52 protein-coding genes (2 of these 52 running past the window's edge) are annotated in these 56,568 nt (G+C 66.8%); 23 read left to right on the plus strand and 29 right to left on the minus strand.

What is annotated here, in order from left to right:
- Positions 1–438, minus strand: the start of a protein-coding gene (gene tyrS / locus CRO39_RS11600; protein ID WP_425479690.1) for a tyrosine--tRNA ligase. The gene continues 765 nt to the left of window position 1, outside the view; the window shows 438 of its 1,203 coding nt (coding positions 1–438); it begins with the start codon at positions 436–438; the stop codon falls past the left edge of the window.
- Positions 439–621: 183 nt separating this feature from the next.
- On the opposite strand from tyrS, the gene CRO39_RS11605 reads away from it, so the two are divergent.
- Together CRO39_RS11605 and CRO39_RS11610 are read left to right on the plus strand one after the other, a co-directional pair.
- Positions 622–2,076, plus strand: a complete 1,455-nt coding sequence (locus CRO39_RS11605) for a M23 family metallopeptidase (RefSeq protein ID WP_097122114.1) — start codon at positions 622–624, stop codon at positions 2,074–2,076.
- A gap of 79 nt (positions 2,077–2,155) precedes the next feature.
- Entirely contained in the window at positions 2,156–3,295 is a 1,140-nt protein-coding gene (locus CRO39_RS11610; protein ID WP_097122115.1) for an anhydro-N-acetylmuramic acid kinase, read from the plus strand.
- Positions 3,296–3,336: 41 nt separating this feature from the next.
- On the opposite strand, the gene CRO39_RS11615 is transcribed toward CRO39_RS11610, so the two are convergent.
- The 3 genes from CRO39_RS11615 to CRO39_RS11625 form a co-directional block, all read right to left on the minus strand.
- The gene (locus CRO39_RS11615; RefSeq protein ID WP_097122116.1) at positions 3,337–3,564 is read right to left on the minus strand and encodes a hypothetical protein; all 228 of its coding nucleotides are present in this window, start codon (positions 3,562–3,564) and stop codon (positions 3,337–3,339) included.
- A 98-nt stretch (positions 3,565–3,662) separates the two neighbouring features.
- Positions 3,663–5,054 carry an AmpG family muropeptide MFS transporter gene (locus CRO39_RS11620; protein WP_097122117.1) on the minus strand — a complete coding sequence of 464 codons (1,392 nt, stop codon included), beginning with the start codon at positions 5,052–5,054 and terminating at the stop codon, positions 3,663–3,665.
- Positions 5,054–5,824, minus strand: a complete 771-nt coding sequence (locus tag CRO39_RS11625) for an exodeoxyribonuclease III (RefSeq protein ID WP_097122118.1) — start codon at positions 5,822–5,824, stop codon at positions 5,054–5,056. Before CRO39_RS11625 ends, CRO39_RS11620 begins: the two co-directional genes overlap by 1 nt.
- 129 nt (positions 5,825–5,953) lie before the next feature.
- On the opposite strand from CRO39_RS11625, the gene pyrE reads away from it, so the two are divergent.
- Positions 5,954–6,631, plus strand: coding sequence for an orotate phosphoribosyltransferase (gene pyrE, locus CRO39_RS11630; protein WP_097122119.1), 678 nt, complete (start codon positions 5,954–5,956; stop codon positions 6,629–6,631).
- Positions 6,632–6,652: 21 nt separating this feature from the next.
- Entirely contained in the window at positions 6,653–7,327 is a 675-nt protein-coding gene (locus CRO39_RS11635; protein WP_238394717.1) for a hypothetical protein, read from the plus strand.
- A gap of 81 nt (positions 7,328–7,408) precedes the next feature.
- Here CRO39_RS11635 and CRO39_RS11640 read toward each other — a convergent pair whose 3' ends face one another.
- From CRO39_RS11640 to coaBC, 3 genes are read right to left on the minus strand one after another with little or no spacing between them, the layout of a single operon-like run.
- Entirely contained in the window at positions 7,409–9,745 is a 2,337-nt protein-coding gene (locus tag CRO39_RS11640) for a phosphomannomutase/phosphoglucomutase (protein WP_097122120.1), read from the minus strand.
- Between the two features lie 19 nt (positions 9,746–9,764).
- Positions 9,765–10,223 (minus strand): dUTP diphosphatase, encoded by a 459-nt coding sequence (dut, locus tag CRO39_RS11645; RefSeq protein WP_097122292.1) that lies wholly within the window; start codon positions 10,221–10,223, stop codon positions 9,765–9,767.
- Between the two features lie 11 nt (positions 10,224–10,234).
- Positions 10,235–11,461: a bifunctional phosphopantothenoylcysteine decarboxylase/phosphopantothenate--cysteine ligase CoaBC gene (gene coaBC / locus CRO39_RS11650; RefSeq protein ID WP_097122121.1), complete on the minus strand. Its 1,227-nt coding sequence runs from the start codon at positions 11,459–11,461 to the stop codon at positions 10,235–10,237.
- 96 nt (positions 11,462–11,557) lie between these two features.
- On the opposite strand from coaBC, the gene radC reads away from it, so the two are divergent.
- From radC to CRO39_RS20940, 8 genes are all read left to right on the plus strand, one after another.
- Positions 11,558–12,232, plus strand: coding sequence for a RadC family protein (gene radC / locus CRO39_RS11655; protein ID WP_097122122.1), 675 nt, complete (start codon positions 11,558–11,560; stop codon positions 12,230–12,232).
- Between the two features lie 225 nt (positions 12,233–12,457).
- Positions 12,458–14,146 (plus strand): arginine--tRNA ligase, encoded by a 1,689-nt coding sequence (argS, locus tag CRO39_RS11660; protein WP_097122123.1) that lies wholly within the window; start codon positions 12,458–12,460, stop codon positions 14,144–14,146.
- Positions 14,147–14,161: 15 nt separating this feature from the next.
- Positions 14,162–14,917, plus strand: coding sequence for an SPOR domain-containing protein (locus CRO39_RS11665; protein ID WP_097122124.1), 756 nt, complete (start codon positions 14,162–14,164; stop codon positions 14,915–14,917).
- Positions 14,914–15,351 carry a hypothetical protein gene (locus CRO39_RS11670; protein ID WP_097122125.1) on the plus strand — a complete coding sequence of 146 codons (438 nt, stop codon included), beginning with the start codon at positions 14,914–14,916 and terminating at the stop codon, positions 15,349–15,351. The genes CRO39_RS11665 and CRO39_RS11670 overlap by 4 nt, the downstream gene beginning before the upstream one ends.
- The gene (locus CRO39_RS11675; RefSeq protein WP_097122126.1) at positions 15,348–16,097 is read left to right on the plus strand and encodes an SDR family NAD(P)-dependent oxidoreductase; all 750 of its coding nucleotides are present in this window, start codon (positions 15,348–15,350) and stop codon (positions 16,095–16,097) included. The genes CRO39_RS11670 and CRO39_RS11675 overlap by 4 nt, the downstream gene beginning before the upstream one ends.
- Before the next feature lie 314 nt (positions 16,098–16,411).
- Positions 16,412–16,978, plus strand: coding sequence for an RNA polymerase sigma factor (locus CRO39_RS11680; protein WP_097122127.1), 567 nt, complete (start codon positions 16,412–16,414; stop codon positions 16,976–16,978).
- Positions 16,965–17,348 carry a DUF6768 family protein gene (locus CRO39_RS11685; protein WP_097122128.1) on the plus strand — a complete coding sequence of 128 codons (384 nt, stop codon included), beginning with the start codon at positions 16,965–16,967 and terminating at the stop codon, positions 17,346–17,348. The genes CRO39_RS11680 and CRO39_RS11685 overlap by 14 nt, the downstream gene beginning before the upstream one ends.
- Positions 17,349–17,373: 25 nt before the next feature.
- The gene (locus CRO39_RS20940) at positions 17,374–17,523 is read left to right on the plus strand and encodes a hypothetical protein (protein WP_162125923.1); all 150 of its coding nucleotides are present in this window, start codon (positions 17,374–17,376) and stop codon (positions 17,521–17,523) included.
- Between the two features lie 405 nt (positions 17,524–17,928).
- Here the strand turns inward: CRO39_RS20940 and speA are convergent, their stop codons facing one another.
- A complete protein-coding gene (gene speA, locus CRO39_RS11690; protein ID WP_097122129.1) occupies positions 17,929–19,821 on the minus strand; it encodes an arginine decarboxylase in 1,893 nt (630 codons plus the stop codon).
- A gap of 73 nt (positions 19,822–19,894) precedes the next feature.
- Positions 19,895–21,757 (minus strand): M48 family metallopeptidase, encoded by a 1,863-nt coding sequence (locus CRO39_RS11695; RefSeq protein WP_097122130.1) that lies wholly within the window; start codon positions 21,755–21,757, stop codon positions 19,895–19,897.
- Between the two features lie 109 nt (positions 21,758–21,866).
- Between CRO39_RS11695 and speE the strand changes: the two genes are divergently transcribed.
- Positions 21,867–22,718 carry a polyamine aminopropyltransferase gene (speE, locus tag CRO39_RS11700; RefSeq protein WP_097122131.1) on the plus strand — a complete coding sequence of 284 codons (852 nt, stop codon included), beginning with the start codon at positions 21,867–21,869 and terminating at the stop codon, positions 22,716–22,718.
- A 43-nt stretch (positions 22,719–22,761) separates the two neighbouring features.
- Here speE and CRO39_RS11705 read toward each other — a convergent pair whose 3' ends face one another.
- Both CRO39_RS11705 and CRO39_RS11710 read right to left on the minus strand, forming a co-directional pair.
- Entirely contained in the window at positions 22,762–23,133 is a 372-nt protein-coding gene (locus CRO39_RS11705; protein WP_097122132.1) for a DUF6404 family protein, read from the minus strand.
- A 9-nt stretch (positions 23,134–23,142) separates the two neighbouring features.
- Positions 23,143–23,481: a P-II family nitrogen regulator gene (locus CRO39_RS11710; protein WP_097122133.1), complete on the minus strand. Its 339-nt coding sequence runs from the start codon at positions 23,479–23,481 to the stop codon at positions 23,143–23,145.
- A 189-nt stretch (positions 23,482–23,670) separates the two neighbouring features.
- Here CRO39_RS11710 and ubiK point away from each other — a divergent pair, with 189 nt between their 5' ends.
- Together ubiK and CRO39_RS11720 are read left to right on the plus strand one after the other, a co-directional pair.
- Positions 23,671–23,952 (plus strand): ubiquinone biosynthesis accessory factor UbiK, encoded by a 282-nt coding sequence (ubiK, locus tag CRO39_RS11715; RefSeq protein WP_097122134.1) that lies wholly within the window; start codon positions 23,671–23,673, stop codon positions 23,950–23,952.
- Positions 23,953–23,962: 10 nt separating this feature from the next.
- On the plus strand, positions 23,963–25,474 hold the full coding sequence (locus CRO39_RS11720; protein ID WP_097122135.1) for a YifB family Mg chelatase-like AAA ATPase: 1,512 nt from the start codon (positions 23,963–23,965) through the stop codon (positions 25,472–25,474).
- 108 nt (positions 25,475–25,582) lie between these two features.
- Here CRO39_RS11720 and CRO39_RS11725 read toward each other — a convergent pair whose 3' ends face one another.
- On the minus strand, positions 25,583–26,776 hold the full coding sequence (locus tag CRO39_RS11725) for a putative peptide maturation dehydrogenase (RefSeq protein ID WP_097122136.1): 1,194 nt from the start codon (positions 26,774–26,776) through the stop codon (positions 25,583–25,585).
- 114 nt (positions 26,777–26,890) lie between these two features.
- Here CRO39_RS11725 and CRO39_RS11730 point away from each other — a divergent pair, with 114 nt between their 5' ends.
- The gene (locus tag CRO39_RS11730; RefSeq protein ID WP_097122137.1) at positions 26,891–27,238 is read left to right on the plus strand and encodes an NHLP-related RiPP peptide; all 348 of its coding nucleotides are present in this window, start codon (positions 26,891–26,893) and stop codon (positions 27,236–27,238) included.
- Here the strand turns inward: CRO39_RS11730 and CRO39_RS11735 are convergent.
- The 4 genes from CRO39_RS11735 to aceB form a co-directional block, all read right to left on the minus strand.
- A complete protein-coding gene (locus CRO39_RS11735) occupies positions 27,193–29,802 on the minus strand; it encodes a putative peptide modification system cyclase (RefSeq protein ID WP_238394719.1) in 2,610 nt (869 codons plus the stop codon). The genes CRO39_RS11730 and CRO39_RS11735 overlap by 46 nt on opposite strands.
- A 41-nt stretch (positions 29,803–29,843) precedes the next feature.
- Positions 29,844–30,875, minus strand: coding sequence for a GGDEF domain-containing protein (locus CRO39_RS11740; RefSeq protein ID WP_097122139.1), 1,032 nt, complete (start codon positions 30,873–30,875; stop codon positions 29,844–29,846).
- Positions 30,876–31,079: 204 nt separating this feature from the next.
- Positions 31,080–32,372, minus strand: coding sequence for an isocitrate lyase (gene aceA / locus CRO39_RS11745; protein WP_097122140.1), 1,293 nt, complete (start codon positions 32,370–32,372; stop codon positions 31,080–31,082).
- Positions 32,373–32,466: 94 nt separating this feature from the next.
- Positions 32,467–34,092 carry a malate synthase A gene (aceB, locus tag CRO39_RS11750; RefSeq protein WP_097122141.1) on the minus strand — a complete coding sequence of 542 codons (1,626 nt, stop codon included), beginning with the start codon at positions 34,090–34,092 and terminating at the stop codon, positions 32,467–32,469.
- 108 nt (positions 34,093–34,200) lie between these two features.
- Between aceB and CRO39_RS11755 the strand changes: the two genes are divergently transcribed.
- On the plus strand, positions 34,201–35,169 hold the full coding sequence (locus CRO39_RS11755) for a LysR family transcriptional regulator (protein WP_097122142.1): 969 nt from the start codon (positions 34,201–34,203) through the stop codon (positions 35,167–35,169).
- 94 nt (positions 35,170–35,263) lie between these two features.
- Complete coding sequence (locus tag CRO39_RS11760) at positions 35,264–36,079, plus strand: CHAD domain-containing protein (RefSeq protein ID WP_141400781.1); 816 nt, start codon at positions 35,264–35,266, stop codon at positions 36,077–36,079.
- 116 nt (positions 36,080–36,195) lie between these two features.
- Here the strand turns inward: CRO39_RS11760 and CRO39_RS11765 are convergent, their stop codons facing one another.
- Genes CRO39_RS11765 through arfB form a run of 3 tightly spaced genes read right to left on the minus strand, consistent with a single transcriptional unit; the run spans position 36,196 to position 38,291 of the window.
- Entirely contained in the window at positions 36,196–37,212 is a 1,017-nt protein-coding gene (locus CRO39_RS11765; RefSeq protein ID WP_097122293.1) for an isoaspartyl peptidase/L-asparaginase family protein, read from the minus strand.
- A gap of 37 nt (positions 37,213–37,249) precedes the next feature.
- Positions 37,250–37,810 (minus strand): lysophospholipid acyltransferase family protein, encoded by a 561-nt coding sequence (locus CRO39_RS11770; RefSeq protein WP_097122294.1) that lies wholly within the window; start codon positions 37,808–37,810, stop codon positions 37,250–37,252.
- Between the two features lie 46 nt (positions 37,811–37,856).
- Positions 37,857–38,291 (minus strand): alternative ribosome rescue aminoacyl-tRNA hydrolase ArfB, encoded by a 435-nt coding sequence (arfB, locus tag CRO39_RS11775; protein ID WP_097122144.1) that lies wholly within the window; start codon positions 38,289–38,291, stop codon positions 37,857–37,859.
- A 120-nt stretch (positions 38,292–38,411) separates the two neighbouring features.
- Here arfB and CRO39_RS11780 point away from each other — a divergent pair, with 120 nt between their 5' ends.
- Positions 38,412–38,951 carry a DUF2059 domain-containing protein gene (locus CRO39_RS11780; protein WP_097122145.1) on the plus strand — a complete coding sequence of 180 codons (540 nt, stop codon included), beginning with the start codon at positions 38,412–38,414 and terminating at the stop codon, positions 38,949–38,951.
- A 3-nt stretch (positions 38,952–38,954) separates the two neighbouring features.
- On the opposite strand, the gene ung is transcribed toward CRO39_RS11780, so the two are convergent.
- From ung to rhlB, 5 genes are all read right to left on the minus strand, one after another.
- Positions 38,955–39,689, minus strand: coding sequence for a uracil-DNA glycosylase (gene ung, locus CRO39_RS11785; protein ID WP_097122146.1), 735 nt, complete (start codon positions 39,687–39,689; stop codon positions 38,955–38,957).
- Positions 39,686–40,525: a response regulator gene (locus CRO39_RS11790; RefSeq protein ID WP_238394718.1), complete on the minus strand. Its 840-nt coding sequence runs from the start codon at positions 40,523–40,525 to the stop codon at positions 39,686–39,688. Before CRO39_RS11790 ends, ung begins: the two co-directional genes overlap by 4 nt.
- 20 nt (positions 40,526–40,545) lie before the next feature.
- A complete protein-coding gene (gene ftsX / locus CRO39_RS11795; protein WP_097122147.1) occupies positions 40,546–41,490 on the minus strand; it encodes a permease-like cell division protein FtsX in 945 nt (314 codons plus the stop codon).
- Positions 41,487–42,173: a cell division ATP-binding protein FtsE gene (gene ftsE / locus CRO39_RS11800; protein WP_097122148.1), complete on the minus strand. Its 687-nt coding sequence runs from the start codon at positions 42,171–42,173 to the stop codon at positions 41,487–41,489. Before ftsE ends, ftsX begins: the two co-directional genes overlap by 4 nt.
- A 100-nt stretch (positions 42,174–42,273) precedes the next feature.
- Positions 42,274–43,935, minus strand: a complete 1,662-nt coding sequence (rhlB, locus tag CRO39_RS11805; protein WP_097122149.1) for an ATP-dependent RNA helicase RhlB — start codon at positions 43,933–43,935, stop codon at positions 42,274–42,276.
- Positions 43,936–44,151: 216 nt separating this feature from the next.
- Between rhlB and trxA the strand changes: the two genes are divergently transcribed.
- Both trxA and rho read left to right on the plus strand, forming a co-directional pair.
- The gene (trxA, locus tag CRO39_RS11810; protein ID WP_097122150.1) at positions 44,152–44,493 is read left to right on the plus strand and encodes a thioredoxin TrxA; all 342 of its coding nucleotides are present in this window, start codon (positions 44,152–44,154) and stop codon (positions 44,491–44,493) included.
- Between the two features lie 192 nt (positions 44,494–44,685).
- Positions 44,686–46,413 (plus strand): transcription termination factor Rho, encoded by a 1,728-nt coding sequence (rho, locus tag CRO39_RS11815; protein WP_097122151.1) that lies wholly within the window; start codon positions 44,686–44,688, stop codon positions 46,411–46,413.
- A 74-nt stretch (positions 46,414–46,487) separates the two neighbouring features.
- Here the strand turns inward: rho and CRO39_RS11820 are convergent, their stop codons facing one another.
- From CRO39_RS11820 to CRO39_RS11830, 3 genes are all read right to left on the minus strand, one after another.
- A complete protein-coding gene (locus tag CRO39_RS11820) occupies positions 46,488–47,348 on the minus strand; it encodes an energy transducer TonB (RefSeq protein ID WP_141400782.1) in 861 nt (286 codons plus the stop codon).
- Positions 47,349–47,370: 22 nt separating this feature from the next.
- A complete protein-coding gene (locus tag CRO39_RS11825) occupies positions 47,371–48,243 on the minus strand; it encodes an energy transducer TonB (RefSeq protein WP_141400783.1) in 873 nt (290 codons plus the stop codon).
- A gap of 205 nt (positions 48,244–48,448) precedes the next feature.
- Positions 48,449–49,255: an energy transducer TonB gene (locus tag CRO39_RS11830; RefSeq protein WP_097122154.1), complete on the minus strand. Its 807-nt coding sequence runs from the start codon at positions 49,253–49,255 to the stop codon at positions 48,449–48,451.
- A gap of 125 nt (positions 49,256–49,380) precedes the next feature.
- Between CRO39_RS11830 and CRO39_RS11835 the strand changes: the two genes are divergently transcribed.
- Positions 49,381–51,189 (plus strand): monovalent cation:proton antiporter-2 (CPA2) family protein, encoded by a 1,809-nt coding sequence (locus tag CRO39_RS11835; protein WP_097122155.1) that lies wholly within the window; start codon positions 49,381–49,383, stop codon positions 51,187–51,189.
- A 291-nt stretch (positions 51,190–51,480) separates the two neighbouring features.
- Here CRO39_RS11835 and CRO39_RS11840 read toward each other — a convergent pair whose 3' ends face one another.
- Positions 51,481–54,768 carry an ankyrin repeat domain-containing protein gene (locus CRO39_RS11840; RefSeq protein ID WP_097122296.1) on the minus strand — a complete coding sequence of 1,096 codons (3,288 nt, stop codon included), beginning with the start codon at positions 54,766–54,768 and terminating at the stop codon, positions 51,481–51,483.
- On the minus strand, positions 54,761–55,012 hold the full coding sequence (locus CRO39_RS11845; protein WP_097122156.1) for a YcgL domain-containing protein: 252 nt from the start codon (positions 55,010–55,012) through the stop codon (positions 54,761–54,763). The genes CRO39_RS11840 and CRO39_RS11845 overlap by 8 nt, the downstream gene beginning before the upstream one ends.
- Before the next feature lie 164 nt (positions 55,013–55,176).
- On the opposite strand from CRO39_RS11845, the gene CRO39_RS11850 reads away from it, so the two are divergent.
- Positions 55,177–56,568, plus strand: the 5' portion of a protein-coding gene (locus CRO39_RS11850) for a S9 family peptidase (RefSeq protein ID WP_097122157.1). Its footprint extends 984 nt past the window's final position; the window shows 1,392 of its 2,376 coding nt (coding positions 1–1,392); it begins with the start codon at positions 55,177–55,179; the stop codon falls past the right edge of the window.

Raw genomic sequence — 56,568 nt, forward strand, 5'->3', positions numbered from 1 at the left:
GAGCATGCGCGCCACCGTGTGCTGGGCGGCCAGCTTGATCATGTCGGCGGCCGACATCTGCCCGAACCACTCGGAATTGAAGCGCACCTCGGTGCGTTCCCGGTCCAGCACCTTGAACACCTGGTCGGCGTAGGTCTGCGCGTTGGCCAGCACGTCCTCGCGGGTCAGCGGCTTGCGGGTGACGTTCTTGCCGGTGGGGTCGCCGATCATTCCGGTGAAGTCGCCAATCAGGAAAATCACCTGATGGCCCAGGTCCTGGAACTGGCGCATCTTGTTCAGCAACACCGTATGGCCGATGTGCAGATCCGGGGCGGTGGGGTCGAAACCGGCCTTAACTCGCAGCGGGCGGCCGGACTGGAGGCGGGACTCCAGTTCTTCGTGCTTCAGGATTTCGTCGGCGCCACGGCCAATCAGTGCAAGGGCTTCTGCGGTGGACAAGATGGGAATTCCAAGAATGGGAGCGCCGTGAAGGCGAGGTTAATAAAGTGAAGGCAAAGTTAAACCAAACCGATTCGTGACGCCAGTCGAAAAAGCCAATTGGCTCAATGGTTTGACGCGGACATTTCGCGTGATTATGGTACGCCGATTGGGTTCCTGTCTTGAGCCCGGGATTCGACCTTGATGCAATCTCATGGGGGCGGCAGCGGCCGCAAGCAACATTTCCGCGAACGCCTTGGCGTTCTTCGCGATACGGTGCTGCACCGGCAAGTCCGGCAACACCTGCCCCAGGGCCGCTGGACGCGACGACACTGGATCCACGCCAGCCTGTTCACCAGCATCGGCATCATGGTCGCCACCATCGTGCCGGGCTTCTCCAACGCCATTCCGGTGCAGCAGGCGCAGTCGCACACGACGCTGACGCTGCGGCTGCCGGAACCGAAGCTGTCCAACGCCGACGGACATGCCAGCGACAACTGGCAGCTGGTGCAGGTCAGGCCCGGGCAGACGCTGGGCTCGATCTTCGAAGAACTGGGCATTCCTGCGGCAACCATGCATCGCCTGCTGGAGAACGCCGGAGTGAAATCGGCGCTGGGCCGGCTCAAGCCCGGCATGGAAATCGGCTTCGATCTACCGGCCGCGGGCGAACTGCGCACGTTGCGCTACGACCGCGATCCGATCCACCGGGTGGAAGTGGCGCTGGTCGATGGCGAGCTCAAGGAAACGGTCATCGCCCGCGAGACCACCACCCGCACCGTGGTGCTGAGCGGCAAGGTAGGCCGTTCGCTGACGCGTTCGGCGCGCAAGGCCGGGCTGACCTCGGCCAATATCAATTCGCTGACCGACGACATCTTCAAGTACGACATCGACTTCAACTCCGATCTCAAGCCCGATGACCGTTTCAGCGTGGTGGTCGAGCAGACTTGGCGCGAAGGCGAACTGCTCAGCACCAGCCCGGTCGAAGCGGCCACCTTCACCGTCAACGGCAAGCTATACTCGGGCTTCCGCTACACCCGCCCGGGCGGCAAGCCGGAATATTTCTCCGCCGAAGGCCGGCCGCTGAAGAAGAGCTTCATCCGCATGCCTATCGCCTATGCGCGGATGAGTTCCAAGTTCGGCGCCCGCCGCCATCCGGTGCTGGGCACCATGCGCATGCACAAGGGCGTCGACTACGCCGCCCCCACCGGCACGCCGATCATGGCCGCAGGCGATGCGCGCGTGCAGTTCGCCGGCTGGCAGGGCGGCTACGGCCGTACCGTCGTGCTCGATCACGGCAAGGGCCACACCACGCTGTACGCGCACATGTCGCGGCTGGGCAACATCAAGCCCGGGCAGCGGGTCGCCCAGGGCACCGTCATCGGCTATGTCGGCACCACCGGTCTGTCGACCGGGCCGCACCTGCACTACGAGTTCCGCATCAATGGCGTGCACCGCAACCCGCTGTCGGTGACCATGCCGCCACCGGAGCCGCTGTCCGGCGTGCAGCTGGCCGCATTCCGCACCCAGACCGCGAATGCGCTGGCGCGCATCCGCACCGTCGAAAACCTCATCTATGCCGATCTGCAGCCGGCAACGCCGGCTGCGCAAACCCAGGTGGCGGCCAAGGCCGCCCCGGCAGGCAAGGCCAAGCAGGGCTAGGCCCCCGCACCCTGCGCCGGTGCTTGCCAGGCATCGGCGCAATGGCGTTCACTGCGCTGTCGTCCTTCGGAACCTGCGGATGTCCCCTGCTGCTGCCGCGCCTGAGCCGGCGCTCTACCTTGGCCTGATTTCCGGCACCAGCGCCGACGGCATCGATGCGGCGCTGGTGCGTTTCGCCGATGGAGGCGCCGCGCCGGCATGCGAACTGCTCCTCGCGCACACCTTCCCGTGGCAGGCGGATTTGCGCGCCGCCTTGATCGCGCTCGGCCAGGGCGGCGATGCGCCATCGCTGGATGAACTGGGCCGGCTGGATGCGCAAACCGGTCATGCGTTCGCGGATGCGGCACTGCAGCTGCTGGCCAAGGCGCAACTGCCGCGCAGCACGGTACGCGCGATCGGCTCGCACGGGCAGACCATCCGCCACCGCCCACACGCGGTGCCGCCGTTCACCTGGCAACTGGGCGACGGCAACGTCATCGCAGAACGTACCGGCATCGACACGGTGGCCGATTTCCGTCGCCGCGACGTAGCCGCCGGCGGCCATGGCGCACCGTTGATGCCGGCTTTTCATGCGGCGTTGCTGCACTCGCCGCTGGAAGACCGCGCGGTGCTCAATCTGGGCGGCATCGGCAACTTCACCCTGTTGCCGCGCGAGGGCGCCGTGCGCGGTTTCGATACCGGCCCGGCCAATGCCTTGCTCGATGCCTGGTGCGAGCGCCATACCGGCAAGGCGTTCGACGCCGCCGGCGCCTTTGCCGCCAGCGGGAACATCGACACCGCATTGCTGGCGCGATTGCTGGACGATGCCTGGTTCGCACTGCCGCCGCCCAAAAGCACTGGCCGCGAACAGTTTCATCTGGCCTGGCTGGAAACCTGCCTGCAGGGCAGCCCGCTGGCCGCCGAGGACGTGCAGGCGACGTTGCTGGAACTGACCGTGGTCACCGTCACCGAGGCGTTGATGGCGACCCAGCCCGGGACCCGACGTGTGCTGGTCTGCGGCGGCGGCGTGCACAACCGTGCGCTGATGGCGCGGCTGGACGACTGCCTGCCGGGCGTGGTGGTGGAGTCCACCGCCGCGCACGGCCTGGATCCGGACTACGTGGAAGCCATGGGCTTTGCCTGGCTGGCGCGCGAAACCCTGGCCGGGCGGCCCGGCAACCTGGCATCGGTGACCGGCGCCAAAGGGCCGCGCGTGCTGGGAGCGGTCTATCCCGGGTGAACCGGTCGGGGACACGGCCATCCGCGGCAGCGTGTTGCCGGTTAGAAGCCCTTGCCGGCGGGAACCTGTTTCAGCGCGTTGATCGCCTCGGACAACACGTCGACCTCGTTATTGTCGAAACCGCCGCTCACCTCGGCCTCGCAGGCAAACAATCCCTGCTCGAGCAGGTTGAGGATGGTGTCGTGGATGAGCCAGCCGCGCGCCGCGGCGACCCGGCGGATACGATCGGCCAGCACCGGATCGATGTCCTTCAGAACGATGTCGGTCATGGGCTCCCCTTGCGGTCCGATGGGCGCCGCGGCGCCCTACGCCCACTAGATACGCGCCCGTCGATGATTCGGCAAGCCGCCGCACATGCTCCTCGCGCTCACGTCACGGCAGTGACGCGCATCCGCTTGCGGTCGTGCCAGATCAGTAGCAGGCAGAGCAGCAGCACTGGCACGCCCAGCAGCGCAGTGGCGGTGAAGAACAGGCTGTAGCCTTCCAACAGCGTGCGTCCCTGTGCGAGGTACTCCACACTGACGCCGGACAACCCTTTCAACACCTTGCCCAGCAGCGCATAGAACGAACTGAGCAGGGCATACTGAGTAGCGGTATAACCGATACTGGTCAGGCTGGACATATAGCCAATCAGCGCCACGCCGGCGAAACCGCTGCAGAAATTGTCGATTACCATCGTGGCAGCGAACACTCCCGCATCGGCACCATGCAGCGCCAGATAGGCGAACGCCAAGTTCGAGCCTGGCCCCAGAACCGCGCCTGCCAGCAAGGTAGGAATAAAGCCGAAGCGCACCGCACACAGGCCCGCGGCAGCGATCCCCGCGATGGTGGCCACCAGACCGACCGAGCCCCGCACTGCACCAACGGTCTCCTTGGCGATGCCCAGATCCGCATAGAACGGATTGGCCATCGGCCCAAGCACAAAATCCGGTAGGCGGTACAGGCTAATCGCCAGCAGCATCAGCAGCGCCCATTGGCCGTGCTCTCGGAAGAACGCCACAAACGGCCCAATCAATGCGTCGAATAGTCCGCGCGGTGTAAATAGCTTCGGATCTGTCGCCGCCGCTAGCTGGGTAGCCTTGGGCTCGCGCGCCATGAACGTGGCCAGCACGCCCACCGCCATCAGCGCGCCCATCAGATGATAGGACATCACCCAGCCAATGCCGGCGGCGAAGATCAAGATCAACGAATCGGTGACCAACAACGCACCGCGGTAACCCAACGCGGCAGTGGAAGTCAGCAGACCCTGCTGCTCGTTATTATCGGCGATCTCGATGCGCCAAGCATCGATCACGATGTCCTGCGTCGCCGAGGCGAAGGCCACCACCAGCGCCAGCGCGCCGAACACCAGCAACTGGTCCAGGGTGAAGCCGACCAGCAGCAGTTGACCCTCTCGCGGCTCCACAAGCGCCATGCCGACCAGCGCCGTCCCCGCAACCAGTTGCGACCACAGCATCCACCCACGTCGGCGTCCCAGCCAACGACCGACCAGCGGCGCGTCCAGCTTGTCCACTAGCGGTGCCCACAGGAACTTCAGCGAATAGGCCAGCCCCACCCACGACAAGAAGCCGATCATGGACAACTCGATGCCGTTCTCGCGCATCCAGAAGCCCAGCGTATTGCCCACCAGATAGATCGGTACACCAGAGCTGAAGCCCAGCAACAGCATCACCAGCACCTTGGGCTGGCGCAAGTTCAGCAGCACCTCCTGCCAAGGCTTGCGACGGCGGGCCGGCGTCGCATCAGCGGGCTGGTTCATCAAGCGTAGTCCACCGTGAACGGCGCATGGTCGGAAAACCACTCGTCGCGGTAAATCGAGCAAGCCCGCAGCCGATCCCGCAACGAAGGCGTGACGATCTGGTAGTCGATGCGCCAACCGACGTTGTTGGCGCGGGCGGCGCCGCGGTTGCTCCACCAGGTGTAATCCTGGCCCTCGGGATTCAGGGTGCGGTAGGCATCGACCCAGCAACTGTCGTCGGCGCACAACCCGTTGAGCCAGTCGCGCTCGGCCGGCAGGCAGCCGGAGTTCTTCTGGTTGGAGGTCCAGTTCCTGATGTCCAGCCGGCTGCGCACGATGTTCCAGTCGCCGCACAGCACATAGTCGCGGCCGCTGCGCAGCCATTGCTCCAGGATGGGCGCCAGCCAGTCCATCACCTTGAACTTGTAGTCCTGGCGGACTTCGCCGGAAGAACCGGACGGGATATAGAACGAAACCACGCTGAGATTGCCGTAACGCGCTTCGATATAGCGGCCTTCCTCGTCGAATTCGGGCCAGCCCAATGCCGTGCGGACCTCGTCCGGCTCGCGTTTGCTGTAGATGGCCACGCCGCTGTAGCCCTTCTTGGTGCTGGCGTCGCGGAACCAGGCCTTGTAGCCGGCCGGCAGGAATTCGGGGCCGGCCAGCTGGTGTTCCTGCGCCTTGGTTTCCTGTACGCACAGCACATCGGCCTGTTGCTGCGCGAACCACTCGAAAAACCCTTTGTTGGCCGCCGAACGCAGGCCATTGGCGTTGAAACTGATGATTCGCATGAAATAGGTATGGGTAAGCCGGGATGCCGGCAAGCGTAACTGATCCGCTCCGGCGCTGTGACCGGCGTGCATGCGCTGCCGCGGCGCAGAAAGGTATCCTGTTGCGGTACCCGCCCTGGTCCCCACCCCATGAGCAACCATCGCGTCCGTTTCCTGCAACTGGCCTTGCACGCGCAAGCGTTGCGCTTCGGCGAATTCATCCTCAAGTCCGGCCGGCTCAGCCCGTACTTCTTCAACGCCGGCCGCTTCGACAGCGGCGCCAAGCTGGCCGAACTGGCCGCCTGCTACGCCGACGCGGTGGAAGCTTCGGGCATCGAATTCGACCTGCTGTTCGGCCCGGCCTACAAGGGCATCCCGCTGGCGACCGCGCTGGGCTGCGAACTGGCGCGCCGCGGCCGCGACGTGCCGCTGGCCTTCAATCGCAAGGAAGCCAAGGATCATGGCGAAGGCGGCTTGCTGATTGGCGCATCGCTGGAAGACCGGCGGGTGCTGATCGTCGATGACGTGATTACGGCCGGTACCGCCATCCGCGAGGCGCTGGGGCTGATCCGCGCCGGCGGCGGCATTCCGGCCGGCATCGTGGTGGCGCTGGACCGGCAGGAGGTCCTGGCCGAACCGTCTTCCGAGCAGCCCGGTTCGCGCCTTTCCGCGGCGCAATCGGTCGCCGCGGAAACCGGCGTACCGGTGGTGGCCGTGGCCAATCTGCACGACCTGCTTGATTTTGCGGGCGAAAGCGCCGACCTTGTGCATCACCGTGACGAGCTGCTCGCCTACCGCGCGCGTTTCGGCAGCGGGCCATCGGATTGATTGCAGCAGGGGGCTGCGATGATGCGTAAACAGACACCATGGCTGGCGTTGGCGCTGCTGACGCTGGCGCCTGCGGCGCTGGCTCAGAAAACCAAGGTCGACGCACCGCCAAAGAAGCTCTATTGCTGGAACGAGAACGGCCAGCGCGTCTGCAGCGATGCGCTGCCGCCGGAAGCGGTCAACTATGCGCGCGAAGAGATCAGCGCCAAGAGCGGCCTGCGCACCGGCGAAGTCAACCGCACGCTGACCGCCGAAGAGCGCGCCCAGGCGGCCGCCGAAGCGGCGCAGCGCGCGCTGGACAAGGCGGCCGAGGACACCCGCCGGCGTACCGACCAGGCGATGCTGATGTCCTACCGGACCGAGGACGACCTGCGCCGGGTCTTCAACGAACGCACCGCAATCGTCGACAACAACGTGCAGACGGCGCGCTACAACGTGGCCAGCCTGCGCGAGGGCCTGATCAGCCTGTTGCAGACCGCCGGCGATCGGGAACTGTCCGAACGTCCGGTTTCGGCGGAAATGACCCAGAACATCCGCCTGCGGCATGCCGAGCTGGTACGCCAGCGGCAGTTGCAGGCCAGCTTCGAATCCCAGCGCGGCGAACTGGATATCGAGATCGAAGACATCCTGCAGCGTTACCGCACGATGAAGGGCTCGCTGCCGGCGGATTCGGCGCCGGCCGCCACAACGCCGTAACCGGGCCAATCGCCGGCATCCGCCCGGCGGCGACCCTGCCGGCGCCACCGGCAGGGATGGGGACGGTCGGGACCGGCCTGATTAGAAGGTCACCGCCAGGCCCGGCTCCAGCGCCAGCAACTGGCTGCGGAAGGTTTCCTTGACCCGCGCCAGCGCCGCTTCGTTGTCGGCTTCGAAGCGCAGCACCAGGATCGGGGTGGTGTTGGAGGCACGCAGCAGGCCCCAGCCATCATCCCAATCCGCGCGCAGGCCGTCGATGTTGGAGATGCGCGCGCCTTCGAACTGCGCGCTCTGGACGAAACGTTCGACCAGCGCATGCGGCGTGCCGTTTTCCACCGGCACCTTGATCTCGGGCGTGGCAATCCCGTCCGGCAGCGTCGCCAGCACCTCCGAAGGCGTTTCCGGGCGCGCGGCCAGGATTTCCAGCAGCCGCGCGGCCGAGTACAGGCCGTCGTCGAAACCGTACCAGCGCTCCTGGAAGAAGAAATGGCCGCTCATCTCGCCAGCCAGCTCGGCGCCGGTTTCGCGCATCTTGGCCTTGATCAGCGAGTGGCCGGTCTTCCACATCATCGGCGTGCCGCCATGGCGCAGCACCCAGCCCTGCAGTTTGCCGGTGCATTTGACGTCGAAGATGATCAGCGCGCCGGGATTGCGTTCCAGCACGTCGGCGGCGAACAGCATCAGCAGGCGGTCGGGGAAGATGATCTCACCTTCGCGGGTGACCACGCCCAGGCGGTCGGCGTCGCCGTCGAAGGCCAGGCCGATGTCGGCATCGAAGCGCTTGACCGTCTGGATCAGGTCCTCGAGGTTATGCGGTTCGCTTGGATCGGGATGGTGGTTGGGGAAGGTGCCGTCGACGTCGCAGTACAGCGGGATCACCTCGGCGCCGATGGCCTCAAGCAGTTGCGGGGCGATGTCGCCGGCGACGCCGTTGCCGGCATCCACCACCACTTTCAGCGGCCGGTCCAGCTGCACATCGTCGGCGATGCGCTGGATGTAGTCGGCGGCGACATCGCGCTGCTGCAGATCGCCGCGCGCGTTGGCCGTATGCAGGCGATTGTCGCGGATGCGCTCGTACAGGTCGGTGATGGCATCGCCGGACAGGGTCTGCCCGCCGACCACGATCTTGAAGCCGTTGTAGTCCGGCGGGTTGTGGCTGCCGGTCACCGCCACGCTGCTGCCGGTGCGCAGATGGTAGGCGGCAAAGTAGGCCACCGGCGTCGGCGCCATGCCGATATCGATGACGTTGCGGCCGGCTTTGCGCAGGCCTTCGATCAGCCCGCCTATCAGGTCCGGTCCGGACAGGCGTCCATCGCGCCCGACCACGATGTCGGTCAGATCTTCTTCATGCATCACGCTGCCGATGGCCTGGCCGATCGACTCGGCCACATCGACATCGAGCGACTGCCCGATGATGCCGCGGATGTCATAGGCACGGAAAATGCCCGGATCGACTTGCACCTGCTTTCTCTCTGCCGGCACGCCCTGCTCCTCTGTGGCTTCGTTGGATTTGTTCGCGCTGCGTCCGGGCACGGCAGGCAGCGGCTCGCGCTGCAACGCCTGGCCCAGCGTCGGCTCGTCGGCGTCCCCTTGCGCCTGCGTTGCCGCCCTCAATCGCGGCAAGCCAAGTCCGCCGCGCGCCATCAGCAGCGCCAGCACCGCCAGCGCCGCCAGCAGGCCGGCGCCAATCAGACTGGGCAGTGCGCCCAGACCCAACGGTCCGGTGCCGCCGCCGGGCACCGCCGCGGCCACCCGCAAGCCGGTGCGGCCGACCGCATGCGCCAGCACCTCGGCGCCGTCGGCCAGCGCCTTGCTGCCCCGTTCGCGGACGTTGTAGCTGCCCTGGCGCAGCGCCAGGTAGCCGCTTCCAGGCAGCGAGACCTCATCGAAACCGCGGGTGAGATTGGCCAACGGCAAACGCACGTACACCACGCCCTGCGGCACCGCTGCCGCCAGGCCCAGACGGGGTTGGCCGTCGTCCTCGACCACGCGGGCGACCGCGCCTTCCTCATGCATGCCCGCTTCCAGCAGCGCCAGCTTGCTGAAACCAAACGCTGCCGGATCCGCATAAGCCGCATCCAGCGTGGACGGGTAGATGTCGATACGCTCCGGTCCGCTCCAGCCCTGCTGCAACGCCACCGCCGCGGCCGAAGTATCGCCGGCGGCCAGCGCCGCCTGCACCGGCTCGGAGGCCAGCCGCTCGGACAGCTGCCGGGTTTGCGCGGCAAAGGCCGCTTCGACCGACGTCACCGCCTGGTCGCGCGCGCGCTCGACGCCGTCGGTCAGGGCGGCATCGCGCCATTGCTGCACACCGCTCCAGCCCAGCCACCCGGCCAGCAGCGCCAGCAGCACCGCAAGCAAAGGCAATGCACGGCGCAGATCCCCGAGCGGCAGTTGCAGTCTGTTCGATTTGTTCATGGTTGTCCGTATCCCCCTGTCAGCGCACGCCGGTGTGGCCGAAGCCGCCAGCACCGCGCGTGCTGTCGGCAAAAGTATCCACTACTTGCAAACTGACGCGCGTGACCGGCAACACAACCAGCTGGGCGATACGGTCGCCGGGCTGGATGGTGAAGCTCTCGTGGCCGCGATTCCAGACGCTGATCAGCAGCGGCCCCTGGTAGTCCGCGTCGATCAGGCCGGTGCCGTTGCCCAGCACGATGCCGTGGCGATGGCCCAGCCCCGAACGCGGCAGCACCACGGCGCACAGTTGCGGGTCGGACAGATGCATGGCGATGCCGCTGGGGACCAATGCGGCGTCGCCAGGCTCCAGCGTCAGCGGCGATTCCAGCGCTGCGCGCAGATCCAGCCCAGCGCTGGCCTCGGTAGCGTAGGCCGGTAGCGGCCACAGGTCGCCAAAGCGCGGGTCCAGCAGTTTCACTTCGATGGCACGGGCCATGGTGGCGGCAGTCATGCGTGCAGGCGCTCCACGATCAGATCGACCAGTTCATCGGCCAGTTGGGTCTTGGGGGCGGAAGCGAAGGCGCGTTCGCCGTCCTTCCAGAACGCGGTCATCGCGTTGCTGTCGCTCTCGAAGCCGCCGTCGGCAACGCCGACGCGGTTGGCGATGATCATGTCCAGCCGTTTGGCGACCAGTTTGCCGCGGGCGTATTCGGCCACCCGCTCGGTCTCGGCGGCGAAACCGATGACCAGCTTCAGTTCCTGGGTCCGCGCGGCCACTTCGGCCAGGATGTCCGGCGTGCGCACCAGATCCAGCGCCAGCGACTCGCTGGATTTCTTGATCTTGTTGGCCGCCGGCAACCGCGGCGTGTAGTCGGCCACCGCCGCCGCGCCGATGTAGATGTCGGCCGGGAACGCGGCAAACACCGCCTCTCGCATCTGCGCGGCCGAACGCACGTCCACCCGCTTGACGCCGGCCGGCGTGGGCAGGTTGACCGGCCCGCTGACCAGCACGACCTCGGCGCCGCGCCGCGCGGCGCTGGCGGCCACCGCAAACCCCATCTTGCCGCTGCTGCGATTGCCCAGGTAGCGGACCGGGTCCAGGTCTTCGTAGGTCGGGCCGGCGCTGACCACCACCTTCAGCCCGGCGAGCGCGCGGTCGGTTGCCTGTGCGCCGCCGCCGGCGGCCAGCGCCGCGACAATCGCATCCGGTTCGCGAAGGCGCCCCGGCCCGGATTCGCCTTCGGCCAGCGGGCCGTCGTCGGGCCCGACGACCTGTACGCCGCGCCCGTGCAGCGTGGCCAGATTGGCCTGGGTGGCCGGGTGATTCCACATGCGGTGGTTCATGGCCGGCGCCACCGTGATAGGCGCGTCGCTGGCCAGGCACAGCGTGGTCACCAGGTCGTCGGCAAAGCCGTGCGCCAGCCTGGCCAACAGGTCCGCCGTGGCCGGTGCGACCAGGATGCGGTCGGCCCAGCGCGCCAGTTCCAGATGACCCATCGCCTGCTCGGCGGCGCTGTCCCACAACGTCGTGCGGGTGGGGTGGCCCGACAGCGCCTGGAAGCTCAACGGGGTGACGAACTGTTGCGCCCCGGCCGTCATTGCCACCTGCACCTGGGCGCCGGCATCCTGCAGGCGTCGCACCAGTTCCAGCGACTTGTAGGCGGCAATGCCGCCGCCGACGCACAACAGGATGCGCTGGCCGTGCAGCGGGCGGGGCGGAGAGGGTGCGCTCAAGTCGGGGTTTTCCTACAACCGGACAGGCGATTAGCTTACCCGATGCGCCTGTGAAGCCCGATGGTGGCCGGCTGTGCGCCGATGCATCTTTGTCCTATGCACATCCGCAACTGGCCCGCCGCTGAACGTCCCCGGGAAAAACTGCTGAGCCGCGGCGCCGGGGCGTTGTCCGATGCCGAGCTGCTGGCCATTTTTCTTGGTTCGGGCCTGCGCGGCCGCGACGCGGTCGCCACCTCGCGCGAGTTGCTGACCGCCCATGGTCCGCTGCGCAGCCTGCTGGAGCGCGAACCCGGCGATCTGGCCGGACTACCCGGGCTGGGGCCGGCGCGGGCCTGCCAATTGGCGGCCGCGCTGGAACTGGGCAACCGCCACCTGGCCGCCTCGCTGCAGCGCGGTGTGGCGCTGACCGATCCGCTGGCGGCCGGCCGCTATTTCGCCCAGCGCCTGCGCGCCCGCGGGCACGAGGTGTTCGCCGCGCTGTTCCTGGATACCCGCCACCGCACGCTGGCGTTCGAGGAGCTGTTCCAGGGCACGGTGGACGGTGCCGAAGTGCACCCGCGCGAGGTGGTGCGGCGCGCGCTGGCGCACAACGCGGCGGCCGTCATCATCGGCCATAACCACCCCTCGGGCTGCCCGGAACCCTCGGCGGCCGATCACAGCATCACCAGCCGGCTGAAACAGGCGCTGGCGCTGGTCGATGTGCGTCTGCTGGACCATTTTGTGGTTGGCGACGGCGCGCCGGTATCGCTGGCGGCGCGCGGCTGGGTCTGAGAGGCGGGAGGCGGGAAACGAGGAACGAGGAACGAGGAACGAGGAACGAGGAAGAGCATCGCAGATGGGCCTGCCTCTGCATCCAGGAACATCGTTTCGCTGGCGACAGGGCGTGGCCGGGGCTGGACATCCGCCTGTCTCTGCACCACCCTCTTCCCGTGAACAGGGACTTGCCGCGGGCGCTGGGCTAAAATCGCGGTTTCCGCGCTTCCAGCAGACTCCTTAGTGAAAGCCTCCCTCCGCGCCCTGATCGTCCAGGGCATCGACGCCCTGCGCACCGCCGGCACCCTGCCGGCCGATACCGCCACCCCGGATTTCGTGGTCGAGCGCCCCAAGACCCGCGAGCATGGCGATTTCGCCACCAACGCGGCGATGCTGCTGGCCAAGGCCGCACGCAGCAATCCGCGCGCCGTCGCCACGGCGCTGGTGGCGGCATTGCCGGCCAGCGACGATGTAGTCAAGGTCGAGATCGCCGGGCCCGGCTTCATCAATTTCCACCTCTCCCCGGCCGCCTACCAGCGCGAGATCGCCACGGCCCTGCAGCAAGGCGCGGCCTACGGCCGCAACGCCTCCGGCGCAGGCAGGACGGTCGGCGTGGAATACGTGTCGGCCAACCCGACCGGCCCGCTGCACGTCGGCCACGGCCGCGCCGGCGCCATCGGCGACTGTATCGCCCGCGTGCTGGCCGCCAACGGCTGGAACGCCAGGCGCGAGTTCTACTACAACGATGCCGGCGTGCAGATCGAGAATCTGGCGCGTTCGGTGCAGGCGCGCGCGCTGGGCAAGACGCCCGACAGCGAAGGCTGGCCGGAAGACGGCTACCGCGGCGATTACATCGCCGATGTGGCCCAGGCGTACCTGCGCGGCGACACCGTCGAGTTCGAAGGCCACCGCGTCACCGCGGCCCGGGACCCGGCCGATCTGGACGCCATCCGCCAGTTTGCCGTGGCCGCGCTGCGTCATGAGCAGAACGGCGATCTGGCAGCCTTTGGCGTGTCGTTCGACACCTACTTCCTGGAAAGCTCGCTGTATGCCGACGCCAAGGTCGAGGAAACGGTGCGCAGGCTGGTCGCCTCCGGCCATACCTACGAGGACGGCGGCGCGCTGTGGCTGAAGTCCACCGACTTTGGCGACGACAAGGACCGCGTCATGCGCAAGTCCGACGGCACCTATACGTATTTCGTGCCGGACGTGGCCTACCACCTCAGCAAATGGCAGCGCGGCTACGAGCGTGCGATCACCGAGCTGGGCGCGGACCACCACGGCTCGCTGGCGCGCGTGAAGGCCGGCCTGCAGGCATTGGATGCGGGCATTCCCGCCGGCTACCCGGAATACGTGCTGCACCAGATGGTCACGGTGATGCGCGGCGGCGAGGAAGTGAAGCTGTCCAAGCGTGCCGGCAGCTATTTCACCCTGCGCGATCTGATCGACGAGGCCGGCCGCGATGCCACCCGCTGGTTCCTGATCGCCCGCAAGCCCGATTCGCAACTGACCTTCGACATCGATCTGGCGCGCCAGCAGAGCAACGACAACCCGGTGTTCTACGTGCAGTACGCGCATGCGCGCGTCTGCAGCCTGCAGCGGCAGGCGGTGGAAAAGGGCTATGTCTACGACACTGACAACGGCCTCAATCATCTGGCCTTGCTGAACGACGAAACTTCGCTGCCGCTGATGGTCGAACTGTCGCGCTACCCGGAAGTCGTGGAAGCCGCCGGACAGCTGCTGGAACCGCACCTGATTGCGCAATACCTGCGCGAGTTGGCCTATGCTTTCCATACGTGGTACGCCGGCACGCCGGTACTGGTGGAAGACGCCGCGTTGCGCGATGCGCGGCTGGTGCTGGCCGCCGCCGTACGGCAGGCGCTGGCCAACGGGCTGGATCTGCTGGGCGTCAGCGCCCCTGAAAAGATGTGAATGGAGACGTGGTAGATGGCGGCAAGACGCGGTAAGTCCCAGGCAAGACGCAACAGCAGTTCGCATGCCACGCCGGCATGGGTGTGGCTGGTGCTGGGTTTGCTGATCGGCGCCGGTGCGTTCTTCATCTTCAAGAACGACGGCGGCAACTTCAATCCACTGCGCCCGCAGCCCAATCCCGATGCGCGGCCGGCCCAGGTCAACGAGGCCGACGTGGAAGCGGTGGCTTCGGAAACCGCCGCCCCGGTGTCCGCCAAGCCGGCCCCGGCCAAGGAAACCCAGTACGACTTCTACACGCTGCTGCCCGGCAAGGAAGTGCAACTGTCCGATGCCGAGCTGGCCGCCAGCGCACGCGAGGAAGAAGCGCGCCGGGCGCGCGCCGCACTGAACGGCACGCCGCTGAACGCCCCGGCCATGCCGGCGCCGATTGCCGAAACACCGGCTGCACCACCGTCCGCTACGCCAGCGCCGGCGGCCACACCGGCTTCGCCCGCCGCTGCGCCCGCAACCGCCACGACCGTCGCCGGTGCCGGCAACGGTGCGCGCTACATCCTGCAGGCCGGCGCGTTCGGCGCTTCCGGCGATGCCGAAGCCACCAAGGCCAAGATCGCCATGCTGGGCCTGAGCGCGCGGGTGGAAGCGGCGCAGATCAACGACAAGACCGTGTACCGGGTGCGCATGGGTCCGTACGGAACCGCCAGCGAACTGGCCGACGCCAAGCAGAAGCTGGCCAGCAGCGGCCTGCCGGCGATGGCCATCAAGGCCCAATGAAGCCCGCCCCGGCGACCCGGCAGCTGCTTCTGGCGGCAAGCGTGGCCATTGCCAGCCAATGGCTGCTGTCGTGGCTGCTGCCGCGAATTCCCGGCATTGCCGGCAGCGATCTGCAGACCGCCGCCGGTTGGCTGTCGCCGGCCAGCTATGTTGCCGTCGCGCTGGCGATGGGCATCGGCGGCTGGATCGCCGGCTACCGTTTCGTTCCGTTCGCCGTCGGCATCAATCTGCTGATCTGGCTGGTCATTCTGACGGTACTGGCGGAGATGTCCGCGCCGATCACCGAAAAACCCTTCCTGCGCAACCTGGGCGCCAGCCTGCAGTTCAACGCGCTGGGCATGGCCTGCTCGCTGCTGGCCGCCGCGGCCGGCGCCGCGCTCGGCGCCTGGCTGCATCGCAGGCGCAATCTGCCTCCGACGGTAACCACGCCATGATCCGAACCGCTCTTGTCACCGGGGCCAGCTCCGGCTTCGGCGCTGCCGCCGTCCGCAGGTTTGCCCTCGCCGGCTGGCGCGTGATCGCCACCGGCCGGCGCGCCGAGCGCCTGCAGACGCTGGTCGACGAGTTCGGCGCAGAATGCGTGCACGCCGCGGTCTTCGACATTCGCGACGCGGCGGCGATGGCAGCGGCGCTGGACGCATTGCCGGAGGGTTTCCGCGAGATCGACCTGCTGGTCAACAACGCCGGGCTGGCGCTGGGTACGCTGCCGGCGCAGCAGGCCAGCCTGGAGGACTGGCGCACGATGATCGACACCAACATCACCAGCCTGGTTACGCTGACCCACCGCCTGCTGCCGGCGCTGATCGCGCGCAAGGGCGCGATCATCAACATCAGCTCGATAGCCGGCAGCTATCCCTACCCCGGCGGCAACACCTATGGCGGCACGAAGGCCTTCGTAACCCAGTTTTCGCTGGGCCTGCGCTCGGACCTGCATGGCACCGGGGTGCGCGTGACCTCGATCGAGCCGGGCATGGCCGAAACCGAATTCACCCTGGTGCGTACTCATGGCGACCAGGCCGCCTCCGAGAAGCTGTACACCGGCGCCAATCCGATGACCGCCGAAGACATTGCCGAGCAGATCTTCTACGTCGCCACCCTGCCGCCGCACCTCAACATCAACCGGCTGGAGATCATGCCGGTGACGCAATCGTTCGCGGGATTCCAGATAGCGCGGCAGTAGTCGCGCGTTTTCTTTCTCCCGCCGCGGCAAGGACCTGCCCTGTACTCGATACGGAGTGCTCGGGTATCGGATGAGCGGATGGATCATCAATACTGGTGAAGCTTTCCTCACACCGTCGCTCGCATGCCCTCATCCGGCGCTGCCCGCCCCCTTCTCCCGGTAGGAGAGGGGAAAGCGTCACGCCAGCGGCTCGTCCGGCGGATGGGCGTTGCAGGCAGGCGCTATCGCTATTGACGGATTTCCTGCACCGCGATTGAACCGTTCCGCCACGGCGGCGCACCTTGATGGCATAGACACTCTGCGGGAGCGGACGCGTGCGGCGGGACAGCGAGCGGATTTTCGACGAATACCTTGCCGCGGCAGCCCGGGCCGGCGACCGCGCCGCGTGGGAACGGCTGGTGGCGCGCTGGCATCCACGACTGGTTCGTCACGCCTGGCGTCTGACCGGCCATCCGGAGCAGGCGCGGGACATGGTGCAGGAGGCATGGATCGAGATCCTGCGCAGCCTGCGCCGGCTGGAGGATGTGGCGGCGTTTCCCGCCTGGGCCTTGCGCATCGTCACCCGGCGTTGCCAGCGCGCGTTCCAGCGTGCGGACAGGGAACGCCATGGAATCGCCGGACTGGGCCGGGAGATGGATGAAGTCGCGACGGACTCCGCTTCCGGCGAGTCCGCCGCGGAGCTGGCCAACGTGCTGGCGGCGATGGACGAATTGCCTGCCGCCCAGCGGGCAACGCTGGCGCTGTTTTATCTGGACAACCTGAGCGTGGCGGAAATCTCCATCGCGCTCGACGTGCCGCCGGGCACGGTCAAGACCCGGCTCATGCATGCGCGGCGCAAGATCCGCGCGCGACTGGAAGGAGAAAACCATGAGCAAGACTGACCGACTGATCGAACAGGCCCTGTCGGCCGAGGACCGCGAGCTGCTGGCCCGGCACGGCGAGCCCGGCTATTTCAACCAGGCCTTCGGCCTGTTCCGCGGCACGCTGGGCTGGGTGGTATGGCTGGCCTACCTGACCGGGATCGCGGCTTTCGCCGGCGTCGTTTTCGCGTTCTGGCAGATGTGGGGGGCCAGCGAAGCGCTGGCGGCGATCAAGTGGGGCGTGCTGGCGTTGCTGCTGTTCCAGTACACCGCGATGATCAAGGTCTTCCTGGGCAGCCATATGGAAGCCAATCGCACGCTGCGGGAACTGAAGCGGGTCGAGCTGCAGCTGGCGCTTTTGCGCGATTCCGCCGGTAGCGACCGGGGCTGAGCAGCAGCCGCACAGGAAAGCTAGCATGTACGACGAATGCCTGTTTGCCCGGATACTGATGCTGCTGCACACGCTGCTGATCGCATTGACGCTGGCGCTGCTGCTCTGTCCGAACGGGTGCGCTATGGAAGCCTGTATCGCATCCCACTTTGAGTTGTGGGGCGCGCGCCGATGAGCAGGCCGGAGTCAATTGGGCAAATACTCGCGCTTTTTTTAGGTTCTTCTCCCGTTTCCTGGGATGTCGGCTTCGGCGGGAGTCGCCGGTCGTCAGGCTGGGGGTGCTCCGCGCTCCTGACGACGTCGTGTCTTTAAGTCGGGCCGCACCCCCAGCCCGCTGACCGTCGCCTTTGGTCAGATGGCAGGTCGCGACTTCGGAAGGCCTTTCTTCGAGCGCCGACCAACTGTCCAGAAGCCGGTGGCCAGGGTAGTGCGAGACCGTACGCGGCATGGATGCCGCGGAAGAGCCCACAGGGACGTGTTTACGGCGTGTCCCGCACTACCCTGGCCACCGGCTTCCACATGGATGTTCCCGCACTTGGGAGAAGAACCTTTTTTTCTCCCATCGGGAGAATGAAACGCTTTACGCCAGCGGTTCGTCGGACAGATAGGTGTAGCCGGTCAGGCCGGTTTCCAGCGCGTCCGCCAGGACCTTCGATTCGTCCTCAGGCAGCTGTGCGGCGGCCACGCGCTCGGCGTAGACCGCGCGCAAATCGTCCAGCTTGTAACCGACGTAGTCGAGCATCACGTCGGTGGTGTCGCCACGGCGCTGCTGGGTCAACAGATAGCCGGTGCCGGCATCGGCGCTGACTTCGACCGCATCGGTATCGCCGAACAGGTTGTGGATGTCGCCCAGAATCTCCTGGTAGGCGCCGACCAGGAAAATGCCCAGCCGGTAGCTCTCGCCGGGCTTGAGCGAATGCAGCGGCAACGAGCTGTCCAGGCCTTCGTTCTCGACATAGGTCTCGACCATGCCGTCCGAATCGCAGGTCATGTCGGCAATCACGCCGCGCCGGTCCGGCGCCTCGTCCAGCCGTTCGATGGGCACGATCGGGAACACCTGATCGATGGCCCAGACATCGGGAATGGATTCGAACACGCTGAAGTTGACGAAATACTTGTCGACCAGGCGCTCGTTCAATTCGTCCAGCAAATCGCGATGGCTGCGTTCGTCGCTGCTCAGGCGCCCGCGCACGGCATGGGCGATGGCGTAGAACAGGTCGTCGATGCGCGCGCGCTGGGTCAGATCGATCTGGCCCAGCGCATACAGCGACAGGCCCTCGCTGTGGTGATGCTGGGCTTCATGGAACAACTCGATGGCCGGCCGCGCGTCCAGTTCGCCGTGGATCTCGCGCAGGTGGCGGATGACCGCCGGTTCGTCGTCGTGTGCGGGCGGCACGCGGCCTTCCGGGGCCTGTTCGACCTCAGACACATTGGCCACCAGCACCGCATGGTGCGCGGTCATCGCGCGGCCGCATTCGGTGACGATGCGCGGCGGCGCCAGGCCGTTCTGCTCGCAGGCCTCGGCCAGCGGCTGCACGATATTGGAGGCGTACTGGTTCAGGCCGTAGTTGATCGAACAGTAGCTGCGCGAACGGGTGCCTTCGTAGTCGATGCCCAGGCCGCCGCCGACATCGACGTGGCTGATGGTCGCGCCCAGCTTGGACAGTTCGACGAAATAGCGGGTCGCCTCGCGCATGCCGTTGGCGATGTCGCGGACGTTGGAAATCTGCGAGCCCATGTGGAAATGCAGCAGCCCCAATGTGTCTTCCATGCCGGCATCGCGCAGGGTCTTCCACAGGTCCAGCACCTGGCGCGGCGACAGGCCGAACTTGGCCTTGTCGCCGCCGCTGTTCTGCCACTTGCCCGCGCCCAGCGAGGCCAGCCGCATGCGCACGCCCAGCCCGGGCTTGACCCCCAGCGCCCTGGCCTCTTCCATCACCAGCGGCAGCTCGGACGGCTTTTCGATGACGATGAAGGTCTGCAGGCCCAGCTTGCGGCCGATCAGCGCCAGGCGGATGTATTCGCGGTCCTTGTAGCCATTGCAGACGATCAGCCCGCCCGGCCGCGACAGCGCCAGCACCGCCATCAGCTCCGGCTTGCTGCCGGCTTCCAGCCCGAAGCCCTCGCCGGTGTGCGAAGCCAGCGTGCCGGCCACGCCGCGGTGCTGGTTGACCTTGATCGGGTAGACCGCGGTATAGCCGCCGGGGTATTCCCAGTCGGCCTGGGCCTGCGCGAAGGCGGCCTGCAACTTGCCCAGGCGGTCGCCCAGGATGTCCGGAAAGCGCACCAGCATCGGCAGCCTGGCGCCGTTGGCGCGCGCGGCATCGACCACTTCCGGCAGCGGAATCGCCGGGCCGGCCGCGCCCTTGGGCGACACCACGATGCGGCCCGCCGCGTCCACGTCGAAATACCCTTCCGCCCAGTGCGGGATGGAATAGGTCTTGCGGGCTTGGTCGGCGGACCAGTGGCTCATCGTGGCGGCTCGGACGGACAGAAAGGGCGTGCATTCTAACGCCCCTGCCGTGGCGCCTCTGTTGTCGCCCCGATTACCGCCGCCGCCGGTAGACCGGATCCCCGGCCTGCCGCTTCAGATGCCGGACCAGATCGCTGCCGCCGGTGGCGCTGAGCACGCTGAAACTGCCCGGCAGCCGCAGTTGGCCGGCAAGCCGCTCCAGGCCGGCCGATTCGCTGGCGACCGAGCCGGCCCAGTCGACCAGCAGCAGATAGTGCGGCAGCGCGGACATGCCGGCGGCCTGCTTGCGGAAAACCCAGGCCCTGGCGATTTTTTCGTAACCGCCCAGGGTACGGGTAAGCGCTTGCACCTGGCCTGGTTCCAGATCGTGCGGCAGCAGTTCGTCGGCCTCGATGGCGGGCGCATCAGCCTGCGGTTCCCGCGCCAAAGCCGCGCAGCGCGCACGCAACGCCAGCGCCGCTTCGAATGCGGCGGAGGCCTCCGCTGTCGTGCGCAGGTAGTCGTCGAGGCTGCGCAGCGCCGGTTCGGCAACCGCACTGTCCAGGTCCAGCGCCCGCTGCAACCGCTGAATGCCTTCCTCCGGCTGACCGCGCTTGAGCAGCAACGCCCCCAACCGGCACTGGCCCAACGCATGCGAGGGCAGTTGCTCCAGCGCCTGCCGGTACAGCGGCAGCGCATCGGCAGTGGGCCGGTGGTCTTCGACCAGGCCGGCGTATTCGACCGCTTCGGCCGGCGCACGCGCTGCGCGCGAATCCAGTTCCTGCAAGCGCTGCCGTTCGCCGGCCAGCCGCTGGTGGTGGGCGCGCCAGTCGGCATCGGCCGCTTCGCGCCATTCCCCGCTGAAGCGCTGCTCCAGGCGCTCGGCCAGTTCGCTCCCCAACAGCGATTCGGCCGCCGACGTCCGCGGTTCGGCATTCAGGCGCACCTGCGCCGGCACGTTCAGTGCAGCCAGCCGCTGTTTCAGGGTGGGGTGGGTATCGTCCCAGCCGGGTTCGGCAAGCAGCAGCCATCCTGGCGCATGCAGCTGGCTGTGCCGGTGCTCGCGCAGGCCGGCTCCCAGCCGGCCGTACACCTGCACCGGCGGATATGCCTGCGCGTGCGCGGACTCGCGCACCTGCGGCCAGAACGATCGCTCCATCCAATCTGCCGCCAGCCCAAGCCGGACCAGCGCCGCCGCCATCGCATCGGCCTTGGCCACCTTGGCCGCCACCGCGTCGGCTGCGTACTCGTGGCGGCGCGCCAGCACAAAGCTGTAAGCATCGAAGTAAGGCGCATACCAGCGGAAGAACAGGCCGAACAGGTGCCCGGCCGACAGGCCGCTGCCGGCCATGCCGTGCAGCAGCCGGTACCAGCTGCTGCGCAGGCGGTAGATCCAACCGGCAAAACGGCCGTGACCGCCGTGGAAATGGCCGAATTCGTGTGCGATGACCGCCGCCAGCTCGCGCCGATCCAGCACCTGCAGCAAAGGCAGTCCCAGGACCAGGTACTGGCGCTGGCCCCACCCGCCAATACCGTTCGGCACATAGGCTGCCGCCGCATTGAGTTCGGCGTTGATGACAATGCCGTGCAGCCGGCCGGCGCCCACTTCACGGCCGATGCGCTCGACTTCCCCGCGCAGCGCCGGCGCCTCGCCCGGTTGCAGCAGATGGCCGTCCGGAATACCGAACCGGAACCATAACGCGCGCAGCACCACGATGCCTATGGCGCCCAGCAGCAGGATAGGGATGGCAATGTTGGGTTCGGCCGGCGGACGGACGATCAGCAGGTACAGCAGCAGCAACGCCGCCACTCCCAGCGTCATCGTCAGCGCCAGCCCCATCACCGCGTAGCCCAGCAACGCCAGCAGCGCCAGCTTCAGCCGGTAGCGCGCCGGCGCCTGTTGCGCCTCCTGTTCCAGCCGCTGCACCAGTCTGCGCCGGGCTTGTTCGGTCCGCATCGTCGCCCCCCTTTCGCCAGCCGCCGATGCTAACGGATTGCCGCCGGACGGTAACGCCGCTTCCGGTACAATCTGCGCCCCTCGCATCGCCCTCCCCGGATTCAGCGCAATGACCGCCAACGACAACTGGTACATCGAACACTTCCAGCCCACCGGATCGGCCATCGGCTACCGCATCAGCGGCAAGCTGGACGAAGTGCAGTCGCCGTTCCAGAAGATCGAGATCTACCAGACCACCGACTGGGGCAAGCTGATGATCATCGACGGCGCGGTGATGCTGACCACGCGCGACAATTTCTTCTATCACGAGATGATCAGCCACCCGGCGCTGTTCACCCATGCCGACCCCAAGCGCGTGGTCATCATCGGCGGCGGCGACTGCGGCACGCTGCGCGAGGTGCTCAAGCACCCCGGCGTGGCCAGCGCCACCCAGTGCGACATCGACGAGCAGGTCACCCGCATGTCGGAGAAATACTTCCCCGAACTGTGCGAGTCCAACGACGACCCGCGCGCCGAGCTGCTGTTCGACGACGGCGTGGCCTACATGGCCAATTGCCCGGCCGGCAGCGTGGACGTGGTGATCGTCGATTCCACCGACCCGGTCGGCCCGGCCGAGGGCCTGTTCAACAAGGCCTTCTACGAATCCTGCTTCCGCGCGTTGAAGGACGACGGCATCCTGGTGCAGCAGTCCGAGTCGCCGCTGGCCCTGCTGGACCTGATCAAGGAAATGCGGGCGGAGATGGGCAAGGCCGGTTTCACCACGTTCAAGACGCTGCCGTTCCCGCAACCGTGCTACCCGACCGGCTGGTGGAGCGTGACGATGGCGCGCAAGGCGGGCGATTTCGGTTTCCGCGAAAGCGATTCGGCCGGCAAGGGCTTCGACACGCTGTACTACAGCGCCCACCTGCACACCGGCGCGCTGGTCGCCCCGCCATTCGTGGCCAAGGCGCTGGGGGAGTAGGTCCGGGCAGTCCTCCGCAGGGCGGGCGTTGGCCCGCCCTAGGCTATGTTTCGGGAATGAAATCCCGCCATTTGGGGATAGCGCGTTTGCGCGCGCTGTGCCGCATGTACCACGCCATCGACAGACCGAACAGCGCGCCGGCAAAGGCAGCCACCATCGCCCCGATTGCCAGCGGCAGGCCCTGCCCGCCCCACAGCAGCAGCCACATCAACAGGCCCCAGAACACGCCGAAGAACCCGCCCATCAGCAAGCCGTTGAAGGCGAAACTGGCCATCTGCGGCGGCACCGTCGCCCCGAACTTCCACAGCAGCCGGAACAGCGGCGGCGCGTAGTTGCTCCTTCCCAGGCCCTTGGTTTCCAGCAGCGCCAGCGCCTGGCGCAAACGCGTGTCGAATCGTTTTCTTTCCTGGCTCATCCAACGCTCCTACAGCGCATCGGCATCCAGTTCGCCGGTACGGATGCGGATGACCCGCTCCAGTTCGTAGACGAATACCTTGCCGTCGCCGATCTTGCCGGTGCCGGCGGCCTTGACGATGGCTTCCACCACCTGTTCGACCTGGTCTTCGGTGACCGCCACTTCCAGCTTGACCTTGGGCAGGAAGTCGACCACATACTCGGCGCCGCGGTACAGCTCGGTATGGCCCTTCTGGCGGCCGAACCCCTTGACTTCGGTGACGGTGATGCCGGTAATGCCGGCTTCGGCCAGCGCCTCGCGCACGTCGTCCAGCTTGAACGGCTTGATGATGGCCATGATCATCTTCATGAATCGATCTCCGTGAATGCTGGCCGCAGGATAACCCGGTTGCGGCGGACTTGGTTGCGGCGGGGGCGGCGCTCGGGTTCAATGGACGCCCCGCCCGGATTCGGAATTTTCTGACAGTGCGGCGCAGCGAACGCCGATAGCACCGCCCGCGGCGCGCGGCGATGCTGGGCCCACTGCTGGAGACCCAACATGATCGACCTCAACCACATCGACGACCTCGCCCGCCGCCTCAGCGACCTGGTGCCGCCGGGACTGCGCGGCGCGCCCAATGAAGCCTTGCGCGAGGAACTTCAGCAAAGCTTCAAGACCGCCTTGCAGGGCGGCCTGGCCAGGCTGGACCTGGTAACGCGCGAGGAATTCGACGTGCAGCGCGCAGTGCTGCTGCGCACCCGCGAAAAACTGGAAGCGCTGGAACGCAGCGTGCAAGCGCTGGAATCGGCACAAACTTTGCCGCCCGCCGGCCAGCACTGAGTCCGCCGCCATGAGCCTGGCGCTGGTGCACAGCCGTGCACGGGCCGGCGTGTCCGCGCCGCCGGTGCGGGTGGAAGTGCACCTGTCCGGCGGGTTGCCTTCCACCCATATCGTCGGCCTGCCGGAGGCCGCGGTGCGCGAATCGCGCGATCGCGTGCGCGCCGCCATCCTGTGCGCCCAGTTCGAATTCCCGCAGCGGCGCATCACCGTCAATCTGGCGCCGGCCGACCTGCCCAAGGACGGCGGCCGTTTCGATCTGCCCATCGCATTGGGCATCCTGGCCGCCAGCGGGCAGATACCGCGCGAGGCGCTGGCCGAGTACGAATTCCTGGGCGAGCTGGGCCTGACCGGCGAACTGCGTGCGGTCGACGGCGCGCTGCCTGCCGCGCTGGCAGCAGCCGCGGCCGGGCGCAGGCTGGTCGTCCCGTCCGGCAATGGCGCCGAGGCCGCACTGGCGCGTCAGGTGCAGGCGCATACCGCGCGCACGCTGCTGGAGGTCTGTGCTGCATTGAGCGGCAACAAAGAGCTGCCGCCAGCGCAGGCGTTGCCGCCGCAGCCCAGCTCGCTTCCCGACATGGCCGACGTGCGCGGACAGCTGCATGCCCGCCGCGCGCTGGAAGTGGCCGCTGCGGGCAATCACCATCTGCTGCTCATCGGTTCGCCCGGGTGCGGCAAGACGCTGCTGGCCTCCAGGCTGCCCGGGCTGCTGCCCGAGGCCAGCGAAACCGAGGCGCTGGAAAGCGCCGCCGTGGCGTCGATCAGCGGGCGTGGGCTGGACCCGACCCGATGGCGACAGCGCCCCTTTCGCTCGCCGCACCACACCGCCAGCGCAGTAGCCCTGGTTGGCGGCGGCGCGGAGCCGCGCCCGGGCGAGATTTCCCTGGCCCACCGGGGCGTGCTTTTCCTTGATGAACTCCCCGAGTGGGACAGGCGCGCACTGGAAGTGTTGCGGGAGCCGCTGGAATCCGGCGTCGTGACCGTTTCGCGCGCCGCGCGCAGCGCCGAATTCCCTGCCCGCTTCCAGCTGGTGGCCGCCATGAATCCGTGCCCGTGCGGCTGGGCCGGCGATCCCAGCGGCCGCTGCCGCTGCAGCGCCGAAAACATCCGCCGCTATCGTGCCCGGATTTCCGGGCCGCTGATGGACCGCATCGATCTGCATGTGGAAGTGCCGCGGCTACCGCCGCAGGAACTGCGGCCTGACGCCCCGCCCGGCGAACCGACCGCGGCGGTGCGCCAGCGGGTCGAACAGGCGCGCGCCATCCAGCTCCAACGCAACGGCCGGCTCAATGCGCAGCTCAGCCAGCCGGACACGATGGAATACTGCCGCCTGCAGCCCAAGGATCAGGCGCTGCTGGAAAACGCCATCGACCGCCTGCAACTATCCGCGCGCAGCATGCACCGGATCCTGCGCGTCGCCCGTACGATTGCCGACCTGGCCGGATCCGCTGCCATCCTGACCGCCCATCTGACCGAGGCGCTGGGCTATCGGCGTATCGATCAGGGCCAGACCGCCATCGTCTGAAAAGTGAATCCCGGCTTTGGCCGGGATGACGGCAAATGGCTGAGATTCGACGCCAGTCGGGAGCAAGCTCGACTCTACGCGGCCAGGGCAACGATCTGAAGCATCTTATTAGCCCGAATCTTGCCCAGCCGTTTCTTCCAGGTTCCAGATTTCCCCGGCCGGGTCCAGTTCCATCGTCACCATCTCCTCGCCACGCCAGCCGAAGCCGCAGATCGCCAGCGCACCTTCGCTGACGTGGTCCAGGCCGAACACCTGTTCCAGCGGTACTTCATTGATCGCGCAGGTGATGTAAGCGCCCAGGCCGGCGTCGGTCGCTGACAGGTAAAGCGTTTGCGACAGATGCCCGGCTTCCAGCGCAATGGCGCGGTAGGCCTTGGCGTGGTTGCGGTACTTCCAGAAATTGCGGTCGTAACGTGGCGCCATCAGCACCATGACATGGGCGTTGGCGAACCAATGCTGTTCGGCCACGGCCGACATGGCCAGTTCGTGCAGCGGCTGCTCCGGCGCCAACAACGGCTCCAGCGCGTGGGCGATGGCGTGGTAGTGGTACAGGCCAGGGACCACGCCTTCGACGTTCTGCACGATCAGATAGGCCTCGATCGGATGCAAACCGCCACCGGAAGGGCTGGTCTTTTTCAGGAATACGGTGTCGTCACTGACCCGCACATGGGACTGGGCGGCGAACACCCGCTCCATCAGCTGCGCGAACAGGGCATAGGGCAGCGGTCGTTCGGCGTCGAAGTTGCGGCAGGTAGCGCGGCGCGCCAGCAACGCGTCGAAATCATTGCGGGCGGTTCGTGGTAGCGCCAGGCGTTGGCCGGCGTGGCCACGGCCCACGGCTTCTGCTGGGGGCGGGCCCAGGACTTCTCGCAGTTCCCCGGCGGTTTCGGTGCCGGTGTCCTGCATCGACTTCACGGCGTCGGCATCCTGCCAGCGGGTGAAGGCATGCAGGGTCGCGGCCAAGGGGTGCCAGTACACGTCGCGCAGCGCTTCGTCGCGTTCGCGCAGGACCGCATGGCGCTTGCCATTGGCAACAACCAGGCCGGTTTTCAATAGGCGTTTAAGCGCGGTGGAAGCGCCGTTGGATAGTTGGCGGCTATCGGTCCATTCGTCCGGGCTCAATGCGCCCAGCAGTTCGCGCTCGTGGGCATCGACTTCGATTTCCTGGCCCAGGTGCGGAGCCAGCGCGAGCCAGCGGCGCTCGCGGACCAGTCCGCTACCGCCGGCCAACAGCACTTCCAGATCGAACTCGACCTGTTCCCGAGGCTCCAGATACAGCACTTTGCAACGGCGCACCCGCATGGTGCTTCCCCCCAATCCCAACGGCAATCGGCAACGCTACGGTTGTTTAGCGACGGCGACAAGGCTAGATTGCATGCCGACCAGCCTGCAACGGGCTTTGGCTAGGGGAAATACATGGCAACAAAGAAGACGGGCGCGTCGGGGAAGGCCGCGCCTCTGGATCCGAAGGTCGCGGGCAAGCTGCTGGACAAGCTGAGTACCGACAACGAGTTTCGCCGGCTGTTCAAGAAAGACCCGAAGGCTGCTTTAATTAAGGTTGGCTACAAGCTGCCAAAAGGCGACATTGAGGCTGCCGCCCGTTTTGAACAGCTATGTGGATGCGCAACAGTGCAAAGAATCGCCCCGAAGGCAGAGGTCATCAAGGCCCGCCAAGCACTATTGGGTTTGCTTATGGCCGGCATGATGAAAAGTCCGATTCAGTTGAATGTGGCGAGTAACGCGGCACGACGCACTCGCAAATGATTCGGCAGCTCAGCCGTCTTCCACTGCTGATCGAATTTCCGCAACTCACTTCGTGCGTCAGTGCTACGGCCCTCTGAAGCCAATAGCTCTGCTGTCAGCAGGTGTCCGAGCGTGGTGTCCGCTACATTCAGCGCTTGCTGGCACCAACCGCATCCCAGTTCGCTATAGGCTCGCCCGCGATGAATGGTTATCCACGTTGCCTCCGCCAAGGCGTTCTTACTGTCGCCTGCGGTCCGATAAGCATCAAGCAACGCCGTATGTGCCTGGAAAGGTTCACTGCCATCAATCACAGCTTGAAGCCGAGCAATGGCTTCGTTGGCTTTCCCAGCCATGCGCAGATCGTTTGCCTCCAGAACAACATACAAAGACTTTGTTGGTTGGGTTTCCAATAGATCAGGCCTGCCTTGCAGCTTCTCCATGATTCGGCTTGGCAAGTTCGTGTCACCAATGCGCTGGGCGAGTATTCCAGCGGATATGGCGATGTACATATCACTCACCGCGTCCGAGTTAACGTCGGACGCAAGAGCAGCTGAAATCGACTCATCGGCTATCTTATTCAGCGTACTCAAGGACGAATCCTTCTCCCCCTGTATCCATTCCACGACGGCGAGTGGGTACTGGGCTGCCCTTGCAGATAATGATCTAGGGCGGACCTGCAGTTTCAGTCGCTCGGCCTCTTTGCGAGCTTCTTCCCAACGACCTTGATCCAGGTAGATGCTGACCGCGTCGAAAGGAATGTCGGAAATCGGGGCAAGCTGCCGCCAAGTTTTTTCAGCCACCTCAAATTGTCGTCGGGCGGCATATGTGACCGCGAGCCGTATGGCGGCTGGCGTCCCCTTATTAGCGTCCGCCTTCAGGAATGCCTGCTCGGCCTCTCCGTAACGCTCCGCTCCTAGCGCAAGCCGGCCGACCAAATCCCATGACAGCGTGGAGAACTCGTTCTTGGGAGATGTTGCTCGCCTTGCAAAACTCAGGCCTTCCTCAAAACGGTTTCTCGCGTGCAGCGCGTAACCAGCATTTGCTGACGCGCGGAAGAAGTCGGGATACATACTTGCCATCTGTTGCCATTTCTCAAGAGCGTTCCCAGGACTATCGACCTCGGCGGCCCACGCTTCGAGATACATCTGATCCCTGGGTGGGAGGCTGTCACGCAATGCGAGCGCCTGACGCAGGTATTGTGCGCCGCCATCCAGATCGCTTACCGCGTTGCGTGATCGCAGTTGACCCACATATGCCAATGCGAATTTTGGATCGAGCTGGGTCGCACGCGCATAGAAGCCTTGCGCCTCTTCGTAGCGACTGTTTGCATAAGACTTCTGCCCCAACGCATACGCCCGCAGCGCATCAAGGTTCTTCGTGATCACCTGCGGCAGCGGCTCCGAGTCCTTCTCAATCGAAGCCAGCGCCTCACCCAGCTTGCCGCGTAGCGATGCGGTGACCTTGTCGATGGAATCCAGCGCCGAGCCCGCGCCGGTGCCATCGGCCGATTCGGCGTACACCGTGGTCTGGGTGTGCGGATCGATGACCTCGGCGCTGACCCGGACGCGGCCGCCGACTTCCGATACCGTTGGCAGGATCACGGCGCGGGCGCCGTCGCGCAGGGCGATTTCCGAGGCGATGGCGCGGTCCAGCGGCGTGCCCGGCTGGCGCTGCATCCGCGCCAGCGTGTCGCGGGCCTTCATGTCGCTCAGCACGTTGACGTAACGCGACTGCTCAAGGCTGATACGGAACGCCTGCGACAGCGAATCGTCCAGCACGCTCTGCCCGGTCAGGTTGCGCAGATCGCCGACCACCACCCAGTCGCGCTCGGCAAAGGCGATGGCCGGCTGCGGCTTGGTCACGAACCAGGCGCCGATGCCCAGGCCGGCAAGCAACATCACCTCGGCCGCCAGCGCCGCCGGGCGCCGCCATAGCGGGATATCGCGCCAGGCCTTGGGATTGTTGCCGGGCGCGCGCAGCGGCGCGATTCCGACTTCGCCGACCTCGTAGACTTCCTGCGTTTCCGGTACGCCCTTGAAGCGCCAGCGGCCGTACGACTTCCACAGCAGGTTCTGGCCGCGTTCGCCGAGTTCGCGCGCGGCGCGGCGCGCCAGCGGCTCGGCCACTGCCGACAGCAATATCTGCCCCGGCCGCGCCAACATCATCAGGCGCGCGGCCATCGGCTTGGCCAGGCCTTCGACTTCCAGTGGCTTGGCACCCACCTGCACCGCCGCGTCGCTATTCTTCCAGGTCAGCAGCTCGCCCACATGCAGGCCGGCGCGCGCCTGCAAGTCGATCTGGCGGGACTTGCCGATATCGCGCAGGCCGCGGGTGTAATCCAGGGCGAAACCTAGGCCGTCGATGGGCCGCTCGAACAGCAGCAGCAGGCCATCGGAACGGTCGATCAACCGCCCGCGCCATTGTTGTTGCAACGTCAGCACCAGGTGGTCGTGCTCGCGGAACAACTCCGAAGCCGGCACATCGCCCAGCCGTTCGATCAGCGCGGTCGAGTCGACCAGGTCGGTCAGCAGGATGGTGCGCAGTTGCGGACCGTCGGACGGGACACGGGCCAAAAGTGCGTTCATGCGTGCTTCTTCCTTTATCGCTCCGTCTGCGATCGCCATGTTCAGTCCTGCCATTCCACACGGTTGCCGCCGGCATGCTTGGCCCGGTACAGCGCCTTGTCGGCCTGCGCGTACCAGTCGTTCCAGTCGCGCGTGGGATCGATCAGGCAGGCGCCGACGCTGAGCGAGCAGATCAGCGGCGGCGACGGGTGCATCTGCTGCAGCGCATGCGCGGTGCTGACGACGAAATCGGCATAGCGCAGCATCTCGTCGCGGTCGGCCGCCTTCAGCAACAGACAGAATTCGTCGCCGCCCAGCCGGCAGGCCAGATCCTGGGTGCCCGCCAGCGACCGCATGATGTTGGCCACGCTCTGCAGAACCCGGTCGCCAAGCAGATGGCCGTAGGCGTCGTTGACGTTCTTGAAATGATCGCAGTCGACCAGCAGCAGCCCGAAGCCGTCGAAGCCGCCATTGTTGCGGCGCTGTTCCAGGTACAGGGCCAGGCCGCGCCGGTTGTACAGCTCGGTCAGCTCGTCGGTGCGGTTGAGTTCTTCGCTCTGGTTGAGCCGGTGCGAAGTGATGCGCAGGCTGTCCAGCGCCGCCTGCAGTTCCTGATTGCGGCAGCGCAGGCGATGGATCAGGTTCTGCTCGTTCAACACCACGCGCATGATGGCGCGGCGCAGGAAGTGCGATACCAGCGCGGCATCGCGATCGACCAGGGACTGGAATTCCTCGTAGCGCAGTTCCAGCAGTTCGCTGTCGGCCGACACGGTGGCCATCGCGCTGCGCAGGTGGTCGCCAACCAGCAGGCCCAGCTCACCGAAGAACTCGCCAGGACCCAACGCCTTGCTGCTCAGGTCGTCGCCGAAATCCAGGATCACCGCACCCCGCAGGATTACGAACATGCTGGTGCCATGCTCTCCGCGGGAAAACAGCCTTTCGCCGGCCAGCGCAGTCCGCGCCCGTCCGGCCTCGGCGAACAGCGCGCACTCCTCCGCCGACAGCACGGCTACGGCTGTTTCCCTGGACACCCCATCGGTGGCCGGCCCGGCCAACTCGTAGCCAGCGACCCGCGCTGCTTTCTCCGACTCCATCCCACGCCCCACATCGTGAATTCGGAGAATAGCACCAGAAACCCCGTCATCCGGGGGCATTCTGGCCCCTGTACCCTCCCGTTCGTCGCCGCGCCCTGTCCAGGACGGCGACCGGGCAGCGGGGCCGCCCGGCTGCCGCGAGTGCCCCGGCAGGGCGGCCGCCGGTAGGCCGCGGGAACCAGGGGGCGTGCCACGGGGCGGCGGTCAGGCCGCTTTTTCGCCGTGGAACTGCTCTTCCTCGGTCGAGCCCTTCAGCGCCGTGGTCGAGGACTGGCCCTGCTGGATGGCCTGGGTCACCGCGTCGAAATAGCCGGTGCCCACCTCGCGCTGGTGCTTGACCGCGGTGAAGCCGCGGTCGGCGGCGGCGAACTCGGCTTCCTGCAGTTCGACGAAGGCGCTCATCTGCTTGCGCGCATAGCCGTGCGCCAGATTGAACATCGAATAGTTCAGCGCATGGAAGCCGGCCAGGGTGATGAACTGGAACTTGTAGCCGTAGCTGGCGATTTCCTTCTGGAACCGGGCGATGGTGGCATCGTCCAGATTCTTCTTCCAGTTGAAACTGGGCGAGCAGTTGTAGGCCAGCAGCTTGCCGGGGAACCTGGCATGGATGGCCTCGGCAAACTTGCGGGCGAACTCCAGGTCGGGCTTGCCGGTCTCGCACCAGACCAGGTCGGCGTAGGGCGCATAGGCCAGGCCGCGGCTGATGGCCTGGTCCAGACCGTTGCGGGTCTTGTAGAAGCCTTCGACGGTGCGATCGCCGACGATGAAGGACTTGTCGTTGTCATCGATATCGCTGGTCAGCAGATCGGCCGCCTCGGCGTCGGTGCGCGCGACCAGCAGGGTCGGCACGCCCATCACGTCACTCGCCAGGCGCGCGGCGGTCAGTTTCTCCACCGCCTCGCGCGTGGGCACCAGTACCTTGCCGCCCATGTGGCCGCACTTCTTGACGCTGGCCAGTTGGTCCTCGAAGTGCACGCCGGCCGCGCCGGCCTCGATCATCGCCTTCATCAGCTCGAAGGCGTTCAGTACGCCACCAAAGCCGGCCTCGGCATCGGCCACGATGGGCTGCAGGAAGTCGATGCTGTCGTCACCTTCGGCATGGCTCAACTGATCGGCGCGCAGCAGCGTATTGTTGATGCGCTTGACCACCGCCGGCACCGAATCGGCCGGGTACAGCGACTGGTCCGGGTACATCTGACCGGCCAGGTTGGCATCGGCCGCCACCTGCCAGCCGGACAGGTAGATGGCCTTCAGCCCGGCCTTGACCTGCTGCATGGCCTGATTGCCGGTCAGCGCGCCCAGCGCATTGACGAAGTCCTCGGTCTGCAGGTAGTTCCACAGCTTCTGCGCACCGATCTTCGCGATGGAATGCTCGACAGGCACGGTGCCGCGCAGACGCACGACATCGGCGGCGGTGTAGTTGCGGGTAATGCCCTTCCAGCGCGGATTGGTGTCCCAGTCGTGCTGAATCTGTTCGGCGGTTGGCAGCTTGGTCATTGGAAACTCCGGGAATGGGGCATGGGAAATGGGAAATGGGAAGGAGCGGTTTGCGAGTCGCTGTTGCGATTCCCGACTCCCTTTTCCCGCGGGTTCAGTCGATACGGTCGTAGGCCGGCAGGGTCAGGAATTCGGCCAACTCGTCGCTGCGGCTCAGCTCGTCGAGCAAGGCAATGGCCTCGTCGATTTTTGAGGCACCGGGGATGGCGTCGCGATTGCCCAGCTTGGCCGGCAGGTTGCGCAGCGTGGTTTCCAGCAGCGCCAGATCGATCGCGGTGCCGTCGGCCAGGTGCAGACCCGCCGTGTGCAGCCATTGCCAGATCTGCGTGCGCGAAATCTCGGCGGTGGCGGCGTCTTCCATCAGCCAGTGGATCGGTACGCAGCCGTTGCCATCCAGCCACGCCGCCAGGTAACGCACGCAGACCTCGACATTGCCTTCAAAACCGGCGCGGGTAATCGTGCCCTGCGAAGGCGCTATCAGCTCGTCGCGGCCCACATGCACGTCTTCGCGCAACACTGCGTGCTGGTTGGGCTGCGGCATATGCTCGTCGAAGATGGCGCGCGCGATCGGGATCAGCGCCGGGTGCGCCACCCAGGTGCCGTCGTGGCCTGCGCTCACTTCGCGCAGCTTGTCGGCACGCACGCGGGCCAGCGCCTGCTCGTTGGCGGCCTCGTCGTTGTTGATCGGAATCTGCGCAGCCATGCCGCCCATCGCGTGCGCGCCGCGGCGGTGGCAGGTCTGGATCAGCAGTTCCGAGTACGCCTTCAGGAACGGCTGGGTCATCGTCACCTGGCCGCGTTCGGGCAGCACCTTGTCGGCATGCCTGCGGAAGGTCTTCAGGTAGGAGAAGATGTAGTCCCAGCGGCCGCAGTTGAGCCCGACGATGCGTTCGCGCAGCGCGTGCAGGATTTCGTGCATCTCGAACACCGCCGGCAGCGTCTCGATCAACACGGTCACCTTCATCTGCCCGTGCGGCAGGCCCAGCGTGGCTTCGATGTGCGACAGCGCGGTTTCCCACAGCGCCGCCTCTTCCATGCTCTGCAGCTTGGGCAGGTAGAAGTACGGGCCACGGTCCTTGTCCGCCAGCGCGCGCGCGTTGTGGAACGCGAACACGGCCAGGTCGAACAGACCGCCGGCGATCGGCTGGCCGTCGATCAGCACATGCTTCTCGTCCAGGTGCCAGCCGCGCGGACGCACCAGCAGCACCGCCTGTTCGGCGAACGGCTTGAGCTGGTAGCGCTTGCCATTGTCTGCAACGAATGCCAGATCGCCGCGCACCGCCTCCATCAGGGCGCGCTGGCCGGTCAGCAGGTTATGCCAGGTCGGCGCGGTGGAATCCTCGAAATCGGCCATGAACACCTTGGCCCCGGAGTTCAAGGCATTGATCACCATCTTGGGGTCGACCGGGCCGGTGATCTCGACCCGGCGGTCCTGCAGCGCCGCCGGCAGCGGCGCCACTTTCCAGTCGCTTTCGCGGATGCTGCGGGTGTCGTCGCGGAAGTCGGGCAGGCCGCCGGCGTCGAAGTAGCGCTGGCGGTCGCGGCGCGCGGCCAGCCGGGCCTGGCGTTCCGGCTCAATCTCCCGATGCAGTGAGACCAGCAAGGCCAACGCGGCAGGCGGCAACAACGCTGCCTGGCCGGCCAATACGGTCGTCAGGGCGATTCCAGGGGTTGGGCGCTGCACCGGATCGGCAGGCAGCGCGTGGGCGGCGGCGGACATGGATGGCTCCTTACGGCTTGCTGGAGTCACACCGTGCGCCGCAACGACGTATTTGACAAAATAGTTTTGTCAATGCATTAAATAAGTTCAGCTTATATTTGTTTCGAAATGTCGGACAAGTCCCCGCAAACGTTACGTTTTCCCTACAAGTCGGACCGGCTCAAGCCGCTGCGGGCGTTCTGCCAGACGGTCAGGCTGGGGTCGGTCTCGCGCGCGGCCGAGGCGCTGTTCGTCAGCCAGCCGGCCATCTCCCTGCAATTGCAGGCGCTGGAGCGCGAACTGGGAGTCAAGCTGTTCGAACGCAGCGGACGCCGGCTGGCGCCCAGCCGCGAGGGCCAGTTGCTGTTCGAACTGGCGCAGCCGCTGGTCGAGGGCATCGACGGGCTGGAAGCGAGCTTCCGCGACAGGGTCGCCGGGCTGGATGCCGGCGAACTGAACATCGCCGCCAACAGTTCCACCATCCTCTACCTGCTGCCGAAGATCGTCGAGAACTTCCGCGCCCAGCACCCGGACGTGCGGCTGACCCTGCACAACGCCATCACCGCCGACGGCACCGATCTGCTGCGCTCGGATGCGGTGGACCTGGCGGTGGGCTCGATGATGGACGTGCCCGCCGACCTGAGCTACGCGCCGATCTACCGCTTCGAGCCGGTGCTGATCACCCCGCCGCAACATCCGCTGGCGAACAAGGCGAAGCTTTCGCTGGAAGACATTTCCCACTACGGGCTGATCCTGCCGCCGAAACGGCAAATCACCTACCGGCTGGTCGATCTGGTGTTCCAGCAGAACCGCGTGCCGTACACGGTGGCGCTGGAGGTCGGCGGCTGGGAAGTGATCAAGCAATACGTGGCCATGGGCATGGGCATCTCGATCGTCAGTTCGATCTGCCTGACCGACGGCGACCACGACCGCCTGGCCACCCGTTCGCTGCGCGACTGGTTCCCTTCGCGCAGCTACGGCGTGGTGGTGCGCAAGGGCAAATACCTGTCGCCGCAGGCGCGCGCGTTTATCGAGCTGATCCAGCCGGATCTTTTCGCCCCTCGCGACTACGACCAGAGCGGACATTCGGAGCGCTAGGCGCTTGGCTGGCACCGGCCATCGCTTGATCCTGCTCAATGCCTGCCAGGGCCGGGACAGGCTAGAGTCGCTGGCGTTCCATCCAGGCCATGCCATGCCTCCCGCAAAGCCCCGCGCCGATTCGCTCGGCAAGCGTTTGGCCGATTTCGCCGATGCCCAGTTGGCGCAGGCTGCCCAGTGCCTGTCGCTACCGGACCAGGATCGCCATGAGGGCATCCACGAAGCGAGGAAATGCCTGCGCCGGACACGCAGCGCACTGGCCCTGGGCGGCAATGCGTTGGGCCCGCATACCGCGCGCCTGGACCGGGATCTGCAGCGCCTGTGCCGGGGCCTGTCGCGGCTCAGGGATGCGCACGCCGTGGTCGAAACGCTGGAGCGGCTGCTGGCCGAGGCGGCGCCGGCAGCGATTCCCCATCTGCAATCGGCGCTGGCGCTGGCGCACGCGCAGCGCGACACCCAGTTGGCGCAAGCGCTGTCGTCGGACCCGCAGTTCCGCCGGCGCTGCCAGCGGCTGCAACGTGCCCGCCAGCAGCTGGCGCAACTGGACTGGAACGGCGTGGAAGACGACGTCGTAACCCGGGCATTCCGGCGCAGCGAGCGGCGCGTTCGCAAGGCCGGCAAGCGTGTGGACCGCCATCCCGAACGGCCGCTGGCATGGCATGCCTATCGCAGGCGGCTGCGCCGGCTACGCCAGCAACAGCATCTGCTCAACCAGGTGGAACCGGCGCTTTGCCAGCCGCTGGAGAAAGAAATCAAGCAGCACGCCGTTGCCCTGGGACAGGCGCAGGACTACGCGCTGCTGCTGCGCCGTTGCGGCCGGCGCTCGCCGTTTCCGCAGGCGCTGCGCAACGTCCTGCGGCCCATCGCGCGCCAGCGCCTGCGGCAGGCCCGGGCCGCGTTGCATCCCTGAGCAGTTCTCATGCCGTCGATGCCTGGAGCGTTTACGCGCCTACGTCATGACGATGACTGATTGATGCCGCGTAAACGCTTGAGGCGAAAATGCGGACTCCCGCCCAGTTGGAGCCTTCAACGCGGCGACGGTTCCGGCAGCGCCTCGTCAGCGAAGATCGCCACATGCGGCACGCCGTCGGCGCCAATCCAGCCGCGGTACATGCCTTCGGTGTTGAATGGCAGCGCAATCCTGCCGTCGCTGTCCAGCACGATGGCGCCGCCATCGCCGCCGGCCTTGGGGATATCGCCGTTGATGACACCCGCAGCCGCCTGCGCCACCGACTGCCCGGCGTACTTCACCCGCGCGCAGATGTCGTGCGCGGCGACCGCACGGATGTAGAACTCGCCCCAGCCGGTGCCGGAAACCGCGCAGCGCTCATTGGCATAGGTGCCGGCACCGATGATGGGCGCATCGCCGACGCGGCCGTAGCGCTTGTTGGTCATGCCGCCGGTGGAAGTACCGGCGGCCAGCTTTCCCTGCGCATCCAAGGCCACTGCGCCGACGGTTCCGAAGTACTTGGCGGTCTCGATGTCGCGGTGAGCTTCGCGCGAGGCTTCCTCGCGCAATGCGCGCTGCAACTGCTGCCAGCGCTTTTCGGTACGGAAATAGCCCGGCTCCACCAGGGGGACGCCCTGCTCCTTGGCGAACGCTTCGGCGCCTTCGCCAACCATCATTACGTGGCGGGATTTTTCCATCACCGCCTGCGCCAGCAGGATCGGGTTCTTCACCGTGCGTACGCCAGCGACGGCACCGGCACGGCCGCTGCTGCCGTCCATGATGGCGGCATCGAGTTCGTTGCGGCCATCGTGGGTGAACACCGCACCCTTGCCGGCATTGAAACTGGGCGCGTCCTCCAGCACCGTGATCGCCGCGGTAACCGCATCCAGCGCCGGTTTTCCCGCCGCCAGCTGCGCATGGCCGGCGCGCAATGCCTGTTCCAGCGAGGCACGCGCAGCCGCTTCGTCGGCCGGCGTCATGCCCTGCCGGACCACGCCGGCGCCACCATGGATCGCCAGCACCGGTTGCTGCGCCACGGCAGCGGCCGCCATCGTCGCCAACGTCGCCAGCAGTCCCGCCTGCAGGAGCTTCATCCGCTTGCCCATTGCCTTCCTCCCGCGCCGGTGCGCATCAGACTGTGCCACGGTTCTTGCCAACCCAGGGACGGTACCACTCCCGGATTTTCGCCATGTCGGCCTCGACATCATCGCTGGGGTGAAACAGGCCGCCAATGCCGATGGTCTTCTCCGGGTAGTGGAAGTACGCCATCAGGATAGGCACATTGGCGCCGCGGGCGATCTTCCAGAATCCGCTCTTCCATTTCTGCACGCGCTTGCGCGTACCTTCCGGCGTCAGCGCGAACCACATGCGTTCGGCGCCGTTGATCAGGCCGATGGCCTGCTCCACGGTGCCCTGCGGCGAACTGCGGTCGATCGGCACCACGCCCAGCTTCCTCAGCAGCGGCGCCAGCGGCCACCAGAACAGCTGCGCCTTGCCCAGCACGCGCACCTGGAAACCCATGGCAATCTTGGCCGCCATGCCCCATATGCCGTCCCAGTTGGACGAATGCGGTGCGACGATCAGCACCAGCTTGGGAATATCCGGCAGCGTGCCGACCACCCGCCAGCCGAAGGCTCGCAGGAAGCGGCGCGCGATCCAACGGGTGAAGCGGTTGCGCGGCACCTGCGGCATGTTGGGCGGGATGGCGGGGATGACGTCGTCGGCGTCGCTCAAATGGTTACTCCCAATGGCTTTTCTGCGAGCGGCCGCGCTTGATCTGGCTGCGCTGGTTCTTGGCCTCCAGCCGGCGCGCCTTGGCCGCGCGCGAGGGCCGGGTGGCGATGCGCTGTTTCGGCACCGTCAACCCGCTGGCGATGAAGGCCGCCAACCGTTCACGGGCGTCCTGGCGGTTGCGGTCCTGGGTACGGAAGCGCTGCGCGGCAATGATCAGCACGCCCTCATCGGTGAGGCGGCGGTCGCGTTTGGCCAGCAGGCGTTCGCGCACCGGCTCCGGCAGCGACGGCGATTGCGCAATATCGAACCGCAGTTCGACCGCAGTGGAAACCTTGTTGACGTTCTGCCCGCCCGGTCCGGCCGCGCGCACGAACCGCTCGATCAACTCCGCGTCAGGAATCGTCAGTGTCTGCGTGATTTCAAGTGCGCCGCTCCCCATCCACCGATTGTAGTCAGGATGCGGTGGCCGGCGTAAGCGTCCGGGCGGGGGTTTAACGGACCATTTACTTATTCAACGTCACCATTCACGCCTTCGAGTATCGCGCTTTCAGGATCACGCATGAGTATCGCTTCGCCTTGTCTCCGCTGGCTGCTGTTGGCCGCCCTTGCCATTCCCGCGGTCGTCCTGGCCGCCGAGCCCAGCGATGCGGACATCGAAAAGCTGCTGCGGGCCTCGCGCGCCGAGAGCATGCTGGCCGCCATCGTGCCGCAGATGGAAGCGATGCAGCGGCAGCAGTTCGATCAGATGATGGGCGACAAGCCGCTGACCGCCGAACAACGCGCCGAAGTCGAGCGCATCCAGGCCAAGACCAACGAAATCGTGCGCAAGACGCTGGCCTGGGAAGAAATGCGTCCGTTGTACGCCGATGTCTACAAGCAGACCTTCACCCGTGAGGACGTGCGCGCCATCACCAAGTTCTACGAAAGCCCTGCAGGCAGGAATCTGCTGGACAAGACTCCGGCGCTGATGCAGAACCTGATGACGGCGATCCAGCAGAAGATGGTGCCGATGCTGGAAGAACTTCAGGCCGAGGCGCAGACCGTCTCGGAAATGCCGGCGCCGGAAGTCACGCCGCCGCAGAAGCGGCGCAAGAAGTAGCCCTCAGGCGGCCGCCGCCGCGAGTTCCGCTTCGACGGCGGCGCGATCCGGCAGCCGCCAGTCGATCGGCGTCTGCCCGCGCTGCGCCAGGTAGCGGTTGGCCGCCGAAAAATGTCCACAGCCCAGAAAGCCGCGATGCGCCGACAGCGGCGATGGATGCGGCGCGCGCAGCACGCGGTGGCGCTGGGTATCGATGACCTTGCCCTTGGCCTGCGCGTAGCTGCCCCATAGCAGGAACACCAATCCTTCACGCTCGCGGTTGAGGGTTTCCACCACATGATCGGTAAAGCCTTCCCAGCCCTTGCCCTGGTGGGCGCCGGCACGGCCTTCCTCGACGGTCAGCACCGCGTTGAGCAGCAGCACGCCGCGCCGCGCCCACGGCAGCAGGCAACCATGGTCCGGACGCGGGAGGCCGAGATCGGTCTCGATCTCCTTGTAGATGTTCAGCAGCGACGGCGGCACCGGCACTCCCGGCAGCACCGAGAAGCACAGCCCATGCGCCTGACCCGGTCCGTGGTACGGGTCCTGGCCCAGGATCACCACCTTGACCGCATCGAACGGGGTGGCGTCGAAGGCGGCGAAAATCTGCGGGCCCGGCGGATAGATGCGCGCGCCGGCAGCCTTGCGTTGGCGCAGGAATGCCGACAGTTCGCGCATTTGCGGCCGCAGCAGCCAATCGCCGACGTGCGCCTTCCACGACGGTTCCAGCCTGATGCGGCTCGCGTCGCCGTCGCTCATACCAGGCTGCGGGCGCCGTCCATGCGGGCCAGCCGCAACTGAAACAGGACCTTGGTGATCAGCAGCCGTTCCTCGATCGGCTTGAGCACCAGGTCGTTGGCGCCGGCCTGCAGCAGTTCGGACTGGTTGTCGCGGTTGCTGTCGCCGGTCATCACCAGGATCGGCAGCCGGCGCTTGCCGTAGGCGAAGTCCACGCGCACGCGCTGCACCACATCGCGGCCGCTCAGCTCACCTTTCAGGGTTACGTCGGTCAGCACCAGATCGAAGCGGTGCGTGGACAGCCCCAGCGACTCGGCGGTCAGCAGCGCAAACGCATCCTCGGCCTTCAGCACATGCACGACCTTCAGGTTCTGCCGTTCCAGCATGCGCTTTGTGGTTTCGGCGACCACCCGGCTGTCTTCGATATACAGCACCGTGGCGCCTTCGACCGGTTCGGGCTGCACGTAGCCGCGGATGAACGCGGCCAGCGCCTCATGGCCCAGCGACTTGTCGAAATAGTCGGTGACGAACTCGGTGAAGCGGCGTTCCTCCAGATGCTGTTGCGCATCGCCGGAAACCACGATCACCGGCACATAGGCCTGGCCGGCGGCCTGGCGCACGCTGCGGGCGATTTCCAGGCCATCGCCGTCGGGCAGCGCCAACGCGGTGGTCACCAGGTGCACGGCGCCGCTGGCCAGCGCCTTGCGCGCCTCGGCAATGCTGCTGCAGCCGATCACTTCCACTCCCGGCACTTCCCGCTTGAGCACGTCGGCAATCAGCTTGCGCACCAGCTTGGAGCCATCGACCACCATCACCCGCGGGGTGTCGCTGATCAGATGGCGGAGTTCTTGGGCCATGAAAATGCGGGGTCTCAGGTTCAGGTTTCGGTCGGGCGAGTCTGACGCAAGAAGTGCCCGGTCACCAGCCATGCGCCCAGCCAGCCGATGATGGTAGCGCCCAACAGTACGCCGACGGCGGTCTGCGCGGTCAGCCCGGACAGCGCAAAGCCGCTGCCGTAGCTGGCCGAAAGCGCCGCCAGCGGCTCGCGCAGGGCGGTGGCGGCGGCGCTCAGCAACCCCAGCGCCAGCGCCCCGGCGACCAGGCCATACCAGGCGCCCAGGTAGATGAAGGGGCGGCGGATGAAGCCGTCGCTGGCGCCCAGCAGCTGCAGCACGCCGATTTCCTCGCGCCGCGACTGGATGTCCAGACGCACCGTATTGCCGACCACCAGCAAGGCCCCGGTGCCGAACAGCACCGCCAGCACCCAGGCCAGCCGTTCGCCGAAACCCAGCCAGCCGGCCAGCCGCTGTCGCCAGACTGCGTCGTGCTGCAACTGGTCGGTTTCGGGAAGGCTGCGCAGCGCGTTGACCAGTTGGGTGTCGTCGTTGCGCGGGGTGACGATCAGCAGGCTCGGCAGCGGATTGTCGTCCAGCGCATCCAGCGCCTCGCCCAGCCCGCTGGTACGGCGGAATTCCTCCAGGCCCTGTTCCGGAGTGCGCAGTTCCACCTGCGCCACATCGGCGCGGCCGCGCAGCTCCGTGGCCAGCGCGGAGGCGCGCGCGGCGGCGACGTCGGGCTTCAGGAACACGTCGATTTCGCGCGACTGCTCCACGTTGCCGGCGAAATGCTGCAGGTTGTCCAGCGCCAGCCACAGGCCCAGCGGCAGCGCCAGCGCCACCGCCATCACCCCGATGGTCAGCAGCGTGGCCCATGGCCGCCGCAGCACCCGCCCCAGACTGGAAACGAAGCTGTAGAGGTGCTGATCCAGCCAGATGCCCAGGCCGGAACGCGGACGCGCGATGACGTTGCCCTGCTCGCTCATTCGGCCAGATCCGCCGGGGAGATATCGTCGACCAGCTTGCCGTGGTCCAGGATCAGCACGCGCTTCTTCATCCGCTTCAGCAATGGCAGGTCATGGCTGACCACCAGCACGCTGGTGCCGCGCTCGGGCATCGAGGCGAACAGCGACATGATTTCCGCCGCCAGGGTCGGATCGAGGTTGCCGGTGGGCTCGTCGGCGACCAGCAGCTTGGGTTCGGCGACGATGGCGCGGGCAATGCCGACCCGCTGCTGCTCGCCGGCCGAGAGCTGGGTCGGCAACGCTTTTTCGCGGTGCCCCAGCCCCAGCCGGGCCAGCACTTCGCGCACCCGCTTGCCGATGTCGCTGCGATGATCGCCGCGCAGGATCAGCGGCAACGAAACGTTCTCCATCACGCTGCGGTCGGTCAGCAGCCGGTGATCTTGGTAGACCGCGCCAACCTGGCGCCGGTGCTGCGGGATGCGTCCGCCGCGCACCTTCAGCAGGTTGCGGCCAGCGAACACCACCGCGCCGCGGCTGGGCCGTTCGCTCAGGTGGATCAGCTTGAGCAAGGTGCTTTTGCCGGCGCCGGAATGGCCGGTGACGAACAGCATTTCGCCTTCGGCCACTTCGAAGCTGACATCCTCCAGCGCCGCATGGCCGCCGGGGTACTGCTTGCTGACATTTTCGAATCGCAGAACGCTCATCCGGCGATTATGCCGTTTTTTTCACATTCCCCATCGGCGGACGATACCGCACCGCCCGCCGACGGCGCGAGCCTCGCCCGGTCGACGACAGGCTCCGGGGCTACGCCCCGGAAACCAGCGACTTCAGCTTGCGTCCCAACCGGGTCAGGAACGATGAATTGTCCTTCGGCGCAGACGCGGCCGGCGCGGGCGCCGAAGCCGGCTTGGCGCTGACCGGCGTTGCCATGCCCTCGCCTTCCAGCGGCCGGCCATGACGGCGGCGGCGGCGCTTGCGCGGCGGGCGGTCGCCTTCCGGCTTGGCGGTTGTGCCGAGCGCAGGCGCAGGCGCGGCCGCCGGCGCCGGTTTGCCGGCCGCATCGGCATCAGGTTCGCGTCGCGGCGGGCGCGGCCCGCGCGGCTTGCCGTCGCGCGAACGCGTGCCATCGCCGCGACCGCCCGGCCCGCTCTTGCGCGGACCACCTTTGGGACCGCCGCGGCGCTGCTCGTCGGCGGCCTTCTGCTCGCGCGCCTCGCGGAAGATGTCGCCGATGCTTTCGTCGGCATCGGCCTCGTCCCCTTCGACCGGCGCCCGCTGCGGACGCGGCAACGCGGTCAGCAGTTCGGCGGTGACCGGCTCGACCGGAATCTTCTGTTCGATATAGGCCTCGATATCCGGCAGGCCCTGCGCGTAGATCTCGCAGGCGAAGCTGATCGCATCGCCCTCGGCGCCCAGCCGCGCGGTGCGGCCGATGCGGTGCACATAGTCCTCGGCATCGAACGGCAGATCGTAGTTGTAGACGTGGCTGACGCCGTCGATATGCAGGCCGCGCGCGGCCACATCGGTGGCCACCAGGATTTCCAGCTGCCCCTTCTGGAAGCGGTTGAGCAGCGTTTCGCGCTTCTTCTGCGGCACGTCGCCGGACAGCACGCCGACCCGGTAGCCGGCTTTCTCCAGCGCGCGCGCCACCCGTTCCACCCACGCCTTGGTGTTGACAAACACCATCGTGCGCGCGCCTTCGCTGCGCGACAGCAGACCGATCAGCAGCGGGATCTTTTCCTCGTTGGCCGGGAAGTACATCCGCTGCCGTACCCGTGCGGCGGTGATGAACTCGGCCTCGACGACCAGCTTTTCCGGCTCGTTCATGTGCTCGTAGGCCAGCTCCAGCACACGGTGGCTCAGCGTGGCGCTGAACAGCAGCGTCTGCCGGGTGCCGCGCTCGGGCATGCGCCGCAGCAGGAAACGGATGTCCTTGATGAAGCCCAGGTCGAACATGCGGTCGGCTTCGTCCAGCACGCAGATTTCGCAGGCGTGCAGCGAGACCACCTTGTGCTGCTTGACGTAGTCGATCAGCCGGCCCGGGGTGGCGATGATCACGTCCACGCCCTGCTGCAGCAGCTCGCGCTGCTTGTCGTAGTCAACGCCGCCGTAGATCAGCGCAAAGCGCAGGCCCAGGTCGGCACCGAACTTGACCGCATCCTTGTGGATCTGGATGGCCAGCTCGCGGGTCGGCGCCAGGATCAGCGCGCGCGGGTCCTCCGGTTTGCGGTCGGCCAGCGCCGGCCGCGTCAGCAGGCGGTTCATCACTGCCACCAGGAACGCCAGCGTCTTGCCGGTGCCGGTCTGCGCCTGTCCGGCGACATCGCGGCCGGGCAGCGCCACCGGCAGCGTCAGCGCCTGGATCGGCGTGCAACGCGAGAAACCGGCGGCTTCCAGACCGGCCAGAAGGGCCGGGTGCAGGTCGAAGGAGGAAAAGGTTACATCGGTTAAGGGTTTGTCGCTCATGCCTTCTTCTTTAATGCGCCGCTGTGTTCTGCCAGCGGGCGTGATGGTGCGGAATGCGTGCTTGCATCGCGGTTACCGGCGTCGCACACTGCGCCCCTGATGCCGGGTTGCGCGGCCCTTGATTTGGCCGCCAAGCGCCCCAGTTTACCGCAATAGAGATGGCCGCCCCGGCCAAACCCGTCCGCGCTTGATCCGCGGACCCTGCAGGAGACCCCAGTGAGCGATAAAGTAACCCACGTCGGCGATGCCGATTTCGATGCCGCCGTGCTGCAATCGGAAGAGCCGGTTCTGGTGGATTTCTGGGCCGAATGGTGCGGCCCGTGCAAGATGATTTCCCCGGTCCTGGACGAACTGGCCCAGACCTACGATGGCCGCCTGAAGGTGGTCAAGCTGAACGTGGACGAGAACCGCGCCACCGCCATCAAGTACCACGTACGCAACATCCCGCTGCTGCTGCTGTTCAAGGACGGCCAGGTGCACGCGACCCAGGTCGGCGCCGTCGGCAAGGGTCAGCTGACCCAGATGATCGACAAGAGCATCGGCACCCAGGCCGCCTGAGCCTCAGGCCGGGCCGCGTCCGGCTGAATCCGTTCGAACCCGCCGCCGCGCGCTGCTTGCCGCCGCGGCGGCGCGGTGTTAGTGTCGTTGCATCCGGCGCGGGGTCTGCGCCGCACCCCTTCTGAGAAACCACTCTCCATCCGTCCCGCCGGCCATCCGCTGGCGCTCGCAACCGTAGCGAGGAAATCCCACTTGTCCGACAGCAATAACGAAACCGGCGCCCCCGCCGAGAAGCGTGTGCGCAAGCCGCGCGCCCCCAAGGTGGCCGCCAGCGAACAGCCGGCAGCCCCGGCAACGCCGAAAGCGCCGATTGAAGCCGCCGCACCTGCAGCGCCTGCCAATCCGCCCGCGCCGCCTGCCGTGCCTGCCGAAGCCGCGCCGCGCCCGTCGGCGCCTGCCGCTTCTTCTTCCGGTTCCGCCGACGAAGGCGCGACCGCGACCGCCGCTGCCGGCCAGGACGGCGAACCGCGCGAGCCGCGCGAAGGCGGCCAGCGTTTCAACCAGAACCAGAACAACCGCCGCGACCGTTTCCGCAACCGCCGTGATCGCGACCGCGACCGCGGCGACCGCCCGCGCAATGACGGCCTGCCCAGCGACGGCGGCAACGAGAACTTCGTCCCGCGCAGCCCGCCGGCCAATGTGCCCGAGGGCTTCCCGCAGTACTCGCTGAGCGATCTGAAGCGGATGCCGGCGCAGAAGCTGCTGGACATCGCCGAGCAGCTGAGCATCCACGAAGGCGTCGCCCGCGCGCGCAAGCAGGATGTGATCTTCGCCCTGCTGAAGGTGCTGACCCGTCACGGCGAAGGCGTCGCCGCCGACGGCGTCCTGGAAATCCTGCCCGACGGCTTCGGCTTCCTGCGCGCCGCCGAGGCCAGCTACCTGGCCGGCCCGGACGATGTCTACATCAGTCCCAGCCAGATCCGCCGCTTCAACCTGCGCACCGGCGATCACCTGGCCGGGCGCATCCGCTGGCCCAAGGACGGCGAGCGCTATTTCGCGCTGGCCGTGGTCGACACCATCAATGGCGAGCCGATCGAAGCCAGCAAGGGTAAGGTGCTGTTCGAGAACCTGACCCCGCTGTTCCCGCGCCGCCGCTTCACCCTGGAGCGCGGCAACGGCTCGTCGGAAGACATCGCCGGCCGCATCCTCGACCTGATGGCGCCGCAGGGCAAAGGCCAGCGCGCGCTGATCGTCTCGCCGCCCAAGGCCGGCAAGACCATCATGATGCAGCAGATCGCCACCGCGATTACCACCAACCATCCCGACGTGCACATGATCGTGCTGCTGATCGACGAGCGTCCGGAAGAAGTCACCGAAATGCAGCGCACCGTGCGCGGCGAGGTCATCTCTTCGACGTTCGATGAGCCGGCCGCCCGCCACGTGCAGGTCGCCGAGATGGTGATCGAACGCGCCAAGCGTTTGGTCGAGCACAAGAAGGACGTGGTGATCCTGCTCGATTCGATCACCCGCCTGGCCCGCGCCTACAACAACGTCGTGCCCAGCTCCGGCAAAGTGCTGACCGGCGGCGTCGACGCCAACGCGCTGCACCGGCCCAAGCGTTTCTTCGGCGCCGCGCGCAATGTCGAAGAAGGCGGCAGCCTGACCATCATCGCCACCGCGCTGGTCGAAACCGGCAGCAAGATGGACGAGGTGATCTACGAAGAGTTCAAGGGCACCGGCAACAGCGAAGTGCACCTGAACCGCCGCATCACCGAGAAGCGCGTCTACCCGGCCATCGACATCAACCGCTCCGGCACCCGCCGCGAGGACCTGCTGATCGAACCGGAACTGCTGCAGAAGATCTGGATCCTGCGCAAGCTGCTGCACCCGATGGACGAAATCGCGGCAATGGAATTCCTGCTGGACAAGATGAAGAACACCAAGTCCAACGACGAGTTCTTCAGTTCGATGAAGCGGTAGTCCGAACACGCGCTGCAACGTAAAACGCCCCGCATTGCGGGGCGTTTTTTCGTCCGGGCTCGCCACGCGGCAGTTCAACCGGCGGGAGGTTCCAACGGCGTGACCAACCGCGGGCCCACGCCGATCAATTGCAGCTCGCCCGATTCGCCGGCAGCAATCGTCACACCGTCGTCTTCTGCTCCCGATACCGCCCGGCGCGGACCGGGCAAGTAGTATTCCCACTCTCCGTAACCCGGCGCGGCGCCGACGATGTAGGTAACCGGAACACGCGCCTCCAGAAATGGGTATTCGGCCAATGGACCACCCTTTGGCATCTTGAATTTCCACTGCCGTGCCGCTGCCGCAGTATGGGCGGCAAACTCGGCGCGCACTTGTGCGATTTCCTGCTCCTCGCCGATAAAATTAAGATTGACCTGTTCGATGACCAGATCCGCGACCTTGCCATCGCGGCCGACCTTTACCGCCACGTAGACGGTACCGCTGACGTCAGCAAGCCGAAGCACTGCGCGTGGGTACTCAGGACGTCTCAGGCGCCCATCGGCCACGATATCCTCACCGGGCTTATGCTGCTGAACGATATTGGCGCCGGCAAGCGACAAACGGAAGTAGCCGCTCTCTTCGGGTATTGCCATCACGCGCACGCTGAAACGCCGCTCAGTCGCCTCACCCGGAGACGAGGCATCCGCCATCGTCACCTTCCATCGAGGCACATGTCGCGCCAGGTGCCGCAGCACCTCCGGCGGCACCTTGTCCGGCTGGTTGATCGCATAGCCGATAACCGAACCATCCGCTGCGATCGCCAGCGTACCGGTCAGCAGCATCGTTCCAACCACCTGCTTGCGGAATTCCGCGACATCGTCGGCCGCGGCAGGCGCCCCGAACATCAGCAGGCAAAGCATCAGCCATGCAATAACGCCAGGGAGTGTGTTTCCCATACGCGTTTTCTGCCGCGAACGCTCAGCCCTCATGTTGTAGCGAGGTCAGCAGGCGGAAGCTCTTTCCGACCTCGTAGAATCCTCCCGAAAGCAATGCATCCGGACTCTCGTTGGCATCCAGATCGTCCGACGCCCACGGGATGGGGTGCCTGGGTCCCGGGATATAGGCATGCCATTGCCCGTACTCTGGGAGACGGGTTCCATGGAAGGCGTAATCGACCGGAACGCGCACGCTCCAGAACTCGGCGCTCGCGTTCTCTCCCGTCGTCGGTGGAGCGAACATCCACGACCTTGCTGCCTTGAGCGCCGAACCGGCGAAGATCGAGCGCATCCTTTCCATCTCGACAGGCGGACCGATGGTACGGAGATTGATCTGTTCGGCCATCGCGTCGACCACAGTCCCCTCGCGTCCGATCTTAAGCACCAGGTACACCGTGCCCTGATACCCGCTTTCCATGGCCAACCTGGGATATCCGGGTGGCCGCATGCTCACGGACTTGATGATGTCCTCCCGCTGCTGGAGTTCTTCCGGCGTCAGCGCCTCCACCCCGAAGTGGCCGCTGCGCAGGGACAGCCTGTACAGATCGGCTTCTACCTTGTTGGCCACCACCCGCAGGCTCATGCGCGCCCTGCCGCGCACGGACTTTCCATCGACCATGGGCGGCTCGAAATGCCAGGTATTGCCGGCGACTTCGACCAGGCGCACCACATCTCCGGGTACCTTGTCGGGCTGGTCGATTTCCAGCTTGCCCACACTGCCGTCTTTTTCGATCACAACGAAGCCCGTTACCAGCATGCTGGCTTCGACCTGCTTGCGCGCAGCCCCCGGTCCGGCAGCCGACGCGGTTGCCGCCCACGCGAACAGCAATGCAAACATCCAGTGGCGCAATCTCATCCCCGTTCTCCTTCCTTGAGCCGCCGGCTCCGATCGGGGCCGGTCCGCCGCATACTATCGCCTCGAAGCGCCCCATGCACGGTAGCGTCCGGAACTGGCGTTGGTCTTCTTACTGGCGTTGGCCGCGCCGGTATTCACGCGCTTCGGGCCACGCGCGGTGCTGGTTTACAGGTGCTGATTTACAGGTGCGGATCCAACCCGCGGTTCAGAGCAGCGTCCCGACGATCGGCGTCTTCAGCCTGAATCTCGAATCAAGCGGCTGTGCGTCGCCATCGCGCAAATCCTCGCTCACCGGATTGGCGGCCAGTTCCTCCATCGCCCATGGCGCCGGCTTCCGCGGCCCCGGGATAAAGCCGTGCCATCGGTTTTCCGGGCTGCTGCCAATCGTGAACGTCACCGGGACGCGCACGCTACTGGTTGCCACGGGCGCTCCGTCAACAGCCTCGGTGATGCCGTATTTCCAGCTCCTGGCCGCGGCCAGACTGGCCTTTTCGAACAGAGCGCGCCACTGCTCGGCAGATCTTTCGTTTTTGGCGACGGCGCTCAGGCTCGTCTGCTCGGGATGCGCATCAACGACATTCCCGTCCGCATCCAGCCTGAGCACCAGGATGACCTTGGCGCCGAGATTGGCGCGGGCCGCCTCCACAGGATACCGGGGCGCGGCCAGTTTCGAGGTCCGGGTAGGTTCGCCGAACCATGCCTTCTCCACCTTCAGCTGATAGCCCTCGGCTACTTTCTCCGCCGAAAGCGTCAGCCGCAGCCGGGTCCTGGCGATCACCGGCCGCCCATCGACGGCGACTGGTTCAAACTGCCACCGACGCAGACTCTGCTCCACCAGCCGCTCGATTGGGGGAGACAGCCCCTTGTCCAGCTCGAACGCATGCAGACCGCCATCGGGACCAATCTCGATGTGGCCGGTAACATCTATCGATAGCTCAGGGTCGACCCCTCGCTGGGCCTGAGCCGCTGCGGGTAGCAGCAAGCTCAGCAACAAAACCGCAATCGCCCGCATAGGACACGCTTCCTTGACGTTGACAGTTCCGCGAGGCTACTACTCCCTCATGACCCGTTGCAATCGCCGCCTGCCGACCCACGCGGTGCGCCGTCCAACCCGCATAATGCCGCCCGAGGTGACGCATGCACGGTAGCGGTCTGGAACTGGCGTTGGTTTTCCTGCTGGCGGCGGTGGTGGCCGTGCCGGTATTCAAGCGCTTTGGCCTGGGGGCGGTGCTGGCCTATCTGGTTGCCGGGGTGGTGCTGGGCCCTTACGGGCTGGGACTGGTGCAGGACGCCGACCGCATCCTCAACGCGGCCGAAATCGGCGTGGTGATGATGCTGTTCGTGATCGGGCTGGAACTGTCGCCGTCGCGGCTGCGGGTGATGCGCAAGCCCGTGTTCGGCGCGGGCGGGCTGCAGGTGCTGGTGACCGCACTGGTGCTGGGCGGTCTGATGCTGCTGGCCGATCACCGCTGGAAGGCCGCGCTGGTGGTCGGCCTGGGGCTGGCGCTGTCGTCCACCGCGGTCAGCCTGCAGTTGTTGTCCGAACGCAAGGAACTGGCCACCGAGCACGGCCGGCTGGGCTTTGCCATCCTGCTGTTCCAGGACCTGGCGGCGATTCCATTGCTGGCGGCGATTCCGCTGCTGGGCGGCGCCAAGAACGAGACCCTGACCTGGACCATGGTGTTCCAGGCCATCGGTGCGATGGCGCTGGTGATCTTCGGCGGCCGGTTGCTGCTGCGGCAGCTGTTCCGGGTGGTCGCACGTACGCGCATGCCCGAGGTGTTCACCGCCACCGCGCTGCTGGTGGTGCTGGGCAATGCCTGGTTCCTGCAATTGGCCGGGCTCAGCGCCGGCCTGGGCGCGTTCCTGGCCGGCGTGCTGCTGTCGGATTCGGAATTCCGGCACGAACTCGAATCGCAGATCGAACCATTCAAGGGCCTGCTGCTGGGTCTGTTCTTCATTGCCGTGGGCATGGACATCGATCTGGATCTGGTGATGGCCGAACCGCACATCATCGCCAGCGGCGTGCTGATCCTGCTGGCGGTCAAGTTCTCGCTGCTGTTCGCCATCGGCATCTTCCCCGGCAGGCTGGAGGTCCGCAGCGCGTTGATGCTGGCGGGCGTGCTGTGGCTGGGCGGCGAATTCGCGTTTGTGGTGTTCAGCGAAGCGGTGCGGGTGAACCTGCTGGACGACGGCACCCGCGACCGGCTGGTGGCGATCGTCGGCCTGTCGATGGCGCTGACTCCGCTGCTGCTGATCGGCATGACCCAACTGCTGTCCGGCATGCCGAAGAAGCCCGCGCGGCTGCCGGCGTTCGACACCATTCCCGACGGCCAGCACCCGCAGGTGCTGATCGCCGGCATGGGCCGGTTCGGCCAGATCGTCGCGCGCCTGCTGAGCGCGCAGAAGATTCCGTTCGTGGCGCTGGAGCACAGCCCGGAAACGGTGGAGACGCTGCGCCGCTTCGGCAACGTGCGCATCTACTACGGCGATCCGACCCGCCCGGACCTGCTGCGCGCGGCCGGCGCCCAACACGTCAAGGCGTTCGTCATCGCGATGGACGACCCGGATACCAATATCAAGGCCGCCCGGCTGATCCGCCGGATGTTTCCGAAAGCCACCATCTTCGGCCGCGCGCGCAACCGCCAGCATGCATGGCGGCTGATGGACCTGGGGGTGGAGCCCTTCCGCGAAACCTTCGGCACCAGCCTGGAGATGAGCGAGCAGGTGCTGATCGCCTTGGGGCTGCCGGCGGATACGGCGGCCAGCCTGGTGCGGCGCTTTCGCGATCACGACGAAGCGCTGCTGCGCGAGCAGCACCTGATCTACGACGACGACGCGGCCGTCATCCAGACCGCACGCGATGCCATCGGCGATCTGGAAAAACTGTTCGAAGCCGACGCCGGCGAACCCGGCGGCGCCATCGGCCGGCAGCGGCCCGGCTAGCGCGTTTCCCCCGAGTATTTGCCGGAAACCGATAGCCCATCATCGTCCCGATGCCGGAATATCTTTGGCTTGCCCCGAGGTGTCACGAATCGGGTCCTTGTGGGAGCGACGTAAGTCGCGACGCGCTATCGCGACTTACATCGCTCCCACAGGCAACCATAAAGGAGCCATGTCAGTCGAAGGAACGGCCCAGGCGGCGTGTAGCGCCGCAGATGGCGTTCCGCGGCTATCGGCTCTTGTCCGTGTCGAACGCGCTGCTGCGGCCCGGCATTGACCGGTAGCCGCGCACGCTCATTTGCGCGGCTCGCGCAGGAAACGCGCCATCGAGGCGCCGGGTACGGCCGGGACGAATTCGCCGGCCACATCGACAAAGCCGCGCATCACTGCGATTTCGCGCGGGGTCCGGTTCAGCGCATCGCGCAGTTCCGGATCGGCACCGGTATGCAGCAGGCGCTGCACCACCCGCAACAGGCCGTGCAAAGCGGCCAGGTGCAGCGGACCGAAACCGCGCGGGTCCTGTACATCCAGCGAAACGTCCTCGTCCAGCAGTCGCTCCAGTCCGGCCAGCACGACCTCCTCATCGCAAGCGGTACCCGGTTCGGCGCGCGCGCCCAGCAACAGCAACAACGGCGTGACCGCGCCGGCCGCAAGCTGCTCGGGTTCGGCGCCGGACAGCAGCAGGGTGTCGAACAGGGCGACCAGCCGCGGCCGATCGCGCGCGGTGAAGCCGTACAGTGCGGCGCAGTGCAAAGGCGTCAGCCCCTGCGCGTCGCCGGCATGCACGTTGGCGCCGGCGGTCAGCAGCCGCGCCACGATCTCAGGCAGCCCCAGCGCCGCCGCCAGCATCAGCACGGTGACCCCGCCAGGCAGGCGATGTTCGATCTCCGCGCCGGCGGCCAGCAGCGCGGTGACGATATCGGCCTGGCGCATGCTCACCGCCGCCGACAACGGAGTGGCGCCGGTATTGGCCGCATGTTGCGGATCGGCGCCGCGGGCCAACAGCAGATCCACGGTGGCGCGATGCCCGCCGCCAGCCGCACGCAACAATGCCGTGCAGCCCTGCGCATCCTGCGAGTCGACCGCAAAGCCCAGATCCAGCAGCCGCCGCACCGCATCGGCGTCGCCGACCATTGCCGCCGCCGGCAGATCCGCGGCGCGCAAGGCGCGTTTGGGCAGGGGCCAGCCGCGCCAGTCCAGCCAGTCGGCCAGATCCCGGCGGCCACTGGCCAGCGCCACGCCCAACGGGGTCTGGCCATCGGCGGCGCGCGAATCCGGGCAGGCGCCCTTGCCGATCAATTGCTTCAACGCGGCTTCGCGGCCCAATGCCGCCGCCAGGTGCAGCGCGCTCATGCCGTGGCTGTCGCGCGCCTCGCGGTCCGCGCCGATATCCAGCAGGCGGTCGAGCAGCCGCGACCAGCCCAGCCGTACCGCCAGCGACAAGGCCGGATCGCCATGCGCGCTGCCGAACGGATCGGCGCCGCGCTCCAGCAGATCGCAGGCGAACTGCTCCAGTCCGCGCGCGGCCTGTTCGCTCTGCGCGCAGGCGGCCAGGAAACGCGCCAGACCGCCCGCACCTGCCGGCGAAAGACCGCGGCGCAACAGCGCCTGCAGCGCCGGCACCGCTTCGGCGCCGCGCGCAAGCAGCGCGAACATCGGGGTATCGCCCTGGTGATCGGCCGCCTCGGCATCGGCGCCCTGCGACAACAACCATTCGATCTGCGCCGGCAGGCGCGAGATTTCAGGATCGTGCAGCAGGCCGCCAAGCTCGGCCGGTGTGGAAAGCCTGGCCAGCGCGGCCAGGCCATCGTGGCGCCCGCTGCGCAGGCCGTCGCGGACCAGGCCGATCGGCGCGCGGTCCGGCAGCGCCTGTTCATCCTCACCGGTGCTGACAGCAACCGGTAGCGGGTAGGCCGGGTCCAGCGCCGAAACGATCGCCCAGCGCCCCGATTCGGCGGCCAGATCGGCGGCACGCTTACCATGCCGGTCGGCCGCTTCCGGGTCCACGCCCCATTCCAGCAGGCGCCGTACCAGCGCCGGCGAAGCGGCTTCGGTCGCGCAGGCCCGTGCCAGCGCATTGCGGCCCTCGCTGTCGCAGGCATGCACGTCGGCGCCAGCTTCGGCCAGTTTTTCCAGCACCGCGATACGGCCCCCGCATGCCGCATCCAGCCAGGGCGTACGGCCGGCGTGGTCCTGTGCCTGTACGTCGGCACCGGCCGCGATCAGCGCGGCCACGATGTCCGGATGCCCGGCCAGGGCCGCTTCGTGCAATGCGCTGCGCTGTTGCGCGTCGCGGCTGTCCACCTTGGCCTTGTGCTTGAGCAGCAGTTGCACACCGGCCGGGTCGTCTTCTTCGGTGGCGGCGGCAGCCAGCAGGACCGGCTGCCCGCCTGCCGGTTCGGGCCGGGCGCCGCGCTCGAGCAGGAATTTCGCCAGCCGCCAGTTGCCGGCCATGCAGGCCACGCCCAGCGGCGTCAGCCCATCGTGGTTCAGCGCATCGACTTCGGCGGCGGCATCGCGCAACAACGCGACCACACCGGGATCGGAGCTGCGCGCGGCATGGTGCAGCGGCGTGTTGCCTTCGCTGTCGGCCACGCGCGGATCGGCGCCGTTGGCCAACAGCGTGGTGACTGCATCCGGGCGCCCGTGCCAGCTGTCGCGCGTGGCCGCCAGCAGCGGGGTCATGCCGGCATGGGCGTGATTCAGATCGACGCCATGGGCGATCAGCGTGCGCAGCAGGCGCAGGTCCGGCAGCACCGCGGCCAGCACGCTGAGACTGCGCTGATCGCGCGAATCCGGCGGCGGCAGCGCGTGCGGGTCGGCGCCGGCCTCGATCAGTTCCAGCGCGCGCTCGACCCGGCCGCCGCGGGCCGCCTCGAACAGCGCCTGATCCAGGTTTTCCTCGGCCATCGGCTCGCTGACCGGCGCCACCGCGGACGCGGCCGGCGCCGGCATCTCGATCACCGGCAGGCCCTCGGCCCGGGCCACCCGCTGCAAGCCCCAATGCGCAAAAGGAAGTGCGACGACATACGCCGCGGTGGCGGCGATCCGCAATGGGGCCGGCAGCAGATCCGGCCAGGCCAGCAGCAGGCCGCCGCCGGCAATGCCGGCGACCAGCGCGGCCACGCCCAGCCCGCGCCAGGCGTGGAATTCGTGTTCGGGCAGGGCGCGCCAGTGCGATGCCAGCGAACCGCCATCGCGCTCAATCCCCTGCCACAGCGGCCAGGTGCGCCAGAGTCCGATCAACAACGCGCCAATCACCGCGCTGAGCCCCAGCGCCGCCGGCAGGCTGCCGCTCTCGCGCAGCGACGCCAGCGGCCAGGCAATCAGCGCGGCGCCAACCGCCAGCACGCCGCCCCACGGCAGCAGCAGAGCCAGCGCATCCCGGCGCAATGCCGCCGGACGGCTGCTCCAGCGGCGCGTGCCCGCGCGCCACGACACCGCCAGCGCCAGCGCCGGTTGCGCCAGCCATGCGCCCACAACCGCGACAACGCCGCCAAAACCGGCCAGCATCGCCAGCAGCAGACCGGCAACAAAAACCGCCAGCGCGACGCGGCGGCGGAGGGGGCTGCGCTCAACCATCGACAGGTCCACCCGGAGGCGGCGGGAACTGGATATGGAAACCGTGGGCAGCCAGGTTCTGCCGTACGACAGCCGCATCGCCGCGCGCCAACCGGCGCTCCGGAGTCAATGCGACCTCCAGCACGAAGCTCAGGGTTCCCAACTGGTTTCGCAGCGGTTCCGGAAGGCCGGCGAAATCGTCGCGTTTGGCCAGGTAGACGAAGGTATCGGCCTTGCGCTGGCTCTTGTAGACATAGGCTTGCATCCGCGCGCGCCGGGTCCTGCTTGATGGAGTGCACAGATTGTGGAGGAAACCGTCATCCGACGGAACCCGCGCAGCGCGGCGTGGTGCGGCATGACCTGTGGCTGGGTTCATGTTGGGCACGGGCTGTTAATCTTCGGCGTTCACACGGTTATCACGGAAACCCGATGCGTTCCTTCTTGTCCGCCTTGCCGATCCTGCTGGCGCCGCTGGTCCTGCCGACCGGCACAGCCTCCGCGCAGACATCCGCGCCGCTCACCATCGAACAGGTCATGGCCGACCCGGACTGGATCGGGCCACCGGTCGAACGCGCCTGGTGGGCCTGGGATGGCCAACATGTGCAGTACGAACTCAAACGCGAAGGCAGCCTGATCCGCGACACCTTCGAGCAGGCCCTGAATGGCGCCGCCGCCGTCCGCGTCGGCGATCAGGAACGCAGCCGGCTGGATTCGGCCCGGCCCCGCTATGACCGCCAGCGCCAGCGCATGCTGTTCCTGCGCAATGGCGATGTGTTCCTGCGCGATCTGCGCAGCGGCGCGCTGACCCAGATCACCCGCACCGCCGATGCCGAGGCGCAGCCCGGTTTCGCCAGCGATGGCGGCGTGATCTGGCGCAACGGCAACGACTGGTACCGCTGGTCCGCCGCCGCCGGCACCGTCCAGGTCGCCAACCTGAAAGCGGACAAGGATCCGGCCGCCGATCCCAAACCCGACGCGCTGCGCGAACAGCAGCTGCGCACCCTCGCTACGCTGGCCCAGGACCGCGCCCAGCGCGAGGCCGCGCAGAAGCAGAGCGAAGCCTGGCGCAAGGCCGACCCCACCCGTGCGCCCGCGCCGCTGTATCTGGGCGATGAGGTGCAGATCGAAGGCAGTTCGCTGTCGCCGGATGGCCGCTGGCTGCTGGTGGTGACCCGCAAGAAGGGCGCCGATGCCGGCCAGGCCGGCAAGATGCCCAAGTACGTGACCGAATCCGGCTACGAGGAATTCCAGGAGGTACGTACCCGGGTCGGCCGCAATGCGCCGCTGGCGCATACGCTGTGGCTGGCCGACGTCCGCGCCGGCACTGTTCGCGAACTGAAGTTCGATGCCCTGCCCGGCATCGCCGAGGATCCGTTGGCCGCGCTGCGCAAGGCCGCCGGCAAGGATGCGCTGAAAGGCAACCGCGACGTACGCCTGGAAAACGACAGCAGCAACAACGCCATCGCCTGGAACGACGACGGTAGCCAGGTAGCGGTGCAGATCCATGCGGTGGACAACAAGGACCGCTGGATCGCCGGCGTCGATCTGGCCAACGCGAAACTGCTGCCGCGTCATCGCCTGACCGATGCGGCCTGGATCAACTGGGGCTTCAACGAGTTCGGCTGGCTGCCCGACAACCGCACGCTGTGGCTGCTGTCCGAGCAGTCCGGCTATGCCCATCTGTACACCCAGGAAGGCAGCGGCAAACCGCGCCAGCGCACCTCGGGCAAGTGGGAAGTCTCCGCACCGGAACCGGCTGCCGACGGCCGCGGCTTTTTCTTCCTGTGCAATCGCGACTGGCCGGGCGATTACGAGGTCTGC

This window comes from Pseudoxanthomonas wuyuanensis, from assembly GCF_900215535.1.
GTDB classification, from domain to species: Bacteria; Pseudomonadota; Gammaproteobacteria; order Xanthomonadales; family Xanthomonadaceae; genus Pseudoxanthomonas_A; species Pseudoxanthomonas_A wuyuanensis.

Coding starts and splice junctions, on each gene's coding strand:
- CRO39_RS11605 (WP_097122114.1), top strand. CDS start 622: ATGCAATCTCATGGGGGCGGCAGCGGCCGCAAGCAACATTTCCGCGAA.
- CRO39_RS11610 (WP_097122115.1), top strand. CDS start 2,156: ATGTCCCCTGCTGCTGCCGCGCCTGAGCCGGCGCTCTACCTTGGCCTG.
- CRO39_RS11615 (WP_097122116.1), bottom strand. CDS start 3,564: ATGACCGACATCGTTCTGAAGGACATCGATCCGGTGCTGGCCGATCGT.
- CRO39_RS11620 (WP_097122117.1), bottom strand. CDS start 5,054: ATGAACCAGCCCGCTGATGCGACGCCGGCCCGCCGTCGCAAGCCTTGG.
- CRO39_RS11625 (WP_097122118.1), bottom strand. CDS start 5,824: ATGCGAATCATCAGTTTCAACGCCAATGGCCTGCGTTCGGCGGCCAAC.
- pyrE (WP_097122119.1), top strand. CDS start 5,954: ATGAGCAACCATCGCGTCCGTTTCCTGCAACTGGCCTTGCACGCGCAA.
- CRO39_RS11635 (WP_238394717.1), top strand. CDS start 6,653: ATGCGTAAACAGACACCATGGCTGGCGTTGGCGCTGCTGACGCTGGCG.
- CRO39_RS11640 (WP_097122120.1), bottom strand. CDS start 9,745: ATGAACAAATCGAACAGACTGCAACTGCCGCTCGGGGATCTGCGCCGT.
- dut (WP_097122292.1), bottom strand. CDS start 10,223: ATGGCCCGTGCCATCGAAGTGAAACTGCTGGACCCGCGCTTTGGCGAC.
- radC (WP_097122122.1), top strand. CDS start 11,558: ATGCACATCCGCAACTGGCCCGCCGCTGAACGTCCCCGGGAAAAACTG.
- CRO39_RS11665 (WP_097122124.1), top strand. CDS start 14,162: ATGGCGGCAAGACGCGGTAAGTCCCAGGCAAGACGCAACAGCAGTTCG.
- CRO39_RS11670 (WP_097122125.1), top strand. CDS start 14,914: ATGAAGCCCGCCCCGGCGACCCGGCAGCTGCTTCTGGCGGCAAGCGTG.
- CRO39_RS11675 (WP_097122126.1), top strand. CDS start 15,348: ATGATCCGAACCGCTCTTGTCACCGGGGCCAGCTCCGGCTTCGGCGCT.
- CRO39_RS11685 (WP_097122128.1), top strand. CDS start 16,965: ATGAGCAAGACTGACCGACTGATCGAACAGGCCCTGTCGGCCGAGGAC.
- CRO39_RS20940 (WP_162125923.1), top strand. CDS start 17,374: ATGTACGACGAATGCCTGTTTGCCCGGATACTGATGCTGCTGCACACG.
- speA (WP_097122129.1), bottom strand. CDS start 19,821: ATGAGCCACTGGTCCGCCGACCAAGCCCGCAAGACCTATTCCATCCCG.
- CRO39_RS11695 (WP_097122130.1), bottom strand. CDS start 21,757: ATGCGGACCGAACAAGCCCGGCGCAGACTGGTGCAGCGGCTGGAACAG.
- speE (WP_097122131.1), top strand. CDS start 21,867: ATGACCGCCAACGACAACTGGTACATCGAACACTTCCAGCCCACCGGA.
- CRO39_RS11705 (WP_097122132.1), bottom strand. CDS start 23,133: ATGAGCCAGGAAAGAAAACGATTCGACACGCGTTTGCGCCAGGCGCTG.
- CRO39_RS11710 (WP_097122133.1), bottom strand. CDS start 23,481: ATGAAGATGATCATGGCCATCATCAAGCCGTTCAAGCTGGACGACGTG.
- ubiK (WP_097122134.1), top strand. CDS start 23,671: ATGATCGACCTCAACCACATCGACGACCTCGCCCGCCGCCTCAGCGAC.
- CRO39_RS11720 (WP_097122135.1), top strand. CDS start 23,963: ATGAGCCTGGCGCTGGTGCACAGCCGTGCACGGGCCGGCGTGTCCGCG.
- CRO39_RS11725 (WP_097122136.1), bottom strand. CDS start 26,776: ATGCGGGTGCGCCGTTGCAAAGTGCTGTATCTGGAGCCTCGGGAACAG.
- CRO39_RS11730 (WP_097122137.1), top strand. CDS start 26,891: ATGGCAACAAAGAAGACGGGCGCGTCGGGGAAGGCCGCGCCTCTGGAT.
- CRO39_RS11735 (WP_238394719.1), bottom strand. CDS start 29,802: ATGAACGCACTTTTGGCCCGTGTCCCGTCCGACGGTCCGCAACTGCGC.
- CRO39_RS11740 (WP_097122139.1), bottom strand. CDS start 30,875: ATGGAGTCGGAGAAAGCAGCGCGGGTCGCTGGCTACGAGTTGGCCGGG.
- aceA (WP_097122140.1), bottom strand. CDS start 32,372: ATGACCAAGCTGCCAACCGCCGAACAGATTCAGCACGACTGGGACACC.
- aceB (WP_097122141.1), bottom strand. CDS start 34,092: ATGTCCGCCGCCGCCCACGCGCTGCCTGCCGATCCGGTGCAGCGCCCA.
- CRO39_RS11755 (WP_097122142.1), top strand. CDS start 34,201: ATGTCGGACAAGTCCCCGCAAACGTTACGTTTTCCCTACAAGTCGGAC.
- CRO39_RS11760 (WP_141400781.1), top strand. CDS start 35,264: ATGCCTCCCGCAAAGCCCCGCGCCGATTCGCTCGGCAAGCGTTTGGCC.
- CRO39_RS11765 (WP_097122293.1), bottom strand. CDS start 37,212: ATGAAGCTCCTGCAGGCGGGACTGCTGGCGACGTTGGCGACGATGGCG.
- CRO39_RS11770 (WP_097122294.1), bottom strand. CDS start 37,810: ATGCCGCAGGTGCCGCGCAACCGCTTCACCCGTTGGATCGCGCGCCGC.
- arfB (WP_097122144.1), bottom strand. CDS start 38,291: ATGGGGAGCGGCGCACTTGAAATCACGCAGACACTGACGATTCCTGAC.
- CRO39_RS11780 (WP_097122145.1), top strand. CDS start 38,412: ATGAGTATCGCTTCGCCTTGTCTCCGCTGGCTGCTGTTGGCCGCCCTT.
- ung (WP_097122146.1), bottom strand. CDS start 39,689: ATGAGCGACGGCGACGCGAGCCGCATCAGGCTGGAACCGTCGTGGAAG.
- CRO39_RS11790 (WP_238394718.1), bottom strand. CDS start 40,525: ATGGCCCAAGAACTCCGCCATCTGATCAGCGACACCCCGCGGGTGATG.
- ftsX (WP_097122147.1), bottom strand. CDS start 41,490: ATGAGCGAGCAGGGCAACGTCATCGCGCGTCCGCGTTCCGGCCTGGGC.
- ftsE (WP_097122148.1), bottom strand. CDS start 42,173: ATGAGCGTTCTGCGATTCGAAAATGTCAGCAAGCAGTACCCCGGCGGC.
- rhlB (WP_097122149.1), bottom strand. CDS start 43,935: ATGAGCGACAAACCCTTAACCGATGTAACCTTTTCCTCCTTCGACCTG.
- CRO39_RS11820 (WP_141400782.1), bottom strand. CDS start 47,348: ATGGGAAACACACTCCCTGGCGTTATTGCATGGCTGATGCTTTGCCTG.
- CRO39_RS11825 (WP_141400783.1), bottom strand. CDS start 48,243: ATGAGATTGCGCCACTGGATGTTTGCATTGCTGTTCGCGTGGGCGGCA.
- CRO39_RS11830 (WP_097122154.1), bottom strand. CDS start 49,255: ATGCGGGCGATTGCGGTTTTGTTGCTGAGCTTGCTGCTACCCGCAGCG.
- CRO39_RS11835 (WP_097122155.1), top strand. CDS start 49,381: ATGCACGGTAGCGGTCTGGAACTGGCGTTGGTTTTCCTGCTGGCGGCG.
- CRO39_RS11840 (WP_097122296.1), bottom strand. CDS start 54,768: ATGGTTGAGCGCAGCCCCCTCCGCCGCCGCGTCGCGCTGGCGGTTTTT.
- CRO39_RS11845 (WP_097122156.1), bottom strand. CDS start 55,012: ATGCAAGCCTATGTCTACAAGAGCCAGCGCAAGGCCGATACCTTCGTC.